The organism is Daejeonella lutea (genome assembly GCF_900168015.1).
GTDB classification, from domain to species: Bacteria; Bacteroidota; Bacteroidia; order Sphingobacteriales; family Sphingobacteriaceae; genus Daejeonella; species Daejeonella lutea.
This window is the reverse complement of the sequence record NZ_FUYR01000002.1, coordinates 288,358-346,028: the sequence shown is the minus strand read 5'-3', so window position 1 is coordinate 346,028 and position 57,671 is coordinate 288,358. Positions and strand designations below refer to the sequence as shown.

At 42.5% G+C, this 57,671-nt stretch carries 49 protein-coding genes (2 of these 49 only partly in view); 37 read left to right on the top strand and 12 right to left on the bottom strand.

From position 1 onward, the window contains the following. From B5X60_RS10545 to B5X60_RS10505, 9 genes are all read left to right on the top strand, one after another. Window positions 1-719, top strand: partial view of a Gfo/Idh/MocA family protein gene (locus B5X60_RS10545; protein ID WP_079702655.1) — the 3' portion only. Its footprint begins 709 nt before the window's first position; 719 of the gene's 1,428 nt are visible here — the last part of the coding sequence; its start codon lies beyond the left edge, outside the window; its stop codon occupies window positions 717-719. Between the two features lie 263 nt (window positions 720-982). Continuing rightward, window positions 983-4,285, top strand: a complete 3,303-nt coding sequence (gene secA, locus B5X60_RS10540; RefSeq protein ID WP_079702654.1) for a preprotein translocase subunit SecA — start codon at window positions 983-985, stop codon at window positions 4,283-4,285. 3 nt (window positions 4,286-4,288) lie between these two features. Beyond that, on the top strand, window positions 4,289-4,693 hold the full coding sequence (locus tag B5X60_RS10535; protein ID WP_079702653.1) for an SPOR domain-containing protein: 405 nt from the start codon (window positions 4,289-4,291) through the stop codon (window positions 4,691-4,693). Then, complete coding sequence (locus tag B5X60_RS10530; RefSeq protein ID WP_079702652.1) at window positions 4,693-5,877, top strand: M20 metallopeptidase family protein; 1,185 nt, start codon at window positions 4,693-4,695, stop codon at window positions 5,875-5,877. The genes B5X60_RS10535 and B5X60_RS10530 overlap by 1 nt, the downstream gene beginning before the upstream one ends. Window positions 5,878-5,902: 25 nt before the next feature. Further along, window positions 5,903-6,844: a hypothetical protein gene (locus B5X60_RS10525; protein ID WP_079703241.1), complete on the top strand. Its 942-nt coding sequence runs from the start codon at window positions 5,903-5,905 to the stop codon at window positions 6,842-6,844. Window positions 6,845-6,975: 131 nt separating this feature from the next. Next, window positions 6,976-8,892 (top strand): DNA primase, encoded by a 1,917-nt coding sequence (gene dnaG / locus B5X60_RS10520; protein ID WP_079702651.1) that lies wholly within the window; start codon window positions 6,976-6,978, stop codon window positions 8,890-8,892. Further along, window positions 8,892-9,257, top strand: a complete 366-nt coding sequence (locus B5X60_RS10515) for a YraN family protein (RefSeq protein ID WP_079702650.1) — start codon at window positions 8,892-8,894, stop codon at window positions 9,255-9,257. Before dnaG ends, B5X60_RS10515 begins: the two co-directional genes overlap by 1 nt. A 24-nt stretch (window positions 9,258-9,281) precedes the next feature. Continuing rightward, window positions 9,282-10,337 carry a glutaminyl-peptide cyclotransferase gene (locus tag B5X60_RS10510; protein ID WP_079702649.1) on the top strand — a complete coding sequence of 352 codons (1,056 nt, stop codon included), beginning with the start codon at window positions 9,282-9,284 and terminating at the stop codon, window positions 10,335-10,337. Beyond that, on the top strand, window positions 10,334-11,422 hold the full coding sequence (locus tag B5X60_RS10505; protein WP_245803507.1) for an alkaline phosphatase family protein: 1,089 nt from the start codon (window positions 10,334-10,336) through the stop codon (window positions 11,420-11,422). The genes B5X60_RS10510 and B5X60_RS10505 overlap by 4 nt, the downstream gene beginning before the upstream one ends. A gap of 88 nt (window positions 11,423-11,510) precedes the next feature. Here B5X60_RS10505 and pgi read toward each other — a convergent pair whose 3' ends face one another. Next, entirely contained in the window at window positions 11,511-13,154 is a 1,644-nt protein-coding gene (pgi, locus tag B5X60_RS10500) for a glucose-6-phosphate isomerase (protein WP_079702647.1), read from the bottom strand. 150 nt (window positions 13,155-13,304) lie between these two features. Here pgi and B5X60_RS10495 point away from each other — a divergent pair, with 150 nt between their 5' ends. Continuing rightward, complete coding sequence (locus tag B5X60_RS10495; protein WP_079702646.1) at window positions 13,305-14,618, top strand: M16 family metallopeptidase; 1,314 nt, start codon at window positions 13,305-13,307, stop codon at window positions 14,616-14,618. A 4-nt stretch (window positions 14,619-14,622) separates the two neighbouring features. Next, window positions 14,623-16,026: a M16 family metallopeptidase gene (locus B5X60_RS10490; RefSeq protein ID WP_079703240.1), complete on the top strand. Its 1,404-nt coding sequence runs from the start codon at window positions 14,623-14,625 to the stop codon at window positions 16,024-16,026. Between the two features lie 56 nt (window positions 16,027-16,082). On the opposite strand, the gene B5X60_RS10485 is transcribed toward B5X60_RS10490, so the two are convergent. Continuing rightward, window positions 16,083-16,841, bottom strand: coding sequence for a hypothetical protein (locus tag B5X60_RS10485; protein ID WP_079702645.1), 759 nt, complete (start codon window positions 16,839-16,841; stop codon window positions 16,083-16,085). A 51-nt stretch (window positions 16,842-16,892) separates the two neighbouring features. Here B5X60_RS10485 and prfB point away from each other — a divergent pair. Further along, window positions 16,893-17,970, top strand: a protein-coding gene (gene prfB / locus B5X60_RS10480) for a peptide chain release factor 2 (protein WP_139377450.1) whose coding sequence is annotated in 2 segments (ribosomal slippage) — window positions 16,893-16,952 and window positions 16,954-17,970 — 1,077 coding nt in all. Because the reading frame shifts where the segments join, the coding sequence is not laid out codon by codon here. 153 nt (window positions 17,971-18,123) lie between these two features. Here prfB and B5X60_RS10475 read toward each other — a convergent pair. Next, window positions 18,124-19,008, bottom strand: a complete 885-nt coding sequence (locus tag B5X60_RS10475) for a transglutaminase-like domain-containing protein (protein ID WP_079702644.1) — start codon at window positions 19,006-19,008, stop codon at window positions 18,124-18,126. Between the two features lie 215 nt (window positions 19,009-19,223). On the opposite strand from B5X60_RS10475, the gene B5X60_RS10470 reads away from it, so the two are divergent. Beyond that, entirely contained in the window at window positions 19,224-20,009 is a 786-nt protein-coding gene (locus tag B5X60_RS10470; protein ID WP_079702643.1) for an O-methyltransferase, read from the top strand. 90 nt (window positions 20,010-20,099) lie between these two features. On the opposite strand, the gene B5X60_RS10465 is transcribed toward B5X60_RS10470, so the two are convergent. The 5 genes from B5X60_RS10465 to B5X60_RS10445 all read right to left on the bottom strand — a co-directional run bounded on the left by B5X60_RS10465 (window position 20,100) and on the right by B5X60_RS10445 (window position 27,304). Next, window positions 20,100-21,689 (bottom strand): N-acyl-D-amino-acid deacylase family protein, encoded by a 1,590-nt coding sequence (locus B5X60_RS10465; protein WP_079702642.1) that lies wholly within the window; start codon window positions 21,687-21,689, stop codon window positions 20,100-20,102. Window positions 21,690-21,864: 175 nt separating this feature from the next. Next, window positions 21,865-23,145: a serine hydrolase domain-containing protein gene (locus B5X60_RS10460; protein WP_079702641.1), complete on the bottom strand. Its 1,281-nt coding sequence runs from the start codon at window positions 23,143-23,145 to the stop codon at window positions 21,865-21,867. Window positions 23,146-23,281: 136 nt separating this feature from the next. After that, window positions 23,282-24,778 carry a serine hydrolase gene (locus B5X60_RS10455; protein ID WP_079702640.1) on the bottom strand — a complete coding sequence of 499 codons (1,497 nt, stop codon included), beginning with the start codon at window positions 24,776-24,778 and terminating at the stop codon, window positions 23,282-23,284. Between the two features lie 27 nt (window positions 24,779-24,805). Beyond that, window positions 24,806-26,095 (bottom strand): hypothetical protein, encoded by a 1,290-nt coding sequence (locus B5X60_RS10450; RefSeq protein ID WP_079702639.1) that lies wholly within the window; start codon window positions 26,093-26,095, stop codon window positions 24,806-24,808. A gap of 63 nt (window positions 26,096-26,158) precedes the next feature. Beyond that, a complete protein-coding gene (locus B5X60_RS10445) occupies window positions 26,159-27,304 on the bottom strand; it encodes a BamA/TamA family outer membrane protein (RefSeq protein WP_139377449.1) in 1,146 nt (381 codons plus the stop codon). Window positions 27,305-27,449: 145 nt separating this feature from the next. Here B5X60_RS10445 and B5X60_RS10440 point away from each other — a divergent pair, with 145 nt between their 5' ends. Next, entirely contained in the window at window positions 27,450-27,947 is a 498-nt protein-coding gene (locus B5X60_RS10440; protein WP_079702638.1) for a CinA family protein, read from the top strand. A 90-nt stretch (window positions 27,948-28,037) separates the two neighbouring features. Here the strand turns inward: B5X60_RS10440 and B5X60_RS10435 are convergent, their stop codons facing one another. Next, complete coding sequence (locus B5X60_RS10435; RefSeq protein WP_079702637.1) at window positions 28,038-29,699, bottom strand: M28 family metallopeptidase; 1,662 nt, start codon at window positions 29,697-29,699, stop codon at window positions 28,038-28,040. 563 nt (window positions 29,700-30,262) lie between these two features. Here B5X60_RS10435 and B5X60_RS10430 point away from each other — a divergent pair. The 20 genes from B5X60_RS10430 to B5X60_RS10335 all read left to right on the top strand — a co-directional run bounded on the left by B5X60_RS10430 (window position 30,263) and on the right by B5X60_RS10335 (window position 50,481). Then, window positions 30,263-30,775: a hypothetical protein gene (locus B5X60_RS10430; RefSeq protein WP_139377448.1), complete on the top strand. Its 513-nt coding sequence runs from the start codon at window positions 30,263-30,265 to the stop codon at window positions 30,773-30,775. Window positions 30,776-30,891: 116 nt separating this feature from the next. Continuing rightward, window positions 30,892-31,872: a deoxyhypusine synthase family protein gene (locus B5X60_RS10425; RefSeq protein WP_079702635.1), complete on the top strand. Its 981-nt coding sequence runs from the start codon at window positions 30,892-30,894 to the stop codon at window positions 31,870-31,872. Between the two features lie 249 nt (window positions 31,873-32,121). After that, window positions 32,122-33,393: a cytochrome c3 family protein gene (locus B5X60_RS10420; protein WP_079702634.1), complete on the top strand. Its 1,272-nt coding sequence runs from the start codon at window positions 32,122-32,124 to the stop codon at window positions 33,391-33,393. A gap of 46 nt (window positions 33,394-33,439) precedes the next feature. Next, window positions 33,440-36,451 carry a TAT-variant-translocated molybdopterin oxidoreductase gene (locus B5X60_RS10415; protein WP_079702633.1) on the top strand — a complete coding sequence of 1,004 codons (3,012 nt, stop codon included), beginning with the start codon at window positions 33,440-33,442 and terminating at the stop codon, window positions 36,449-36,451. 21 nt (window positions 36,452-36,472) lie between these two features. Then, entirely contained in the window at window positions 36,473-37,951 is a 1,479-nt protein-coding gene (gene nrfD / locus B5X60_RS10410) for an NrfD/PsrC family molybdoenzyme membrane anchor subunit (RefSeq protein WP_079702632.1), read from the top strand. Between the two features lie 2 nt (window positions 37,952-37,953). Beyond that, entirely contained in the window at window positions 37,954-38,490 is a 537-nt protein-coding gene (locus B5X60_RS10405; RefSeq protein ID WP_079702631.1) for a DUF3341 domain-containing protein, read from the top strand. Then, complete coding sequence (locus B5X60_RS10400; protein ID WP_407641465.1) at window positions 38,483-39,067, top strand: c-type cytochrome; 585 nt, start codon at window positions 38,483-38,485, stop codon at window positions 39,065-39,067. Before B5X60_RS10405 ends, B5X60_RS10400 begins: the two co-directional genes overlap by 8 nt. A gap of 17 nt (window positions 39,068-39,084) precedes the next feature. Beyond that, window positions 39,085-40,311, top strand: coding sequence for a quinol:cytochrome C oxidoreductase (locus B5X60_RS10395; protein WP_079702629.1), 1,227 nt, complete (start codon window positions 39,085-39,087; stop codon window positions 40,309-40,311). Between the two features lie 34 nt (window positions 40,312-40,345). Further along, window positions 40,346-41,674: a cytochrome c oxidase subunit II gene (locus B5X60_RS10390; RefSeq protein ID WP_079702628.1), complete on the top strand. Its 1,329-nt coding sequence runs from the start codon at window positions 40,346-40,348 to the stop codon at window positions 41,672-41,674. Window positions 41,675-41,676: 2 nt separating this feature from the next. Further along, window positions 41,677-43,587, top strand: coding sequence for a cytochrome c oxidase subunit I (locus tag B5X60_RS10385; RefSeq protein ID WP_079702627.1), 1,911 nt, complete (start codon window positions 41,677-41,679; stop codon window positions 43,585-43,587). A gap of 99 nt (window positions 43,588-43,686) precedes the next feature. Then, entirely contained in the window at window positions 43,687-44,748 is a 1,062-nt protein-coding gene (locus B5X60_RS10380) for a COX15/CtaA family protein (protein ID WP_079702626.1), read from the top strand. Between the two features lie 10 nt (window positions 44,749-44,758). Then, entirely contained in the window at window positions 44,759-45,646 is an 888-nt protein-coding gene (gene cyoE / locus B5X60_RS10375; RefSeq protein WP_079702625.1) for a heme o synthase, read from the top strand. 2 nt (window positions 45,647-45,648) lie between these two features. Beyond that, complete coding sequence (locus B5X60_RS10370; protein WP_079702624.1) at window positions 45,649-46,224, top strand: cytochrome c oxidase subunit 3; 576 nt, start codon at window positions 45,649-45,651, stop codon at window positions 46,222-46,224. 23 nt (window positions 46,225-46,247) lie between these two features. Beyond that, complete coding sequence (locus B5X60_RS10365; RefSeq protein WP_079702623.1) at window positions 46,248-46,937, top strand: cytochrome c oxidase subunit 3; 690 nt, start codon at window positions 46,248-46,250, stop codon at window positions 46,935-46,937. A 20-nt stretch (window positions 46,938-46,957) separates the two neighbouring features. Then, on the top strand, window positions 46,958-47,308 hold the full coding sequence (locus tag B5X60_RS10360) for a cytochrome C oxidase subunit IV family protein (RefSeq protein WP_079702622.1): 351 nt from the start codon (window positions 46,958-46,960) through the stop codon (window positions 47,306-47,308). After that, entirely contained in the window at window positions 47,308-48,015 is a 708-nt protein-coding gene (locus B5X60_RS10355) for an SCO family protein (RefSeq protein WP_079702621.1), read from the top strand. Before B5X60_RS10360 ends, B5X60_RS10355 begins: the two co-directional genes overlap by 1 nt. 18 nt (window positions 48,016-48,033) lie before the next feature. After that, entirely contained in the window at window positions 48,034-48,573 is a 540-nt protein-coding gene (locus B5X60_RS10350) for a DUF420 domain-containing protein (RefSeq protein ID WP_079702620.1), read from the top strand. A 48-nt stretch (window positions 48,574-48,621) separates the two neighbouring features. Then, the gene (locus tag B5X60_RS10345; protein WP_079702619.1) at window positions 48,622-48,897 is read left to right on the top strand and encodes a hypothetical protein; all 276 of its coding nucleotides are present in this window, start codon (window positions 48,622-48,624) and stop codon (window positions 48,895-48,897) included. 68 nt (window positions 48,898-48,965) lie between these two features. Beyond that, window positions 48,966-49,628, top strand: a complete 663-nt coding sequence (locus tag B5X60_RS10340) for a DUF2461 domain-containing protein (protein WP_079702618.1) — start codon at window positions 48,966-48,968, stop codon at window positions 49,626-49,628. 13 nt (window positions 49,629-49,641) lie between these two features. Continuing rightward, complete coding sequence (locus B5X60_RS10335) at window positions 49,642-50,481, top strand: OmpA/MotB family protein (protein ID WP_079703238.1); 840 nt, start codon at window positions 49,642-49,644, stop codon at window positions 50,479-50,481. Between the two features lie 93 nt (window positions 50,482-50,574). Here the strand turns inward: B5X60_RS10335 and rfbC are convergent, their stop codons facing one another. The 3 genes from rfbC to B5X60_RS10320 form a co-directional block, all read right to left on the bottom strand. After that, window positions 50,575-51,123 (bottom strand): dTDP-4-dehydrorhamnose 3,5-epimerase, encoded by a 549-nt coding sequence (rfbC, locus tag B5X60_RS10330; RefSeq protein WP_079702617.1) that lies wholly within the window; start codon window positions 51,121-51,123, stop codon window positions 50,575-50,577. Further along, window positions 51,120-51,428: a DUF4286 family protein gene (locus B5X60_RS10325; RefSeq protein WP_079702616.1), complete on the bottom strand. Its 309-nt coding sequence runs from the start codon at window positions 51,426-51,428 to the stop codon at window positions 51,120-51,122. The genes rfbC and B5X60_RS10325 overlap by 4 nt, the downstream gene beginning before the upstream one ends. A 79-nt stretch (window positions 51,429-51,507) precedes the next feature. Then, window positions 51,508-53,313, bottom strand: coding sequence for a tetratricopeptide repeat protein (locus tag B5X60_RS10320; RefSeq protein WP_079702615.1), 1,806 nt, complete (start codon window positions 53,311-53,313; stop codon window positions 51,508-51,510). Window positions 53,314-53,658: 345 nt separating this feature from the next. Between B5X60_RS10320 and B5X60_RS10315 the strand changes: the two genes are divergently transcribed. The 3 genes in view from B5X60_RS10315 to B5X60_RS10305 are tightly spaced (at most 57 nt apart) and all read left to right on the top strand, a layout consistent with a single transcriptional unit that may run on beyond the window. Next, entirely contained in the window at window positions 53,659-55,485 is a 1,827-nt protein-coding gene (locus tag B5X60_RS10315) for a S9 family peptidase (protein WP_245803506.1), read from the top strand. Between the two features lie 57 nt (window positions 55,486-55,542). Next, window positions 55,543-57,162, top strand: a complete 1,620-nt coding sequence (locus B5X60_RS10310) for a sensor histidine kinase (protein ID WP_317043750.1) — start codon at window positions 55,543-55,545, stop codon at window positions 57,160-57,162. 2 nt (window positions 57,163-57,164) lie between these two features. Continuing rightward, window positions 57,165-57,671 carry the 5' portion of a response regulator transcription factor gene (locus B5X60_RS10305; RefSeq protein WP_079702612.1) on the top strand. Its footprint extends 183 nt past the window's final position, so only the first 507 of its 690 coding nucleotides appear in the window; it begins with the start codon at window positions 57,165-57,167; its stop codon lies beyond the right edge, outside the window.

Below are 57,671 nucleotides of genomic sequence, written 5' to 3'. Positions count from 1 at the left end.
ATAACTGGCGACTTCGGATGGACGCGAGCAGAAAGGGCAACCTTTACCCAACGCACGGGCTCGGACCAATATGTCAGATCATGGATATCAACCGGGGGGATAAGATGGATTTCCTGGTTTCTGTTTCCTCAAATGATTTCATGATGGCACAGAATGCGAAGAAACTTGCGGCCAATGATAACTTCTATAAGCAATTCGCAGATAAGTCCTTCAATGGTAATATGAATACCACCACCATTCGTACTGCCAAAGGCAAAACAATGATGGTTCAGCATGATGTAACTTCCCCACGGCCATACTCCAGACTTCATTTGGTAAGCGGCACCAAGGGCACGGCGCAGAAATATCCTTTGCCAGGCCGCATCTCTACCAGCCATGAAGGATGGATTTCTGAATTGGAATTCAAGTCCCTTGAGCAAAAGTATACACCGACCATTGTAAAGAAGGTCGGCGAACTCGCCAAGCAGGTGGGCGGTCATGGAGGCATGGATTTTTTGATGGATTGGCGAACAATCGATTGTCTTCGAAACGGTCTGCCGTTCGATCAGGATGTATACGACGCCGCGTCCTGGAGTTCAATATTCCCATTGAGCGAATGGTCTGTTAACAATCGTTCGAATTCTGTTGATATACCTGATTTTACGGGAGGATCATGGAACAAGAACAAGCCCGTAGACATAAGTCTAACAAAAGGTGGAAATACACCTGTAAAGGTTTAAGCAGCGGTGTGGCTTCGCCGGACTTTCATAGACATCCGCTATGTAAGTTAATTTCGAACTGTTGGGATTCAAAAGGATGGTTTGCCCAGATTATGTCATAGGCGTTTAGCATCTTATGAATCCTATCATCCTATGAATCCTATTTCAGACAATCCTTAAATCATAATTAAATCGTAATTTTGCACTCCAATTTATGCCATTCTGACTTTCAAATTGCAATGGCTTAGTTGTTGTGTAACCTTGATTTCAATAGTACAAAATATATGTTAGGTATTTTAAGTAAGCTTTTCGGAAGCAAATCTGATCGTGATATAAAAATAATTCTCCCTATTGTTGAGAAGACAAAGGAAGAGTATGCCAAATTAGCTGCATTGAGCAATGATGAGTTAAGGCAAAAGACAATTGACTTCAAAGCACGTATTGCAGAATACCTTACTACTATTGATAAGGAAATTGCTGAGGTGAAACAAAAAGCTGAAGCTCCGGAACTTCCAATCAACGAGAAAACAGCTATTTATGATGAGCTGGATAAACTGCAAAAGGACAGGGATAAGGAACTTGAGAAAGTGCTAATGGATATCCTTCCAGAGGCTTTCGCCGTAATGAAAGATACTGCCCGCAGGTTTACTGAAAATAAAACACTTGAGGTTACTGCTACGCAAGCCGACAGGGAACTTGCTGCACGCAAGCAGAATGTTGTTATACAAGGCGACAAAGCAATTCACCATAATACATGGCTGGCTGCCGGAACAGAAGTAACCTGGAATATGATCCATTACGATGTTCAGCTGATAGGTGGTATTGTCCTTCACCAGGGTAAAATATCTGAGATGGCTACAGGTGAGGGTAAGACGCTTGTGGGTACTCTTCCTGCATACTTGAATGCACTTTCGGGACAAGGGGTACACATCGTTACGGTGAATGATTACCTGGCACGTCGTGACTCGGAATGGAATGGTCCCTTGTTTGAATTCCATGGCTTAACAGTTGATTGTATTGATAAACACCAGCCCAATTCTGAAGATCGCCGCCGTGCTTATGGCGCTGATATAACCTTTGGTACGAACAACGAATTTGGTTTCGATTACCTGCGTGACAATATGACACTGAACCCGGAAAGTCTGGTTCAGCGCAAACTGCATTTCGCAATGGTGGATGAGGTAGATTCGGTTTTGATCGATGACGCACGTACTCCGCTTATCATATCAGGTCCCATCCCGCGTGGCGATGAGCATGAATTCTATGAGTTGAAACCACGGATCGAAAGGTTGGTAACTGCTCAGAAGAATTTTATTGTCGACGTACTTAATCAGGCAAAACGATCTATCAATGCCGGTCAATCTGGTCCGCAGGATGGAGGTTTAGCCTTACTTCGTGCCTATCGTGGTTTACCTAAAAGCAAGGCCCTGATCAAGTTCCTAAGTGAGCCAGGCATGAAACAGGTGCTCACCAAGTCTGAGCACCACTACATGGAAAACCAGAACAAGGAAATGCCAACCGTTGATGCGGAGCTATTCTTTGTGATCGATGAGAAAAACAATCAGGTTGAATTGACGGAGAAGGGAATTGAGCTGATCACTACTTCAGGCGAAGACCCTAATTTCTTTGTAATGCCGGATGTAGGTACAGAAATAGCCGAGCTGGAAAAGTCAAATCTTTCGACCGAAGAGAAGATTGCTAAGAAAGATGCGCTGATGCGTGATTTCTCGATCAAATCTGAGCGGATCCACTCAATAAATCAATTGCTTAAGGCTTATACCTTATTTGAGATTGATGTTGAATATATTGTAGATGAAGGCAAGATTAAGCTTGTTGATGAGCAGACTGGTCGTATCATGGATGGTCGTCGTTACTCAGACGGACTGCATCAGGCTATCGAGGCGAAGGAGAATGTTAAAGTTGAGGATGCCACTCAAACCTACGCAACAATTACCCTTCAAAACTTCTTCAGAATGTATCATAAGCTGTGCGGTATGACCGGTACAGCAACTACCGAAGCCGGTGAGCTTTGGCAGATCTACAAACTCGACGTTGTTGAGATTCCTACAAACGTTAAGGCACAGCGTAAGGATCACGAGGATATGGTTTACCGTACTGTTCGTGAGAAATACAACGCCGTCGCGGATGAAATTACCAAGTTAACTCAGGCTGGCCGGCCGGTGCTGGTGGGTACAACTTCCGTTGAGATCTCGGAGCTGTTAAGCCGTATGCTGAAATTACGAGGCATTAAACACAATGTATTGAATGCGAAGCTTCACCAAAAAGAAGCAGATATCGTTGCTGAAGCTGGACAGGCGGGCACGGTAACCATTGCTACCAACATGGCAGGTCGTGGTACAGATATTAAACTTGGTGCAGGAGTTAAAGAAGCAGGAGGTTTAGCAATTGTTGGTACGGAACGTCATGAATCCCGACGTGTGGACAGGCAGTTGCGCGGACGTGCTGGTCGCCAGGGTGACCCGGGTTCAAGTCAGTTCTTCGTTTCATTGGAGGATAACTTGATGCGTTTGTTTGGATCTGAAAGGATTTCGAATATCATGCTGAGAATGGGAATCGAAGAAGGGGAAGTGATCCAGCATTCAATGATCACCAAGTCCATCGAACGTGCACAACGTAAAGTAGAGGAAAATAACTTCGGTGTTCGTAAGCGTTTGCTGGAGTACGATGACGTGATGAACTCTCAGCGGTCTGTGATCTACGCCAAGCGTAAGAACGCTTTATTCGGCGAACGTCTGGATGTGGATTTGAACAATACCATTTTTGACGTTGTTGAAGATATCGCTACAGAATACAAGGAAGACAATAATTATGAAGGTTTCCAGATGGAGATCATCAGAATATTCTCGGTAGACCCTGAGGTTTCTGAAAAGCAATTTGCAGAACTGAATGCCCACAAGCTTACCGATACTGTCTTTGCGAAGATCGATGATTTCTATCACCGCAAGCTTGAAGCAGTTGCACAGCAAACTCTTCCGGTGTTAACAGACGTGCTGCGCGAACGGGGTGATCACATCGAAAATATTATCGTTCCATTCTCGGATGGTGTTCGGCAGGTGCAGGTATCAACCAATTTGAAGAAAGCTGTTGATACTGGTGGTTACGAAGTATTTAAAGCGTTTGAAAAAACCGTGGTTCTTGCTCTGATAGATGAGGCCTGGAAAGAGCACTTACGTGAAATGGATGAGTTGAAGCAATCCGTTCAAAATGCTGTTTACGAACAAAAGGATCCATTGATTGTCTATAAAATGGAAGCCTTTAACATGTTTAAGCAGATGCTTGCAACTGTGAACAAGGATATCGTAAACTTCTTGTTCAGAGGAAATATTCCCTCACAGGAACCTGAGCAGGTTCGTGAAGCTCGCCCTCAGCCGCGACAGGACATGAGCAAACTGAAGGTTTCAAAGCCTGAGCTTGCCCAATCTGCCAATGGTGTTCCGGTAGACGATACCCGGGAATTACAAAAAACACAGCCAATTCGTGTAGAGCAAAAGATCGGTAGAAATGATCAATGCCCTTGCGGAAGCGGCAAGAAATATAAGAACTGTCACGGAGTAGGATTGGATTAATTGATGTACAGGAAGCTGGTCATAGGGTTATTTTTGAGTGTCTTTTTAGCGCAAGCTGCTTCAGCTCAGGAGGGCAAAGTGGTTGTGATAAAAGATCCCCAGATAGATAGCTTGATAGCCAAAAGGCTGGCCCTGAGCCGTGCGGGCAGCACAGGTAACAAAGTCACAACTCTTGGTTTCAGGGTTCAGATCTATTCCGGCCTTGGCCGTGATGACGCCTATGCGGAGCAAAGTAAATTCAGAGCCCTTTTCCCGGGAGTTGCAAGCTATGTTAGTTATACCCAGCCCAATTACAGGGTGAGAGTAGGAGATTTTCGAACAAAGCTTGAAGCACAGAAGTTTGTTAACGATCTGAAAAAGAATTACTCTTCCCTCTTCATTTTTGCCGAAAAGATAAATCCCAAATAATGCTTAAAGATAAAATAAGCCAGCTGGCGCACGACATCCATCAGGAAGTTGTCGGAAACCGCAGGCACATGCACGCTAATCCAGAGTTGTCGTTTGAAGAATATGAGACTTCAGCATTTGTAAAGTCTAAACTGGACGAGCTGGGAATAACGTATCAAAACATGGCCGACACGGGGATTGTTGCGTTAATAACAGGCTCTAAGCCGTCAGACGCTGTTGTTGCTCTGCGCGCAGATATGGATGCGTTGCCTATTCTTGAGGCTAATGACGTGCCGTATAAGTCGACCAAACCGGGTGTAATGCATGCGTGCGGGCACGATGTGCATACTTCATCGCTATTAGGCACCGCAAAGATTCTGACCCAGTTAAAAGATGAGTTTGCAGGTACGGTTAAACTAATATTCCAGCCGGCAGAAGAGAGATTACCCGGAGGAGCTAACCTCATGATCAAAGAGGGTGTTCTTGAAAATCCTAAACCTCAAGCCGTAATTGGCCAGCATGTAATGCCGCTGATTGAGTCAGGCAAGGTTGGCTTCCGGGCAGGTAAGTACATGGCGTCAACTGACGAAATTTACGTGACAGTACATGGTAAAGGCGGGCACGGTGCGCAGCCGCAACAAAACATTGATCCAGTTTTAATCACGTCCCATATCATCATCGCTCTGCAGCAAATTGTTAGCCGTGTAGCAGATCCTAAGATGCCGTCAGTGCTGTCTTTCGGGAAAGTGATTGCCAATGGAGCTACGAACGTCATCCCCAACGAGGTAAAACTTGAAGGCACTTTCAGAACTATGGATGAGGAATGGAGAGGTGTCGCTCACGAGAAAATGAAGAAAATGGCCGAGGGTATTGCCGAAGCAATGGGCGGCCGTTGTGAGTTTAATATTATGAGAGGATACCCATTTCTGATCAATGAAGAAAAGCTTACTGCTAATACTCGCGCTCATGCAGAAGAATATTTAGGCAAAGAAAACGTTCTGGATCTTGACATCTGGATGGCCGCAGAAGATTTCGCATATTATTCTCAGGTGTCGGATGCTTGCTTTTACCGGCTCGGGACTGGTAATGAGTCGCGGGGCATCACATCATCAGTTCACACTCCAACGTTTGATGTAGATGAGGACTCGCTAAAGTTAAGCACAGGCCTTATGACCTATATTGCTCTAAAGCAATTGGGCAATTAAATGCAGCATGACTGTAACTAGAACTATGAAGAAGCTTATTCTATTTGTTGCCGTATTACTTTCCAGTATTTTTTCTTTTGCGCAAGATATTCCGCGCTTCAATCCTGATACGGTTTGGACTATTAACATTGATTCAGCAATAACCGTACAGTCAACCCGTCTTACCGTCGAAACATTCATTAATGAAGTAATGAATGATACCAGCTTTTATAAAGCATTTAGGAATATGAAGAAATATTCCTTCACGGCTGAAAACAATGTATATACCTATGACAAAAAGAATAAGGTAGAAGGAAGCATTTACAGAAGGATATTCCATAATAACAATGGTCCGTATAAAATGCAGATCCTTGAAAAGCGAGATAAGGGAAAAGTTTACAAGAAGAATGGCAAGTATTCTTTGTACACGGTAGAGATGTTCGATTATATTTTCATGAATGCTTACAACTCCGATTTCACTCCTTCCGAAGATCTGGGGGGTACCAAAGAGAGCAACGAATCCTATAAGAACAAATTAAAGACACTGATATTTAGTCCTGGGCGACCTGTAAAAGGCATTCCTTTTATTAGCAACAAGACAGCGATCTTCACACCGAACATGCGCCAGTATTATGATTATTCCTTTTTTCGGGGAACTTATCTCGACTCAATTCCGGTATATATTTTCAAAGTAAAAATGAAGCCGGGCTTGTCTAACTGGACCCAAGACGGGATTATGATCAAGGAGCTTGTTACAACTTTCGATATGCGTAACTTTCAGATTCTTGGTCGCTCGGTTGATATGAAGTATGGCAACCTGGCTTTCGATTTTGATGTGAAAATGAACATTGAGTTGAGCTATTTTGGTGAGGATGCAACTTTGCTGCCTACAAAAATTAGTTACCAGGGGAACTGGGATATTCCGCTCAAGAGAGAAGAGCGAGCGAGTTTTCTTATCCTCCATAAGGGATATAAATTGGGTAATTAGGAAATTGTAAATCTTCGTTGTCGACCTTGCCTGTTCGCAGTGCAACACGCCTTTCCATTCCATAAATAATTTCCCCCGATAATCCGGCGAGACAAATTTTTCCTTAATTTTAAATCCCAGCTAAATTAGTCTTGATCCCTAAAGAAACCGTTGATAAAATTATTGAGACATCCAGAATTGAGGATGTAGTAGGTGATTTTGTGTCATTAAAGCGACGGGGAACGAGCATGATCGGGTTATGTCCTTTTCACAATGAAAAGACGCCCTCATTCCACGTTTCAGTTAGCAAGGGGATCTACAAATGTTTTGGATGCGGTAAAGGTGGAGACTCTGTACGGTTCGTTATGGACCATGAAAAGGCTACCTACCCTGAAGCACTTCGATACCTGGCTAATAAATACAGTATTGAAATTGCTGAAGTTGAAAATACACCTGAGGAGCAGGCAATAAATGACCGGCGGGAAAGTCTGTATATTGTTTCAGGATTTGCTTCGAAATTCTTCCAGCAGCAGATGTTTGAAACCGATGAAGGTAAAAGCATAGGGCTCAGTTATTTCAAGGAACGGGGGTTTCGCGATGATATTATAAAGAAATTCGAGCTCGGCTACTCCCCGGATGTTTGGGATTCACTGACAACAGCCGCCACTTCTGAAGGATATAATATTCAATTTCTTGAAGAAACGGGTTTGACTATCCGTAAAGATAATGACAAATTCTACGATCGGTTTCGTGGCCGGGTTATGTTCCCTATTCACAGCTTTACCGGGCGGGTTATAGGCTTTGGCGGCCGAACACTAAAGACAGATAAGGCCGTCCCCAAATATGTAAACTCTCCGGAGAGTGATATTTACCATAAATCTAATGTGCTTTATGGTTTGTCGTTTGCAAAAAAGGCGATCCGGGACCTGGACAATTGTTATTTAGTTGAGGGTTACGCAGATGTTCTATCGGTCCACCAGGCCGGTATAGAGAACGTGGTTGCTTCTTCGGGAACCTCGCTTACTGTTGACCAGATCCGTCTGATCAAACGCTTTACGGAAAACGTTACAATTCTTTATGATGGTGACGACGCCGGAATTAAGGCATCGCTAAGAGGATTAGACATGATCCTGGAGGAGGGCCTTAATGTGAAAGTCGTGCTTTTTCCTGATGGTGATGACCCTGATTCTTATGTCCAGAAGTTCGGAAGTGCTGCATTCAAAACTCATATAGAGCAAAGCAAGAAAGACTTTATACTATTTAAGACCGGTGTCCTGTTAAAGGATGCCGGTAAAGACCCGATTAAACGTGCTGGGATAATCCGGGAAGTGGTGGAAAGCATCGCAAAGATCCCGGATGGTATTAAAGCTTCAGTTTTCGTCAGAGAATGTAGCTCGCTCTTACAGATCGAAGAGCGGGTGTTGATTTCCGAGTTAAATAAAATCCGGGCAGCAAAGAATAAAGGTTCATATCAGCCTCCCGTACCCAGCGAGTATCCGCCCGAGCCTGATTTCGCAGAATTGCAAACAAGTTCTTCAGACACTGACGAAACGCAGGAAAAGGAGATTGTACGTTTGCTGCTTAATTACGGACATGAACTTGTTCACTGGGATGGTATCACCGACACGTATATTGCCCCTTATGTAATTGGAAACCTGACAGATGTTACATTCGAACATCCCTTATGCATCAGGGTCATTGAAGAGTATAAGAAGCAGCTCGAGGAAGGAGAATTGCCTTCTGAGCAGGATTTTATCAAGCATCCGGATCATGAAATAGCCGACCTGGCTATTTCTATGGTTTCTTCACCCTATATACTGAGCGAAAACTGGTACGCCAAGAGGAAGATCTATGTTAAAAATGAAAGTGAGAATCTGAGGTCGACAATTCTGGGCGGCATCTTTCACTTGAAAAAGCGGAAAGTTGACAGGATTCTGAAGAAGATCCGGGACGAGATCCAGACCGAGGACGATACCGACAATCAGGCGATCCTGATGAAAAAATATTTGCAGGTTAAAGAAGTTGAAAAGGGAATCTCTGCTTTTCTGGGATCTGTTATTGTGAAATAATGGCTGCCCATAATGATACCGGCACCAGGGGAGAAGCTATCGCCAGAAAGCATCTCGAAGACAAAGGATATCAAATTCTCGAAGTCAACTGGCGTTACCGGCGGGCAGAAGTTGATCTTATCGCTTCTAAAGATTCAACCTTAATCTTCGCTGAGGTAAAAACCCGAACTGGCAATTTTTATGGGGAGCCTGAAGACTTTGTAACCTACGCAAAGCAGGACTTAATGACCCTGGCCGCCGAGGAATATATTTACAAAACCAGCCATAATGATGAGATCAGATTTGACATTATATCAATACTGTTTGATAAATTTGATCATTACAATGTTAACCATATTGAAGACGCATTTTGGCCAGGGTCATAGCGTCCGCCTTTTAACTTAAATACCATGCGTCTAAAATTGATTTATGTTTCACTCTCTGCGGTTCTGCTGCTATCCCGATGCGTGGATGACGATAAGAAAACTTCCGATACATCGCGTTTTATCAGTCCGGAAGCGGGTAAGAACATTAATATCGGAGACACGGTTAACCTTCAGGTGCAATTAACAGACAAGGCAGATTCCGTGGTGTATTTCGCCGACGGAGAGCGCTTGTCACATTCTGCAGACGAAAAGCCGGTGAGCGTCCCTACCGCTAAATTACAGCTAGGTACGAAGGCAATCACGGCTAAAATCTATAGAAATGGATCGGAGCCGGAAGAGATCACCACAAGTATAGTTTTAAAATCCTCGTTGGTGCCGCAGCGATTAACCTATTCAGTGGTTCAGGAATTTAAGCACGATATAGAATCCTATACACAGGGATTGGAATTCCATAATGGGTTTTTCTATGAAAGCGACGGCCTTGCCGGAGAATCTTCTATTCGGAAGGTAGAACCCTCTACTGGAAAGGTATTACAAGTAACACCCGTCCATGATCTTTTTGCTGAGGGAATGACAATTGTTGGTGACAAAATCCTAATGCTAACTTACACGGAGAATCAGTTGTTGGAATATGACCTAAATACTTTGAAGCTGATTCGCCAATGGACACCGAATTATAACAGGCAGGGCTGGGGATTATGTAATGATGGGAACAAGATCTATAACTCAGATGGGTCGAATGTCATACATATTCTTAATAAAGACACATACCAGGAAGAAGGCTATATAGAAGTTTATGATAACAATGGCCCGGTTGATTCATTGAACGAATTAGAGTTTATCGATGGGATGATTTATGCGAATATTTATGAATCAAACCGGATTGTAGTTATTAATCCTGCAAATGGTCAGGTTATAGCTGATATTGACCTTTCAACCCTTTATCCAGATCCTTCACGAGACTTAGATCTCGTTCTTAACGGTATCGCATGGGATGCGCAGGGGAAAAGACTGTTTGTGACTGGCAAGAAGTGGGATAAATTGTTTCAGATTAAACTAAGTCCTTTAACTGCATTATGATGAGAAGATCCTTGTTGATTGCCGCATTATTCCTTTTCGGATCCTTTGCAATTGCTCAAAATAAGACCAAGAATTTAATTGTTGTAACTCTCGACGGGCTTAGGTGGCAGGAGGTCTTCAGAGGAGGAGACTCGGTTTTGGTTAACATGAAAGAGTATAACTCAGATAGAAAAGGGCTTACTCAAAGGTTTATCCGGGAATCACCCGCAGATCGCAGGAAAATACTAATGCCATTCTTTTGGTCCACGGTTGTTCAGAAAGGTCAGATTTATGGCAATAGGGACTTAGGAAATAAGGCTGAAGTAGCTAATACCTTTAAGTTTTCTTACCCAGGCTACAGTGAATTATTTACGGGGTTTCCTGATCCGAGGGTAAATTCAAATGATAAGGTCGCCAACCCAAATACAAATGTCCTTGAATACATTAACAAGCAAAAGGGCTTCGAAGGAAAGGTTATAGCATTTACTTCCTGGGATGTATTTCCTTCAATCTTGAATGATAAGAGGTCAGGATTTGTAGTCAATTCAGGTTTGATGGATCTAAAGGTTCCAGGAATGAGTGATCGCCTTAAACTTTTGAATGAGCTGCAGCATCAGGCGCCTGGGTTTGTGAGCGAAGAAATGAGGCTTGACGCGATCACCTATCAATTTGGTAAGCAGTATATGATCGATAAGAAGCCAAGGGTGTTATATCTGGGTTTTGATGAGACCGATGATCTGGCACATCAGGGCAACTACAAGGCATATTTGCAGCAGGCAAATAAAACCGACGCCATGCTTGCCGACCTTTGGAAGTACCTGCAATCTGACCCGTTTTATAAAGATCAGACAACTCTCGTTATTACCTGTGATCATGGCAGAGGGACAATTCCCCTGGATACCTGGCGCAGCCATGGCGAAAAGATCGATGGCGCGGAGCAGGTTTGGTTTGCCGTTATGGGACCAGACATCCCTGCAAAGGGGGAAGTAAAAACGCAATCCACTATTTATCATAAACAGCTCGCGCAGACTTTTTCAGAACTACTGGGTTTAGATTTTAGATCTGCAGCAGGGCACGAGGTAGGAACAGCAATTACGCTGAAATAGATTGTCAGCTGCTCGCGTAATGACACAGTGTTAGGCGCATCCCCGTAGTGGTCTTAACATATAACTAATTCATCTTTGCAGTTCAACGTTACTTCCAAGCTTTATACTGATTGATAAGTCCATTCGTCGAAGAGTCGTGGTTATCCACTTTAGCATCAGTCTTCAATTCTGGAAGAATTTGGCCGGCAAGCTGCTTCCCGAGCTCCACACCCCATTGATCGAAACTAAATATATTCCATATTACACCCTGAACAAATATCTTGTGTTCGTAAATCGCGATCAGCGACCCAAAGGTAAAGGGCGTGATCTTTTTAACCAGTATTGAATTTGTAGGCTTATCTCCGTCAAACACCTTAAATGGAGCGAGTTCTACAATCTCCCTGGCTTTTTTGCCGGATGCTTTAAGCTCTGCTTCGACTTCAATTCTCGTTTTTCCATTCATGAGGGCCTCCGTCTGGGCGAAGAAATTAGAAAGTAATAACTGGTGATGATTACCAATTGGATTATGACTTTGTGCAGGTGCGATAAAATCACATGGAATTAGTTTTGTGCCCTGATGTATCAGTTGATAGAATGCATGTTGTCCGTTAGTGCCGGGCTCTCCCCAAATAACCGGACCAGTTTGATAATCTATTACATCTCCGTCGCGATCAGTTGATTTTCCATTACTTTCCATATCGCCTTGCTGGAAGTATGCAGCGAAACGATGCATGTACTGGTCGTAGGGCAAAATCGCCTGACTTTGTGCTTCGAAGAAATTCGTATACCAGATTCCAAGCAAAGCCATTACAACAGGAATATTTTCTTTAAATTCTGTATTCCTGAAATGCTTGTCTGCTTCATGGGCACCGTCTAACAGTAACCTAAAGTTCGTAAATCCTATTCCGCAGGCGATGCTCAAACCTATGGCACTCCATAGCGAATACCGGCCGCCAACCCAATCCCAGAACTCGAACATGTTCTCGGTATCAATTCCGAATTCTGACACCCCTTTTTCATTTGTTGAGATTGCCACAAAATGCTTTGCCACTTCATCTTTAGTCCCTCCATTATTCAGGAACCAGTCGCGGGCAGAATATGCGTTAGCCATCGTTTCCTGTGTGGTAAACGTTTTGGAGGCAATCATAAATAATGTCGTTTCAGGATCAACTTTCTTCAGCGTTTCAGCAATGTGGGAACCATCAACATTGGAAACGAAATGAAGCTTGAGGTGGTTACTGTACGGCTTTAAAGCCTCTGTTACCATAACGGGACCAAGATCAGAGCCTCCAATGCCTATGTTTACGATATGTTCGACAGGCTTCCCGCTATAACCTTTCCAATCGCCGTTGATCACCTTTGCAGAGAAAGATTCCATTTTATCCAAAACCCGATGAATATCTGCTGATATATCTTTCTCATCTACAATAAAACCCTCCCTTTTTGGATCACGCAGCGCGGTGTGCAATACAGCCCTGTCCTCGGTTTCATTAATTCTTTCACCTGTAAACATCGACTCAATCGCTTCTTTCACTCCACATTCCTCTGCTAGTTCCAGAAGTAATTTAAGTGTTTCATCGTTTATCCGGTTTTTGGAATAGTCAAACAGGATATCTTCAAACTTAATTGAGAACTTATCAAACCTTGACTTATCATGAAAAAGATCTCTTAGATGATGTTTCTTAATCTGATCGTAATGTTTTCCTAAGGCTTTGAAGGCATGTGAGGATGTGAATTTCTGGCGTGGAAGCATAGTGAGTTATACGTTTTACGTTGTAAGTAATAAGTTTGAGGCGGGAAACTTAAAATTAAACGGTTTTCAGGCAAATCTGGTGTAAATAATTGTAAAATTAGATATATATCCATTAATTTGAACTTATTCCTGACCAATCAATTATTATTAATGAAGAAATTATTAACCATCTTACTGATGGGCTGCTGCATCCCAATGTTTGCGCAGACCAAAGCCGACGATGTGAAGACCTTCACATTGAAAAACGGTATGAAATTCCTGGTAGTCGAGGATAGTTCTATTCCTAACGCAAACATGTATCTGTTTTACAAAGTTGGATCGAGGAACGAATATCCTGGTATTACAGGTTTATCACATTTCTTCGAACATATGATGTTTAACGGAGCAAAAAAATATGGTCCAAAGATGTTCGACCAGACGATGGAGTTTAACGGTGGGGCGAATAACGCGTATACAACACAGAATGTCACGGTTTACACAAACTGGTTTCCGGTAAGTGCCATGGAAACAATTTTTGATCTGGAAGCCGACAGGATCTCCAGCCTGGCCATCGATCCTAAGATGGTTGAGAGTGAACGTGGAGTGGTTCTGTCTGAAAGAAGTACTTCGCTTGAAAATTCTCCATGGAGTATGCTCGGCGATGCAGTGAATGCCACCGCCTTTCAGGAACATCCTTATCACTGGACCGTCATAGGTTATGAGAACGATATCAAGAATTGGACAAAAGAAGACCTGGAAAGGTATTTTAAGACCTATTATAGTCCGAATAATTGTGTTGTCGTAGTTTCAGGAAATGTCAGAGTTGACCAGGTGAAACAACTTGCTGAAAAATACCTGGCAAATATTCCTAACGGACCGGCTCCTAAACCAGTACATCTGGTAGAACCTCCACAAACCGGAGAGCGCCGCGTTACAGTTCAGAAGGAGGTGCCAACGCCCTACATGATGATTGGATATCATACCCCGGAGGCAAAACACAAAGATTATTATGCATTGAGCATCCTGAACTCAATTCTCAGCAATGGGAATTCCTCACGGTTATATTCCTCCTTAGTGGATAAAAAGCAACTCGCCACCTCCGTTTTCACTGATTTCAGTGAAAGCTTCGATCCAAACCTGTTTCAGTTCTACCTGGAAAGCGCAGAAAATGTGAAAGAGGCTGACCTGGAAAATGCAGTTTATGAAGAGATCGAGAAAATCAAGAAAGATGGTATAACTGCTCAGGAACTTCAAAAGATAAAGAATCAAAAGCTGATGGAATTTTATGCTCAGTTGGAAACTATCAACGGAAAATCTAATAATATAGGAACATATGAGGTCTTCTTCGGAGATTACCGGAAAATGTTCGACGCACCGGCTGAATACTCCAAAGTTACTGCAGACGATGTAAAGCGGGTTGCAAACGAATATTTCAAGAAATCTAACCGTACCGTCGGTGTTTTAAAAACTAATGTTGAGGATTAAGAAGATGAAGAAGATCACTAGCTATATATTTTCTGCATTGGCGCTTTTTGCGCTTTCTCTGTCAGTTAATGCACAAACCAAGCAGGCGGCATTCAAGGTACCAGCTTATGAGAAATTTACCTTGCCGAATGGGTTAACTGTTTATTTGATGGAACAGCATGAAGTGCCGGTTATCAGCGTTTCGGCAATCCTGCCAGCAGGTGCTATCTATGACGGTTCAAAATCCGGACTGGCGTCGCTTACTGCATCAGGTCTTCAATATGGAACGAAGAGTTATTCGAAAACCAAGATAGAAGAAGAACTTGATTTCATCGGTGCCAGCTTGAACACTTATGCAAGCAAAGAGTCGGCGGGCTTATCTTCTAAGTTTGCTGCAAAGGATGTTGATAAGGTTATGCCCATCCTGAAAGAAGTTCTTGTGGATCCGATATTTGATAAAGAGGAATTCGAGAAAGAACGAAAAAGGGTGCTGACCAATTTAGATCAGGCAAAGCAAAGCCCGAGAAATGTAATCTCTTCGTATTGGGATAAGTTTATTTATGGCGATCATGTGTACGGTAATTCCCTAACTGGAAGTCAGGCTACTGTAGGTAAATTCAGTATCGATGACCTGAAAGCTTTTTATGCCGCGAATTACTCCCCTAAAGGCTCAGCAATTGCTGTTGCGGGAGATTTCAATGCCAAAGACATGAAGGCTCGTCTGGAGAAATTGTTTGGTGGGTGGAAGTCTAATGCTTCAGGGCAGCAAAACCTGGCAGCGCAGAACGTTCCGGCACCAACATCAGCACGAATACTGCTGGTTAATAAGGATGATGCACGCGAAACTACTTTTCTGATAGGAGGTTTAGGAATTCGCAGGGATAATCCGGACTTTGTTGCCATAGAAGTTGTTAATACTGTATTCGGCGGGCGTTTTACTTCCTGGCTGAATGACGAGCTTCGTGTCAATTCAGGTTTAACATACGGAGCCAATAGTCGCTTCACTCCTTTAAAAAACGCGGGTACTTTTGCAATTTCAACCTTTACTGCCAATAAAACCACAGAAGCTACCATAGATAAAGCGCTCCAGGTTCTTGATAGTCTTCATAAAAAAGGTTTTGATGATAAGACTCTTGCTTCGGCGAAGAACTATGTGAAAGGCCAGTTCCCACCGAGATATGAAACCGCAGGTCAGCTCGCAGGTTTATTAACTCAAATGTTCTGGTATGGCTTTGATGAGTCGTTCATCAATAACTTTGAAAAGAACGTGGATGGCCTGACTGCAACGAAGTCACGGGAGATAATTAATAAATACTTCCCCAAAGATAAACTTCAGTTTGTAGTAATCGGAAAATCTGAAGAGATCAAGAAGATCGCAGAGAAATACGGCCCGGTGGTTACTAAGGAGATCAAAGCGGACGGGTTTTGAGTTATATATTGTAAGTTAAACACCTTCCTTACGCCAGCCAGTATGTTACAGCAAAATCAGGACTGATCATTAAATTGATCGCCCTTTTTTATTGCACAACCTTTAAATGTAGTTCCGTCAATAATCACTTCAGCAGAGTAGTTATATTCCCTGTCTGACATCCCATCGCTGCACTTTTCTTTGCGGATGATAACGACGATTTTCTTGTTGCCCGGACTTGTTGCTTCATAACGGTAAACTCCTGCAGAGACTGTTGCTGGCTTGTGGATGAATTCAAGTGCTTTTTCCTGACCTACATTCTTGAAAACGATGCGTTTCTCATCAGGAATAATATCCACTGACCAGAATGGCTCATTCCCTAAAGCTATGAATTCATAATTATAACATTCAGTTTTGAAGTTCTTCGGCTCTACTTTGATTATGTCGGTCACCACAAGCACATTCTCATATTCTGATGCGTAGCCCATGGTTGATTTGCCAGTTAAGTATCCCTTCACTTCGGCGTACACACTTTCGTATGGGTAGGCAGGAAAGCGGTTAGTTTTCTCATATCGGGCCTGCAGATTTGCACTGCTGTCTACAACCCAGTATACAGTTTTATTACCACTGCAATCACGAAAGGTTCGTACTTCGTTGCCAAAAGTATACAAACCTTTAAACACTATCGGGCTATTAGTTTTTTCAACAGCGACAGAATCAGCTGGGGTATTTGAATCGACAATTGTTGTTGTGTCTGTCAATTCAACCTTTTGCTGGGGGCTGCTGCACGACTGTAAAATAACTGCGGTAACGACAATCAGAATGTAAGTTTTCATAGGCAGGCATTTTAGTCTCTTCAAAGATGCGAAATTTTATATTTTTGCATTATGACCAAAGAAAACATTACGGATTTAAGGGACAGGATAACGTCCCTGAGGAGGCATCTTTGACATCGACAAGAAGTTAGATGATCTCAAGAACGAGCAGGACATAGCACTCCGGCCCGATTTCTGGGACGACCCCAAAGAGGCCGAGAAGGCTCTTCATTCGATAAATACCAAAAAGAAATGGACTGATGAATTCCAGGAAGCGGAAGCTTCAGTGGAAGATGCTGCCGTCATGCTCGACTTTTTCCAGTCGGGAGATGCGACGGAAGCTGACCTTAAAGAGCAATATGACCTTTCTTTAAAGAAAGTAGAAGAGCTCGAGTTTAAGAACATGCTCAGTTCTGAAGAAGACCAGTTGAACGCGGTTATGCAGATTACTGCAGGTGCCGGTGGTACCGAAAGCTGCGACTGGGCGTCTATGCTATTGCGGATGTATGTGATGTGGGGAGAAAAGCATGGCTTCAAAGTAACCGAACAGGACTACCAGGAAGGTGATGTTGCAGGTATAAAGACTGTAACTATTCAGCTTGAAGGAAACTTTGCATACGGATATCTCAAAGGCGAAAATGGTGTTCACCGTCTTGTAAGGATCTCTCCGTTTGATTCAAACGCTAAACGCCACACGTCGTTTGCTTCCGTGTATGTCTATCCTTTAGTGGATGACACCATTGAGATTGATGTTAATCCATCGGATATAGAATTTGAAACATTCCGTTCAGGCGGGGCTGGGGGACAGAACGTAAATAAGGTAGAAACGGCCGTCAGGTTATATCATAAGCCCTCCGGTATTATTATCAAAAATCAGGAATCACGATCCCAGTTACAGAATAAAGAGAACGCTATCCGCCTTTTGAAGTCGCAGCTTTATGAAATTGAGATGCGCAAGCGCAGGGAGGCTTCGGCGAGTATTGAAGGAAATAAGAAGAAGATAGAATGGGGATCACAGATCCGCAACTATGTTCTTCATCCATATAAGCTGGTAAAGGATTTAAGAACTAATCATGAAACGTCTAATGCGCAGGCCGTATTGGATGGTGATTTAGACGAGTTTTTGAAGTCGTATTTGATGGAATTCTAAAAGGAGAATCAAGTATCAGGTATCAAGAATCAAGACTCAGTCGTGGTAACCGCATGGTATATGCAAGAATGGAATGTCTTGATTCTTATAACCGCTTGAGCTAGGCGCATAGGTACGCTTCCATCTTGATACTTGATACTTCCTTCTTCATACTTACCTCGGTTCCGGAAACAGTGCCAGCAATTCCTCAAGCTCTTTTACTTTATCTAATGCCGACAACTTTTCGTAAGCACTGATAAGGTTGCGCAGGACACGTTGTATGATGTCTACATTCGTGCAGGGTTCATAGAAATGCTCATTTGGTTTGAGGTTAAGCTGTTTTAAGAACGCATCAACATCCTTTCGTCCAAATATGAAGCCTTTATTGAAGGCGTTTATATAGAACAGGATCCTGTCTTCAAAAAGATCACCTGACACCATGATGCTTTCTGCCGGGGTTTCGTCAACATAAGCAAGGATAAAATGTTGAGGAAGATTAACGCCATAAATGGGAATATCCAGCTTTTGTGCGATGATGGAATAGATCACAGCCAGTAAGATCTGATTTCCTTTCCTACTTTCAAGCACCTGACTGATATAGGAGTTTTGCGGGTCCTGGTGATTTGTGGTATTGCCGGTGAAACCATGAGCACCATACAGCACGTGATTTATCAGCTTAACCTTTTCAACCGCACTCATATCATATATCATCTGCATCCAGATATCACGTTTGATATCTTCCAGTTGATTGATCACTTTTTGTTCGTCCAGATCCGGGTATTGATATTTGTTGATTATTAATATTCCCTGTAGCAAATCAAACGAGCCCCCTATGTACCATAGTTCAAGTTCTTTCTTCACATTCTGGAACTGGATCTTATGCACCAGGTTTTCTATTCGCTCCTGTAAGATGGAATCGAGGGATTGACCCCAGGCATTTTCGAGATGATGAATAACGTCATTGCCATATGATAATAACTTTTCTTCTACATGGCTTGCTATTTCCATGTCGGGATCGTCAAGTAGTTTAATTAATGATTCTATTTCCTTTTCGTTCATTGTGCATTCAAATTTACTAAAACGTTATTAAGCGAGATACGGGAAACGAGTTACGAGACGTATTTCTTAATTAACGGAAGTCTGTTATTAAAGTGGTAGTCTCACAGTCAGCCCCATGTTTCTCAATTCCTTTTCTCGCATCTCCTTTTCATATCTCTTTGCCCTTTCTCGCTGCTCGCTTCTCGTTTCTCGCCTCCCGTAACTATCTTTGCTCTATGATAAATCTGCAGTTAGCAGCCGACTACCTTAAACATCGATTCACGTCAAACACCCGCCATGGGGTCCACTCACCATTTGCATATCGGCTGGTTGATAAAGTTATTTACGATTTTCATGCCAAATCTGGCTATGATCGGATTGAAGATTTGCGGTCTGAACTTCTTAGGGATGAGCGTATTATCAATATAACAGACCTTGGTGCAGGATCGCATATTAACAACAATCGGCAAAAGCAGGTAAAGATTCTTGCTAAGAACGCACTGAAGCCCGCAAAACTTGCTCAGCTAATTCACCGGCTTGCAGCCGATCAGGCTCCCGGTAATATTATTGAACTAGGGACTTGTCTCGGCCTAACCACCGCTTACCTTGCAACTGCAGTACCGGATGCTCAGGTTGTCAGCATTGAAGGGTGTCCGGAGACCGCTGCTGTTGCTGAAGAAAATTTGGCTACCCTGGGAATTAAGAATTCAGGAATTCTTGTGGGTAACTTCGACAAGATCTTGCCGGATGTAATTGCCATGTTTCCCAGTCTCGACTTTGTCTTCATTGACGGGAATCATCGAAAGGAGGCAACTCTCAACTATTTCAAATGGTGTTTGCCGAAGCTAAGCGACAACTCCATCATGATATTCGATGATATCTACTGGAGTAAAGGAATGAAAGAAGCCTGGAACGAAATCAAAGCACACCCCGATGTAACGGTCACAATTGACCTTTTCTGGATAGGATTGGTGTATGTGAGGAAAGGGCAGGCGAAGGAGGACTTTAAGATAAAATTTTAATGAGTTGACAGTTGACAGTGGACAGTTGACAGTGAACTAAACGCTGCCACAATAACTTTCCACTGTCAAGCGTCAACCGTCAACCGTCAACTATTTGACGTAGGCCTGTCCATATAAGGCCCTCCCGCTCTTCGTGCCGAGGTGCTTTTCATTTTCAACTACCAGCTCGCCATTAACAACCACATATTTAAAGCCTTTTGAATATGCGTGGGGTTGCTGGAACGTTGAAAGGTCCTGAACTTCTGCTTCACTAAACACAACCAGATCGGCGGCGTAGTTCGGAAGCAAATAGCCACGGTCGTTGAGACCAAACTTCTGTGCCGGAAGCGATGTCATCCGGCGAATAGCTTCCTCAAGAGAGATTACCTTTTCATCTTTTACATATTTTCCCAGAACCCTGGCATTAGTACCATAACCCCGTGGATGCGGCATTCCCTGACCGAAGACCCTGATTCCGGCATCTGCGCCGAACATGCTGAATGGATATTTCATGATGTATTTCACATCGTTCTCATTCATGCTGTTGTACACCATCTGTGCACCACCGGCAAGCACCATATCCATTATAGTTTCCGCCTCATTTGATGCATTTGACTTTTTGCCCAATAGCTTATTTATCTCAGAAATATTCTTTCCGTTATAGGTACTATCAGGGGCATAGCTAGCAACTACTGCGTATGAATAATTCGGAAACGCATAATCTTTTAGCTGCTGAAGCATCTCCTTTTTTATTTTCGAACGAGTTTCAGGATCAGTCAGCCGGATCTTCATCGAATCGTTCCCTCCCTGGAAAGTCCAGTCCGGTAGGCGGATTCCCAGATTAGTACTGCTGGCGGTATATGGATACTGGTCAATAGTTACTTCCCAGCCATCGCTGCGAGCCTTTTCAATCAGTCCCACGGTAACATTTGACCTGCCCCAGTTCGACCTGCCGCCAACTTTAAAGTGCGAGATCTGTACAGGAATATTGGCTTCCTTTCCGATGTTTATAGCTTCGTTAATTGCATCCACAACATTATTTTCCTCGTCACGAATGTGCGATGCATAAACACCATGGTATTTTGCGGCAGCCTTTGCCAGACTTACTACTTCTTCAGTTTTAGCGAATGTGCCGGGTATGTAGATGAGCCCGGTTGAAAGTCCAACCGCACCATCACGCATAGCTTTAGCTACGAGTTCATCCATTTGCTTTTGCTCCTCTGCGCTTGGAGCACGGTTTGCACGCTGCAATACCTGAGCGCGGACAGTATTATGGCCGATAAGTGAGGCAATATTAATTGACGGACGGATGCTGTCTACCAGTCGCAAGTATCCGCGAATATCCTCTTCAGAACCCCCACAATTACCCGTAATAACCGTAGTTACACCATCAAGAATATAATTATCAGCTGTTGGAGTCCGGACAACACCATTTTCTATATGACCATGGACATCGATAAATCCAGGTGCAACAACGAGGCCTTTTCCATCAATCACTTTCGAGGCCCGCAGATCTCCTAGGTAACCGACTTTATAGATCTTGCCGTCTTTGATAGCCACATCTCCATAAAACCAGGAATTGCCTGTGCCATCCAGAATTTTTCCATTCTTAATAATAATGTCTGCTATGGTTTGTGCGGTTTGAGCAGCAGCGACTATAGTAGTAGTTAACAGGGCAATAGATAGTAAAAGTTTCTTCATTGTAATTAAGTTTGCTGTGTGCTGTGTGCTGTGGGCAATGGGCTGTGGGCAATGGGCATTGGGCTTTTAGCATATTGAAACCAAATATATAATTTTGGATGAAATGTTGAAGTAACAATATACCCTCCCAATAGAGCACAAACAAGCTCATTTCTCATTTCTCAATGCTCATTTCTCACTCGCTCAATGCTCCATATGCCATCGCACGGAATTTCTCGATCACCTCGTTATGAGTGCGGGCCTGCATCTGACGATAGATCAGGAGAACCATTTTCTCTTTAGGGTCGACCCAATAGGATGTTCCGAAAGCACCACCCCAGCCAAACGTACCTGCCTGTGCTGGTGTTCGGCCACTGCTTTTATCAGTCACAATCTGGAAACCCAATCCAAACTTATCCTCATTAGAAATTGGAATTTCCCCGACCTGGTTGGTGGTCATCATTCTAACGGAGTTCCTTGAAAGGATACGTTTTCCATTGTACTCCCCATTGTTCAAAAGCATCTGGAGAAAGATTGCATAATCATAAATTGAGGAGCTTAAGCCTGCACCACCGGAAAAGTAAGAGGTTTTGACTAAAGGATAAGCAGCGGTGACCGGACCATTATTGAGCATGTTTGCCTGTGCTTTAGCCAGAGTGCCATCAGGTTTTTCTGTATAGAGGTTAACCAGGCGACTCGCTTTAGCCTGCGGAACGTTAAAGTATGTGTCTTTCATTCCCAGCGGCTCGAAGATGCGGGTTCTGAAGAAATCATCCAGGCTCATCCCCGAAATAACCTCCACAATAGCGCCAAGGACATCATTGTTAAGGCCGTACGTCCAGCGTTCTCCCGGCTGGTGCATAAGAGGAAGGGTTCCCAGGCGGCTCATGGCAGTCTGCAAACTTTCATGGCTCACACCAATACCCGCGGTCAGTTTCGATTTACCATAAATCATATTGGCTTCGCGTGAGCCGATTTGAGCATAGCCTACACCGGACGTGTGTGTAAGGAGATCTTTGATAGTTATCTCCCGCCTGGCAGGAACGGTGGTGTAAGTCGTATCGGCAGCATTTAGCTGGGCAAGTACCGACTGTCCTTTGAAGGATGGGATGTAAAGAGAAACAGGATCACTGAGCAATAATTTGCCTTCTTCGAACAGGATCATTATAGCAACGCTGGTTATCGCTTTGCTTTGAGATGCAATTCTGAAGATGCCATCCTTTGGCAGCGGAGCTTTCGTATCCAGATCATCGTAGCCGGCAGCTTTATAATAAGCTACTTTGCCGTTCCTGATGATCAATGCTGATGCTCCATTCAGATAACCTTTATTTACCCAATCGTTCATCGCCACGTCAATGCGCTTAAGGCGTTCAGAGGAAAATCCCGCTGCTTCAGGGGTGGATGTAGTGATTGTTTGAGCTAAGGCAGTACTTAGAAGCGCTGCAATAAATAACAGGGATAGGAATGTTCTTTTCATGTTTCTAATTCAACAATGTATTCTAATCATATGCGACCACCTTCGGGGTCGTTCGGGAAATGTAAAAGTTCTATAAATATCTGACCCTTTCAGGGTCAACTCTCCACCCGATAGCTATCGGGTCTCCACTCAATCATCACTTAACCCTCACAAACTCCGTCACCGGATCCCCAAACGGCCTGGTACTGATTTTATCGATATTCCCTTTGTCGTTTGTAAGGAAGCTTACCCGCATGTCTGGATAGCCCACAGCGTCATCAATAGTTGTAAACTGATCATAATGCCAGTGATTTAGCGGCGCATTGAGGCTGCGATACATAAGTCTTAACCCGTTGTTTTCAGCTGTAATCTGAATATCACCATAAACCGGATGGTTAAAAGTTCCTATATAAGCGGCCATCTGGTGCGATGGAGCAGTATTCATTACGCGTGACGCGTTTAAAGAATCAATCTGGCGTCTGCTTCTAGCTTCCCCATCCAGGTAGTCTTTTCTGTAGCGGCCGCTCCAGTCTGTAACATCGCGTCCAAGCAAGATATCTATAACAGGGAGGTTCATGACAGAACGGAGGGAACCTGCGGCAGTGGAGTTATGTACTGTAAAGATGGCAAGGCTATCCAATGGCAGATAGGTGAGGTTGGAGTAGAACCCATCAATTGAGCCCGTGTGTCCAATGATCTTTGTTCCCTTGTAAGTTTGAACAATTCGCCCGAGCGCATAAATAGAGTTAGACAGTTCATCATATCGTCCGCGCTTATCTGAAAGGTTTTGCGGAATAGCCGTTTCTGCGATTGCACGTGCAGGAATGGCTTGTTTGCCATTAAACTTACCGCCATTAACGAGTGCGATCATCCAGTTTCCCATATCTTTCATGTTGGAATATATAGTGCCTGCGGGGCCGAGGGTTTCGGATTGTGAACTGAATGTACGCGGAACCAATTTACCCTGTTCATTATCGAAGTATGACTTCGAGTGCTCTGCCGGCTTCTGGCCTACGCCAGCAAATCCGCTGGAATTCATCGCAAGGGGTTTAAAGATCCGTTCACGGACATTCTCTTCCCACGATTTACCGGTTACACTTTCTATCACTAAACCTGATGCCATAAACATCATGTTATTATAGATATAACCTTCACGGAATCCCAGCGATGGCTTCATATAAGCAATCTTGCTCAGCGCTTCCGTTCTGGGGAAAGGGGCATTTACCCAAATTCCATCATAGGTTGGCAGTCCGGTGCGATGACTAAGCATATCCCGTAAGGTTACTTTTGCAGTTAGTTCCTCATTGTAGAAGGTCATTGCCGGAACATACGTGCGAACGGGTTTATCTAAGTTTAACTTTCCTTCAACTGCCAGTTGGGATGCGATAACAGCCGTAAACAATTTAGTATTAGATGCAATTGGAAATAGCGTGGTTTCTGTGGCTGGAAGGTTCTTTTCTATATCACGCAGGCCATACCCCTTACTGTAAATCAGTTTGCCTTTATGCACAATTGATATTCCCATGCCCGGGATGTTCCATTGTTTAAGCAGGCCGTTAGCGTAGGCATCAATTGTTCCGAACTTGGTTGAGTAATCAGTGCTCTGCGCCGAAACACATAGTGGCAGCAGTAGGAGTAATAGTAATCGTTTCATTAGTTGATTTATGGATTGCTTGAAGGGTTATTTTATGAGGTCGCGCGGGCTTACAGGGTTACTCAGCAGATTAGAGAATACATCCCAATGTCCATTGGCTGCCCCCTTCTCTATGTAACTTTTAACCACGTCCTGTCCGTAATTATAATTGATTACGTAGCTGCGGTATTTCTTAATAAAGCTGATGGACTTCAAGGCAGTCTCTTCATTATAAAGACAGTATTTCTTAAGCCAATCCAGAGCCTGTTCATCATTCATGGTAGCATTTACAATACCACGGCCAGCTTCATTACGGGCATAATTGAGCTTGCCGCGGATGGACAATGCTTTGAAGTATAAGCCAATGCCAGCAGTATCAAGTCCTGCCAATGGTAGAATGACTTCTTTCGAGAAGCGTACCTTATCCTGACCAGGGAACGCCAGCTCAATACCATAATTTGCACTGCCCTCAGCAATAAACGACTGTGGGCTGAACAGGGGATAGAGTGATATTTCAACCCAACCTTTGTCACGATAAAGATTTTTTTCCAGCAGCATATTATACACATGATGACCCGGATAGCTTTCGTGACTGCCTACATCAATAGCACGCTCAATAAATATTTGAATGTCAGTATTGATCTGGATCTCACTCGTGTAATTGCCCTTGTACCAGTTATAGCCACTCCATGATTTATTGGTTACATATTCCAGGCTAAACTTTTCTTCCGCTGGTAATTTATAGTGCGCCAGAGTTCGCGCTCTTGCCTCAGCTATCGTGGTTTTAAACACTGTATCCAGTTTAGCTTTAGGGATAATGAAGCGATTAGCCAGTGCCTGAAATCGATCCTGAACACTGCCTGATCCTGGGAGTGTCTTATCCAGGGAATCAATCAGAGCTTCGTAATGAGAAGCAGGATATTCAGGCGCCTTTACACCAAACAGGTCGGTAGATTCTTCATCGAAAGTTCCGTATTCTCCTGTAAAGATCTTCACTCTCCGGGTAAATGCTGTTAACTGACCCGACATCCATTTGGCCCGAACGGAAGTAGAATCATTGCCCCTGGCAATCAGCTGATCCAGTTGTTTCCGCATGCCCGCAATAGCGCTAAGCACGCTGTCTTTAGGAAATAGCTCGGGTTTAGTCTTTGGTTTTAATGAGTCGGGGCCATAATAGGCATCAACAAAGTCAGTATCATATTGACCAATGAATAAACCCAGCCTGACATAGTCCTGTGCGATTGTATTTAGCGAGCTTGCACTGTCTTCTTTATCCTGAGAACAGGAGATAATAAGCGGGATTGACGCGAGGAGTATGAGTTGTTTTAATCTTTTCACTTCAGTAGATTCTATAATGCAAAGCTTAATGGTATGCAAAATAGTAAATTTACCAGTGGAAGATTAAAAGGATTCGCCTAAACTTAAATAAAAGCCCTTCTGCCGTTCTTCTCCTGGTCTCTTTTCACCGTATGCGTAGTCCATGCGGATACTCAACCCTTTCTCAACATCAAAGAAATAGCGAAACCCTGCGCCAACGCTTGGTTTAAGATCAGCAACTCTGAAACTGTTATGGCCGTATACAGTACCTGTACCGGCGAAGCCTACAAAGCCAATTTTCGGATTTAATCTTAAACGAAGTTCTGCCTGCAGGGCCAACAGATTTTCATCGCGAAAGCGGCCGGTGTAATACCCTCGCAACATCTCATCGTTTCCTAACTGAGGCAGGAGGTAGAAAGGTGTGTTTCCATCACCAATGGTTTGAAAAATACCATTGATTCCCAGGACGGCTTTTTTACTCAGGCTCTTAAATGTACGAAGATCGGCTTTGAACATTCCACCGTCAAAATCAGTATCATCAAACAGCTTAGGGGCATATGAATAGTTTAATTTCAGGTACGTCCCTTTGGTTGTGTATGTATTGGAGTTTCGATTATCGAAGATCTGGCTGATGCCCAGGAAGAGCACCTGACCACCATCACGGTCTACCAGGAAAGGATCTGTGGTAAATACCCCAACTTCAGCTTTGTCTGTAAAGCGATATCTGTCATAATTAACATTTAGGCCAGTGTAGGTTATCTTTCCGAATTTCTTTTCTGCTCCGGCGTTGAGTCTGAACAACTTTTGAGTGATGCGGTCTTCATTTGCCTTAAAGGTTTTGTTGCCGACTCCATAGAAGTTGAACGGAAAGTTCTTGTATCTGAACTCCGAAGTATAATGGTATGTATTACCTGGCGCCCAAATATCGCTTTTAAGCTGAAAATTACTCTGGCTTTTGGTGGTGAAGGTAGCGACACCTGTTAAGCGAGATGCACGAGTCAGTGTATCTTTGCGATCGGTATAGAATGAGTAAAGGCTTACTGCACCGAATTCAACACCGGTTTCCTGTGAATATCCGAGCACGGGAAGGGCGAGAAAGCTGCTGGATCGGGTGGTATCAGCTTCATTGGAAAAGAGCTTCTTGATTAGTTTCTTTTGTGCTGAAGCGGGAGCCAGATTGCATATAAAGAGCACTGCAATTAGTCCAGGAAGCAGATAAGAGTTTTTCATGAGCGGCAAATATAGGATTAAGTTCACAGTTGAAGATGATATCACAAGCAGATGAGCCGCTATAAGAATTAAAGACAAATGGTTCAATTTCCTATAGGCCCACAAACTTATTATCCAGACAAAAGTTATACAGGAAAATATATCTATGCCATCTACACTAGTCCTTGAAAGTTGCAAAGCACTTGCTGCAAATAATCTTACCATAACCTTTGCTGAGAGCGCGACTGCCGGCAGTCTTTGTGCCGCGTTCGCGATGGCACCCCAATCAGGTCAGGTGTTAAAAGGCGGGATTGTCTGTTATGATGCAGTGTTAAAAGAACATATTCTGCATATTCCGCCTGGAATTATCAAGAAATATACTCCTGAGTCGGCCGAGGTTACCGAACAATTAAGCAGAAGGCTAAAGAAACTAATAAAAGCTGATGTGTATGTGGCTGTCACCGGACTCACCACATCCGGCGGAAGTGAAACACCAGAAAAGCCAGTAGGCACTATGTTTATGCATATGATTTGGGAAGAAAAAAGCCTCGGGCTTAGGGAAGTGTATAGAGGTAAGCCGGAGGACATTATTGCACAGGCTGTAGACAGAGTGGCAAGGATGGTATTGGACTTAATACGTGATGTGAAGAAAGTTGAGAATTGAGAGTGGAAGGTTGAGAATGGAGAGAGAAGACGCTACTAATTTTAATGCAGCGTTTAATTCATTCTCTACTCTCCACTCTCCCTTTTCAGCTCATTTGCCCTCTCTGATCGCTTTAAACTCCGATCCCTCTTTCCAAACAGGCATTTTTGTTTCGAAAGCAAGGCGTTTACCTACCAGGAAAAGCAATTTAAGATCATCTATACCGCCGGCAAAGGTCCATGTAGTCGGGTCGTATTCGTCTGAAGGTCGGTGATAATGTTTTTCGGTGTAGATCGAATCTGCCTTGGCCCCGTAGCCTGCTTCTTTACCTATAACCTCCATTCCATTGGATGTATATAGTGCCGGAATACCCACCTTCGCGAAATTGAAGTGATCAGAACGGTAGTAGTATCCGGCTTCAGGATGATTTTCATAGGCGAGCACTCTGCCTGCCTTTTCCGCTGCTTCCTTCAGGTAGTCCTCCAACTCAGACTGTCCTTTACCAATGGTTATGATATCCCGGGTGCTTTCATTCGGATTGATGCCATCAATATTGATGTTTGCCACAGTTTTATTTACCGGGTAGATTGGATTCTGGGCGTAGTAGGCCGATCCCCAAAGTCCCTGTTCTTCGGCAGTAACCGACAGCATAATTATAGTTCGTTCCGGTTGCACTTTCAGGCTCTTAAACGCACGGGCCAATTCCAGCAACCCTGCAGTACCTGTCGCGTTATCCAGTGCGCCATTGTAAATGGAATCTCCGGTTTCGTCCGCTTTGCCGATACCCAAATGATCCCAGTGCGAGGAATAAACGATAACCTCATCCGGACGCTTTGTGCCAGTGATTTTCCCAACAACATTATATGATTTGTTGAAGGTGGTAGTCACTTTCATGCTGGTAGAAAGTTTAAGGTTCAGTGGCAGTGCTTTGAAGCCAGGTTTATCAGCCATAGCGAAGAAACTGGTGCTATCCATGCCTGCTGCTGCAACGAGGCGCTTTGCTGCTGGCAGAGAAACCCAACCATTAATATCGGTATATGGCTTTGGTTTAGCGCGATCATCAAGCCGGAGCTTGGATGCATTCCAGTTATTTTGCACTACAGAGAAAGGGTAGCTGGCGCCTTCGGTGGTGTGGACTATTAAGCAGCCTTTTGCACCCTGGCGTGCTGCTTCTTCGAATTTGTAGGTCCAGCGACCGTAATAGGTCATTGTTTTACCTTTGAACAAGCTTGAATCATTAGCAGCAAAACCCGGATCATTTACCATTACGAGCACAACTTTTCCTTTCACATCCAGTCCCGCGTAATCGTTCCAGTTATGTTCCGGTGCAACCACGCCGTAGCCAGCGAACACAACCTCATCATTATTCAGGCTAACCTTATCAGCAATTTTATCTGTCCAGATTACATAATCGTCAAAACCTTTAAGAGAAAGATTGCCTTTAGGGGCGCTTACAGTCATGGAGGGGTCGGCATTGGTCTGAATATTTACCATGGGAACCTCCTGGAGATAACTATCACCATTTCCCGGCTCCAGGCCTGCCTGTTTAAATTGTTTTTGCAGGTACGCTACAGTCTTGGTTTCGCCTTCGGTAAATGGCTTGCGCCCCATGAGCGAATCATCTGCTAGCTGAGCAACATGCAGTCGCATGCTATCTGCGCTGAATGCAGCCAGGCCGTCTTCATCAACGGCGGAAGTATTTTTTGTGTCCTGATTGCAGGCGCCAAGTAATGCGATGGCCGCAAGGGCAAGGGGGTAGAGTTTCATTTTCATAACAGGTTAGGTTTGAATGTATGAAGATAGGAAATTTTGTTGCTGTGTAGCATTAGCAGGGAAACGCCCTTTAATATAACTATTATGAGAATACTGATTATTATTGGGAGGTTCCCGCCTTCGCGGGAATGACAATCAGCAGTGGGGAAATATTGGGAGATTCCAGCCTCCGCTGGAATCCAATAAAATACCGCTCAAAGGCAGTTGATGTTTTTAAACTTCATGGCAAGCGACAAAACTAAAAATCGTGATTAAACTCAGATTCCAGCGGAGGCTGGAATCTCCCAATTGACTTATAACATCTTGTCATTCCAGCGAAAGCTGGAAACCCCCAAGCTTCTTAGAGTTGATCTAACAGTGTTTAAGTAATAAACTGCGTTTAAAACACAATTGAACGTAAAAAGGTGAGGGCATAGACATGGCTTAGCCAGTACTAAGCACTTGCTAAGTGAATAGAGGGTGTTGTCAATTCACTTATTTCACATAATTTCAGTCAAAAAGTGGCTAAATTATTTGGTTAATTCAGAACCATTTATTATCTTGTGTAGTTAATAATCAGTGCATTGGCTATACAAACTTCCCCTCTTTTTGCAGGCTTTCGCGGAAGCGTGAATCGCCAGCTGCTGTTCAGGCAGTGTGGGGGCAGGACCGTAGTGAGTAGTTTCCCCGACCGGAGCAAGGTTATTTACAGTGAGCGGCAGAAACATGCCCAAAAGCGTTTTTCTGAAGCCATTGCGTTTGCCAGAGTGGTGATTAAAGAACCGGGTTTGAAGGATATTTATTCAGTTAAAGCCTCTCTGTTGGGTTTTCGCTCGGCATGGAACCTTGCAATCGCGGAATTTATGAGCGCTGAACCGCTTGGCGTGAAAAAGAAGAAGATCCGTTTTGACCGCTCCATCATCACAAACTCGCTGGGATGGAAAGTGCCGGTCAAGCTGTATAAGTTGGATGAGGAGGCTGTGAAGGTGGTTTTGAAGGTTCCGGAGAGGCTCAAAACGACCTTTTTACGAGACCACGTTCAATTTATTCGTCTGCGCGAATCGGTTCGTGGCAAGCCTCATTTAGTGCCGGTCTAATGTTATAAATCAGTGTTAATGCGGTTTCTGTTTTACTGCTAAGCGTTGTTTTCAGCACTTCTTACCTTGTTTCCTAACCTAAAGAAACCTAATTTTGCGGTCTAAAAATCATAATCATGGCTGCTGAAAGAGGACCGATCTCCCGTTTTATCGAAACAAATTACCTGCATTTCAATTCTGCTGCATTAATGGATGCGGCTAAGGGTTACGAAACTCACCTGGATGAAGGTGGTAAGATGATGATCACTCTTGCCGGCGCTATGAGTACTGCTGAGCTGGGTATTTCCCTTGCGGAGATGATCCGCCAGGATAAGGTTGCCATTATTTCCTGTACGGGAGCTAACCTGGAAGAGGATATTATGAACCTGGTGGCACACTCCCATTATAAGCGTGTTCCAAACTATAGAGATCTTAGTCCGCAGGACGAATGGGACCTGTTAGAGAACCATTACAATCGCGTAACAGATACCTGCATCCCTGAAGAAGAAGCTTTCAGGCGTTTGCAAAAGCATATTCACAAGATCTGGAAAGATGCCGACAGCGCGGGTGAGCGATATTTTCCGCATGAGTTCATGTATAAAATGCTGTTGAGCGGCGACCTGGAGCAATACTATGAGATTGACCCAAAGAACTCGTGGATGCTGGCAGCTGCGGAGAAGAACCTGCCAATTGTAGTTCCCGGATGGGAAGATTCAACGATGGGGAATATTTTCGCTTCTTACGTGATGAAGAGAGAGCTTCAGGCTTCAACAATGAAAAGCGGAATTGAATATATGGGCTGGCTTGCCGAATGGTATATTGCTAATTCAGGTGGCAAAGGTGTGGGCTTTTTCCAGATAGGGGGCGGTATTGCGGGAGATTTCCCAATTTGCGTGGTACCTATGCTTTACCAGGATATGGAGATGGAGAACATTCCTTTCTGGAGCTATTTCTGCCAAATCTCAGACTCAACAACTTCCTTCGGATCGTACTCTGGTGCAGTTCCTAATGAGAAGATTACGTGGGGAAAACTGGATATTCATACACCAAAATTTATAGTCGAATCTGATGCCACTATTGTGGCGCCATTAATTTTCGCGTGGGTTTTAAAGCAGTAGTAATTTGTTTTTATACAAGCAACTATTTTTCCTAAGCTAGCTACTTGTAAACGAAGGTTTCTGTCATAACTAATTGATAGATAACTAATTTAACATCAATTTAGAACGATTATAAATTAGTAATATTAGTCACGTTAATGTCATGGTTAAGTGAATAAAACCTACTTTTGTCATCGAAAATAAGTGCCTCCCTAATACCAGGCGTATTTTCTATCATACATTTCAATTTTTTAGCATTAAATACTCAATATGAGAAGCATCTCATTGTTTTTTAGAAGTGTTACGAAGTCTCTGATACTGGTTTCTTTTCTGGCTGTAGCTGCTGTATCTTCAGCAAGTGCACAGGATGTGGCTGCCGGTGGAGCGATATTCAAGCAAAAGTGTACGGCTTGTCACGCAGTTGGAAAAGTTGTAGTTGGTCCTGATCTAAAGGGAGTAACTGAACGCCGCGAAGAAGCATGGTTGCTTAAGTGGATCAAGAACGCACCTGCTTTAATTGCTTCAGGAGATCCTGTAGCAAAAGAAGTTGAAGCATTTTCACCTGCTGCGATGTCGGCTTTCCCTGAATTGTCGGATGATGATGTCAAAAACATTCTTGCTTACGTAAAAGCCGAAGAGACTAAACCTGCTGCTGATCCAAAGGCTGCTGGCGGTGCCTCTGCAGAAGGCGGTTCTGGCGAGATCAGTAACTTTATGATCTTCGGACTGATCGCTGTGATTATCATTGCTTTCATCGTTATCGTAGTTCTGAACCGTGTGATCCGTACTTTGGAACGCGTGATGCTTCAGAAACAAGGTGTGCTTGTAGAAGACGATGAAGTTGTCCCTGGTGATAGATTAGCTGGTCTGAAAAGGCTTACCAAGAACAAGAAATTCATCTTATTTGTAGTGCTGCTCCTTGTTATTTTCCTTGGATCAGCAGGATGGATGGGCATGTGGGAAACAGGTGTTCACACAGGATACCAGCCAGTGCAGCCAATTAAGTTCTCTCACCAGCTTCACGCAGGTGTTAATAAGATAGATTGTCAGTACTGCCATACCGGTGCATTTACTTCTAAGAATGCGTCAATACCATCATTAAATGTTTGTATGAACTGCCATAACTACGTAACGGCATCAGACAAATACGATGGAAAGACTTCTCCGGAGATTCAGAAGATCTACCATGCATTAGATTATAATGAAACGACCAAGCAATACGGTAATAATACAAAGCCGGTTGAATGGATCCGTATCCATAACCTGCCTGATCTTGCTTACTTCAATCACTCACAACACGTTTCAGTAGCCGGCATTGAGTGCCAGAAATGTCACGGACCGATCCAGACTATGGAAGAGGTTTACCAGTACTCGCCGCTTACAATGAAATGGTGCGTTAACTGCCACAAAGAAACTGAGGTGAACCATAAAGATAATCCATACTACGATAGATTAATTGCTGCTCACGACAAGTTGAAAAAAGGTGAGAAGGTTACAGCGGCAGTATTAGGTGGTTTAGAGTGTAGCAAGTGCCACTACTAAGAATAGAATTTTAAAGAAAACATACGTATACAGTTATATAGCTTAAATGGAAAGCAATAAGAAATACTGGAAAGGTTTAGAAGAGCTGCAGAATACTAAAGACTTCGTTGAGAAAAACAAAAACGAATTCGCTGAGTCGCTTCCTATGGAAGAGGTTCTGAATGAAGCTGGCTTAAGTACCGTAACTCCACGACGCGACTTCTTAAAGGCGCTGGGATTTGGTTTAGGTGCAGTAACCCTGGCTGCTTGTCAGAAAACTCCTGTTCATAAATCAATTCCTTACTTAGTTAAGCCGGAAGAGATCGTACCAGGTATTCCAAATTATTACACCTCAACTTTTAACGGTCACAGCATTCTGGTTAAAACCCGTGAAGGCCGTCCGATCAAGATTGAAGGTAATCCTAATTGTATCCTGAGCAAAGGAGCTTTAGATGCAAAAGGACAGGCATCTGTGCTTGACTTATATGATGTATCAAAACTAAAAGGACCAGTTCTTAATGATGCAGATACTTCATGGGAAAAGATCGACCAGTTTGTAAAAACTGAATTGTCTAAAACAGGTGGTAAGAGCATCCGTATCGTTTCTTCTACTGTCAACAGTCCTTCTACTAAAGCTGTTATTGCTGATTTCATTGCAAAATACCCATCAGCCAAGCATGTACAGGTTGATGCAGTTTCATACACAGGTATAATTAAGGCTAACGAAGCAAGCTTTGGTAAAGCGGTACTTCCGAGATACCGTTTCGACAACGCGGATGTAATCGTCAGCTTCGGTGCCGATTTCCTTGGAAGCTGGATCTCGCCAATTGAATTCAATACACAATACGCTTCTAAAAGAAATGCTGCTGCTCTGAAAGGCGGCAAGATGTCTCGTCACATTCAGTTTGAGACCGGCATGAGCTTAACCGGAACAAATGCTGATGCACGTATTCCGTTGAAGCCATCTGAAGAAGGTATTGCATTACTAAATTTATATGCTGCCCTTGGCGGAGCTGTTTCAGGCGGTAAGAAATTACCTAACCAAAAAGCTGAAACAGGAGTTATGCTTGCTGCCAAGGAACTGGCAGCGGCCAAAGGAAGAAGCCTTGTAGTATCAGGATCTAATGATATCGCAACCCAAACGGTTGTTAATGCTATAAACTCTCTTCTTGGGAATTATGGCACCACTGTCGATCTTGACAATCCATCTTACCAGTACACAGGTAACGATGCAGATTTCGTGACTTTGGTAAGCGAGATGAACAGCGGTTCAGTTGGTGCGGTGTTCTTCCTTAATAGTAACCCGGCTTACGAGTATGCTGATCCGAAGGCATTCACTGATGCACTTGCAAAAGTGGCACTTCGCGTATCGTTTGCTGATCGCAAAGACGAAACCGCTTCACTTTGCCAGGTTATTGCTCCTAACCACCACTACCTGGAATCATGGGGCGACTCGAATCCGGTAGAAGGTTATTATACTATTGCACAACCAACCATCAATCCTGTTTACAATACACGTAATGCAGAACAAGGTCTTTTGATCTGGTCTGATAACGCAGTTCAGGATTACTACCAGTACATCCAGAATAACTGGAGCAAGGCTGGTTTAACTCAGGGTGCAACTGGCTGGAAAGATCTTCTTCAAAAAGGATCTGTAACAATGACTGCTAAAGGTGGAGGTGCTTATTCATCAGCGGGTAATGTAGCTGCAGCAGTATCTGCGATCGTTGCTGAGAGCAATGCACTAGCAAAAGGCGGCGACAATGCTGTTGAGCTACATATTTATGAAAGTACTGGTATTGGAAATGGTAAACTGGCGAATAACCCTTGGTTGCAAGAGTTGCCAGATGCGGTTTCTAAAGTAACCTGGGATAACTATGCTGCTATCGGACCTAAATATGCTGAGAAATTAGGCATTGGCGAGAATGACATGGTTACTGTCAAGACTGATAAATACGAAGTTACTTTACCAGTATTAATCCAGCCGGGTCAGGCTTCAGGTACTGTTTCAATAGCTGTTGGCTACGGACGTACGATGGCAGGAAAAGCAGCAGTTGAGGTTGGTAAAAATGCGTATCCCTTCTTAAGACTGGTTAACGGTACTTTGCAAGGAAATGCTGCTGCAACTATCAGCAAAGCTGGCGGAATATATGAGCTTGCTCAAACGCAGACTCACCACTCGATTGAGGGAAGAAATATCGTCCGCGAAACAACTTTAAAAGATTACTTAAAAGATCCAAACCACGGTACTGGCCACGGTCATGTTAACCATGTTGATCTTTGGAACGAATATGAGATGCCAGGCCACAATTGGGTAATGGCGATCGATTTAAATGCATGTACGGGTTGCGGAGCTTGTATTGTAGCTTGTAATGCAGAGAATAACATCCCTGTTGTAGGACGCGATGAGGTTAGAAAGCGTCGTGAAATGCACTGGCTGCGTATCGACCGTTACTACACTGTTAATGATAATGGCAGTAAAGTAACGAAGGAAGACGAAATGGAAGACATGGAAACCATGGACAACGTTTCAGTGATCCACCAACCAATGCTGTGTCAGCATTGCGATCATGCTCCTTGTGAGACTGTTTGTCCGGTACTTGCTACCGTTCACTCATCAGAAGGTTTGAACCAGATGGCTTACAACCGCTGTATCGGAACAAGATACTGCGCGAATAACTGTCCGTATAAAGTACGTCGTTTCAACTGGTTTAACTACTGGAATGACTCACGTTTCGACAACTACATGAACAATGAGTTTACACAGCTTGTGTTAAACCCTGACGTAAGTACACGTTCACGTGGTGTGATGGAGAAATGTTCAATGTGTGTTCAGCGTATCCAGGCTGGTAAACTTCAGGCTAAATTAGATAAACGCACATTGAAGGATGGCGATATCAAGGTGGCTTGTCAGCAAACTTGTCCTACGAATGCGATCATTTTTGGTGATGGTAATGATCCTAACTCAGAGGTTGCGAAAGCACTGAAGAGCGAGCGTACTTATTATGTACTTGAGGAGATCAATACCAAGCCAGGTGTTGGATATCAAACAAAAGTTAGAAATACTGCAGAGGTTTAATACAAGAAATTCAATAAAGATATGTCATCTCATCACGAGTCTATACTTAGAGAACCCTTAGTAACCGGTGAAAATATCACCTACTCCAAGGTTACTGAAGATATATTGGTTCCGGTAGAAAATAAGCCTAACAAAGCATGGTGGATCGGATTCATCGTTTCGGCACTGGGCGCTGGCCTTTGGGTATTCGCAGTAAGCTGGACATTCTGGTTCGGTATCGGCGAATGGGGATTAAATAAAACTGTAGGCTGGGCATGGGATATCACCGGTTTCGTTTGGTGGGTAGGTATTGGTCACGCGGGAACACTTATTTCTGCCGTACTCTTGCTATTCCGTCAGAACTGGCGTAACTCCATTAACCGTTCAGCAGAGGCGATGACAATCTTCGCCGTTATTTGTGCCGCCACTTACATTATATCGCACATGGGCCGCCCATGGATGTTTTACTGGGCATTACCATTACCGAATCAGTTCGGTTCGCTATGGGTGAACTTTAACTCTCCGCTGGTATGGGACGTATTCGCGATCTCCACTTACTTCTCGGTTTCATTAGTATTCTGGTATACAGGCTTACTTCCTGATATCGCTACTATCCGTGACCGTGCTACTGGCTTACGCCGTCGTATCTACTCTATCCTTTCTTTCGGCTGGAATGGATCGGTTAAAACCTGGCAGCGTTTTGAGCTTGTTTCATTGATCCTTGCAGGTGTATCAACACCACTTGTACTTTCCGTACACACCATTGTATCCATGGACTTTGCAACATCACTGGTTCCGGGATGGCACACAACGATCTTTCCTCCATACTTCGTGGCTGGTGCGATCTTCTCTGGATTTGCGATGGTACAAACCTTATTGCTTGTTGCACGTAAGGTGATGAACTTTGAAAACTACATCACTATGTTCCATATTGAATCGATGAATAAGATTATCATTCTTACTGGTTCAATCGTTGGTGTGGCATACTTAACTGAGCTATTCATTGCTTGGTATTCAGGCGCTGAATACGAGCAATACGCATTCCTTAACCGTGTAAGCGGTCCGTACTGGTGGGCATACTGGAGTATGATGACCTGTAACGTGTTTACACCACAGATATTCTGGATCAAGAAGATCCGTACAAGCATTGCCTGGTCATGGATCCTTTCAATCATTGTGAATATCGGTATGTGGTTCGAGCGTTTCGTAATTATCGTAACCTCTCTGCACCGTGATTACCTGCCATCAAGCTGGGTTATGTTTTACCCAAGCTGGGTTGACGTGTGTGTATTCATCGGATCAATCGGATTGTTCTTTACATTATTTTTGTTGTTCCTGAGAGTATTACCAGCAATTGCAATGGCTGAGGTTAAATTGTTGCTGAAGAGCTCAAGTGACCAGGCTAAACAAAAGCTGATCCGCGAAGGAAAAGTTGATGCAGGAGAAGCAGCATACTACCAGGAATCTCTTGAAAAATACGATAGTGTTTCACCCCGAGTTGCGGAATACGAAAAAGCATAAAGATGAGTAACATAAAATATATTTTAGGGCATTTTGCAGATCCGGATGACCTAATGCATGGGATCGATAAGTTACAGGAAGGCAACGTTAAAATTTACGATGTATTCACCCCGATGCCTATACATGGTATTGAAGATAAATTAGGGATCAAACGTTCACGTTTAGGAAAGGTAGCATTCTGCTTTGGACTGACAGGAACGATCACAGCTATCTCGATGATCTATTATATGCTGGTTTACGACTGGCCTATGAACATCGGTGGTAAGCCTCACTTTGCTTTCCCGGATTTTGTGCCAATCATGTTTGAGTTAACAGTTCTATTCTGTTCGTTCGGTATGGTGGGAACTTATTTCTTTGTTAATCACCTGGCTCCCGGACGTGCTCCAAGAGTTATGGATCTTCGCGCAACTAACGACCGTTTTGTAGTGGCGATTGATGCGAAGGAAAACCCGTATCACGATAAAATTGACAACATTTTAAAAGAAGCTGGTGCTGTTGAAATTAAGCACAACGAAAGGAAATATGTTAGTTATGAATAAGGTCCTGATAATTTGTACCGCTTTTTTAACTGTTGCAACTGCTTCAGTTATAACTTCTTGTTCAAATAATAGAAGCACAGGTATCGAGTATGCCCGTAATATGTATGATCCGATCGCTTATAACCCGGATCAGCCTAATAAGAACTTCAAGGACGGGAAGACAGCTCAAACTCCGCCCGCTGGAACCTCACCAGTAGGATTTGACAAAAATGAAAATTATCCAAATACTCCTGAGGGGTATCAGGCAGCTAGCGCAGGTTTGTCTAACCCGCTTCCAGTAACTGTACCGACTCTTGAGCAGGGGAAAACGCTTTACCTGAATATGTGCTCGCACTGCCACGGTAATGAAGGTAAAGGAGATGGTTCTATTGTGAAGATGGAAAAGTTCCCGGCACCACCGTCATATTCAACTGGTAATTCTTCAAGAGGGGGATCTATGAAAGATCTTACCGACGGAAAAATATACCATACGATAACTTATGGATTGAACCTTATGGGTCCGCACAAATATCAGTTAACTCCGGAGCAACGGTGGAAAATTGTTATGTACGTTCACGAATTACAAAAATTACAATAGTCAATTGCTAAAACCAGATGGGAAATCATAATCATACTCATACTCATAATTTTTCTGAACAATTTGTTTTTTCAGGCAAATTAAAAACCTGGAGCCTTATAGCAATAGTGGTAGGTGTTCTGTCAATTGCCTTTGGCTTTCTGACTGACCATGCTGAGCGTACATACGCAAACTTACTGCTGATGGCATATTATTTCACATGCGTTTGCGCCACAGGTCTATTTTTTATCGCTCTGCAATATGTAGCGCAGGCGGGCTGGGCAACAGGATTGCTACGAATTCCTCAGGCAATGTCAAGGGTACTTCCGATTGCATCCGTTATTTTGTTTGTAGTTTGTGCTGCAGGCCTGATGACTCACAACTTATATCACCATTGGAATGGCGATGGTTTAACAGACCCATCCAGCGCTAATTATGATAAAATCATTGCGGGTAAAGCCGTTTATCTTAATGTGCCATTCTTCCTTGCTCGTTTGGCAATATTTTTAGGAGCTTATAGTTTCTTTGCCTATCTGTTTGCTAAGTATGCACAGCGTGAAGCAGAACAAGGGGGTTTAGTTTTCTACGATAAAAGCATAAAATGGTCAGCTGTATTCCTCATCATCTTCGGATTTACAACACCAATCTGGGCATTTGACACGATTATGTCGCTTGAAGCGCACTGGTTTTCTACCATGTTCGGATGGTATAACTTTGCAGCGATGTGGGTTAGTGGATTATGTGTTATTACTTTAATCGTTATCCTTCTTAAAAAAGGTGGTTATTTATCATGGATTAATGAGAATCACCTTCATGATTTAGGTAAGTTCATCTTCGCATTCTCTATCTTCTGGACATATGTATGGTTTGCGCAGTTCCTACTTATCTACTACGCCAACATGCCGGAGGAAACAGTTTACTTCTACAAAAGATGGGAGCCTGAATACCTTCCTTGGTTTTGGGTAAACATCGTGATAAACTTCGTCGCACCGATACTGATATTGATGGCCCGTGGTTCTAAACGTCAGACAAACACCTTAATGTTTGTTTGTATCATGCTTCTTTGCGGTCACTGGCTGGATTATTATATGATGATCATGCCTGGAACTGTTGAAGCACACCGAGGTTTCGGTATTATCGAAATAGGTATTGCAATTGGATTTGCAGGATTATTTGCATTCCTAACGCTGAATCAATTAAGCAAGAGGTCAATGGTTCCAACCAATCACCCTTTCCTTGAAGAAAGCTTGCATCACCAAATTTAAACAAGAGGTCCAAAAGGTAAATAGTACGAATAAAATGAGGTTAAGAGAAATTTTTAATATCAGGATTGCTGCATCTGTATTAGTTGCTTGCGCTCTTACAGTATCTAGTTATACGGTTTCAGCACAGGTTCAGGATACTGCAGTTAGTTCAATATCGACGGTAGCAGATACTGCTGCGGTGTCAGCTACTCAGGTTTCACCGTCATCGGCACCGCTTATCAGCACTGCCGTAGATACAGCAGCCAGATACAAGAATATGCAGCCGGGATCTACAGAAGTTGATCATTCTGCTGCTTATAAAACTGGAGCGTATTATCTTCTATTGTTTATTCTCTTCTGCGTGTTCATTGCCGTAGTTGGGAAAGTTATGGAAGTGTACGAAGTGAGCAGGGATATTCAGGGACGTAAAGGAGCAAAATTTGATTCAAGGAAGTTCCAGGGTGGCTTGTTCATTGTGTTCTTATTGGCTGGTTTGTACGGTGTATACTGGTCATATTCAGTACAGGGCCCCATGAGTATGCACGAATCGGCGTCAGAGCACGGTATGGATATTGACTTCATGTTCAATATCACCCTTATCATTACGACAATCGTTTTCATTCTTACTCACATTGCTTTATTTGGTTTTTCATATCAATATCGCGGATCAAAAGAAAGAAAAGCATACTTCTACCCACATAACAACGCACTTGAGCGCATCTGGACAATCGTTCCGGCAATCGCTTTAACCGTACTTGTGCTTCTTGGATTTTTCACATGGCGAAGCATCACCAATGTTTCTGAAGAAGATCAGAAAAAGGCAATGAACATTGAAGTGATAGGTGAGCAATTCAAATGGAACTTGCGCTATTCAGGAGAAGACAATTCAATAGGGAAACGTAATTTCAAGCTGACTACCCCTACCAATGGTTTGGGTATAGATTTCAAAGATCAGAAAAGTTGGGATGACAAACTTGTAGGTGAGATTGTAATACCAGTAGGTAAACCAGTCCGGGTTACAATTGGTTCGAAAGATATCCTTCACAGTTTCTATTTGCCAGATTTCAGGGTACAGATTAACGCTGTTCCGGGTATGCCTACATATTTCCAGTTCACCCCGCGCTTAACAACTGCGCAAATGAGAGAGAAACGTAATAACCCTGCTTATGATTATGTGCTGCTATGCGCGAAGATTTGCGGTGCGGGTCATTATAATATGCAAGCAAAAGTTACGGTAGTAACCGAGGCTGAATATGCAGTTTGGATTGCAAAACAGCCTTTATACTACAGTGACGATGTAAAGAAAGAGCTTCAGATGGCGGAGCAAAAGAGTGCAGGAGAGAATAAGAAAATTGCGTTAAATACTAATACAACCACCAAATAATTATGGCAAGCACAGCAATACACGATACAGCCGTACTTCACCACCACGACGATCACGGTCATGATCACGGGCATCATAAAGAAACATTTATAACGAAATATATCTTTAGCCAGGATCATAAAATGATCGCAAAACAGTTCCTGATCACAGGGATTATCATGGCTGTTATTGCAATGATACTTTCAATCTTATTCAGATTACAACTGGCCTGGCCAGAAAAGAGTTTCCCATTATTGGAGACTTTCTTAGGGAGCAAATGGGCTGAGGGAGGTAGAATAAAACCGGACTTCTACCTGGCATTGGTTACAATACATGGCACCATGATGGTATTCTTTGTACTGACTGCGGGGCTTAGCGGAACATTCAGTAATCTACTAATTCCATTGCAACTCGGTGCACGGGATATGGCTTCGCCATTCCTTAACATGCTTTCATATTGGTTCTTCTTCACAGCTTGCTGTATTATGATGGCTTCGTTCTTTGTTGAAAGCGGACCGGCGAGTGCAGGATGGACTGTTTATCCGCCGCTATCGGCATTGCCAAAAGCGATAGCCGGTTCGGGAACGGGTATGACCTTATGGCTGATTAGTATGGTTGCATTCATTGCATCATCGCTAATTGGAGCTCTAAATTATATTTCTACCGTACTGAATATGCGCACAACTGGTATGGACATGTGGAAGATGCCTTTAACGATCTGGGCGTTTTTCTTAACAGCCATCGTTGGGGTACTTTCATTCCCGGTATTAGTTTCAGCAGTTGTTCTTTTGATTTTTGATCGTAGTTTCGGTACAAGTTTCTATCTATCCGATATCGTTGTTGCTGGTCAAATTCTGCCTAATCAAGGTGGAAGTCCGGTACTGTGGCAGCACTTGTTCTGGTTCCTTGGTCACCCGGAGGTTTACATAGTAATTATGCCGGCCCTTGGTATTACATCTGAGGTTATTGCAACAAACTCCCGTAAACCGATCTTTGGTTACCATGCAATGGTTTATTCATTAATTGGTATCACCGTATTATCATTCATCGTTTGGGGTCACCATATGTTCGTAACGGGGATGAATCCATTCCTGGGAGGGGTCTTCATGATCACAACACTAATCATTGCAGTTCCTTCAGCGGTTAAAACATTCAACTATCTTGCTACAATCTGGCGTGGTAATTTGAGATTCACTCCAGCTATGCTTTTTGCAATCGGACTTGTGTCTTTCTTTATCTCAGGTGGTTTGACCGGTATTTTCCTTGGTAATGCGGCCCTTGACATTAATCTTCACGACACGTACTTCGTAGTAGCTCACTTCCACCTTGTAATGGGTGCTGCAGCTATATTTGGAATGCTTTGTGGAGTCTATCACTGGTATCCAAAAATGTTCGGCCGTTTAATGGATGAGAGATTAGGGTATATTCACTTCTGGCTGACATTTATCGGAGCATATCTTGTTTTCTTCCCGATGCACTTTATGGGTATTGATGGTGTACCCCGCCGTTACTACGCCTTTACTGAGTTTGCATTTATGCAGGAATGGTTAACTGTTAACGTATTTATCACATGGGCCGCAATTATAGCGGCACTTGCTCAGGTTGCATTCTTGTGGAATTTCTTTTATTCTATCTGGTACGGTAAAAAGTCAAGTCAGAATCCGTGGGAGTCAAATACTCTTGAGTGGACGGCCCCTGTAGAGCATCTGCATGGTAACTGGCCCGGAGAAATTCCTTCAGTTTACCGCTGGCCGTATGATTACAGCAAGCCAGGTCATCACGAAGATTTTATTCCTCAAACTACCCCTTTCTCTGAAACAATGAGCTCGAATCTTCAGCATGACTTTGAAGATAATCCTGAAGCAGAACTTATTCAGCAAGAATGGGAAAGGCAGCATGCGGTTAAAAGCCCGGCTTCCGAAGAAATTAAATAGAAAGAAGGGACCTCCTGCTGACGGCTGATAGTCGTCAGTAGGGTTTACCAACTCCCCCTTCTTCTGGAAACAGTCCGAATGGACTTTTTATAAACCGAAATGTATCCTTCAAGTGAGAAGAGATTCCTGGCGATAAATTATATCTCTGTAGTAGCTCTTTTTCTGCTTATACTGGCCGGAGGAGTTGTTCGCAGTACCGGTTCGGGGATGGGATGTCCAGATTGGCCTAAATGTTTCGATCAGTATATTCCTCCAACTCACATTTCCCAACTTCCGGCAAATTATCACGAAAAGTATGTTGATAAGCGGATTCGTAAGAACGAGCGATTTGCAAAGACACTAGACCTTTTGGGTTATGGAGATCTCGCTTACCGGATCAGGAATGACAAAAGCATTTTAAAGCCAGATGAATTCAATGCAGCAAAGACATGGACGGAATACGTTAACAGACTCTTGGGTGCTTTAGTTGGCTTATTCTTAATAGCATGTGTTGTTGCATCTATTACGTATTTAAGAACACGTAGTCGCATATTCTTCTGGAGTTTATTTAATCTTTTCCTAGTAGGTTTTCAGGGATGGCTTGGATCCATAGTAGTGTCAACGAATTTACTTGCCTGGGTAGTTACCATACACATGCTCGTAGCTATAGCGATTTTGGCTATTTCAATTTATACCTATTATGAGGCGCGCTCACTTCGGGATAAGAGTGTCCTTACAAACATAGGTTCTGTTTTGGTTACCATTTTAGCTTATACCGGTTTAATCCTGACGGTGGTTCAGATCACATTAGGCACTGAAGTCAGAGAACAGATTGACATGGTATCAACATTAATGAGTGATCTCAACCGGTCGGAATGGGTTTCGCAGGTAGGTGCGAATTTTATATACCATAGGGATCTTGCGATACTTGTGATAATTGTAAACGTAGTATCATTTGTACTAATCAGGAAGCGATATCCTGTGGCTGGATACCAGTATAAATATATATCATACGTATTTTTGCTGATTGTTCTTCAAATAATCACAGGTTTGATACTCTCGTACGTGGGATTACCGCCTGTTGCTCAGGCGATACACATTTTACTGGCGACGCTTGTTTTCGGTGCCCAGTTTTACCTACTGCTCCTGTTAAAGAAAAGCAGGCTGGAGATACTTAATTGAAATAAATATAGTGAAGAAATTCCTCTCCGATTTTAATAAGTTAATTAAATTGAGGTTAACACTGACTGTGGTTTTCTCGGCATCAATCTGTTTTTTGATGGGGAGTAAGCAACAGGGTGATATCAACTGGATTAACTGGGTGATCCTGACAGTTGGAGGATTCTTGGTAACCGGTGCAGCGAATGGTTTTAACGAGATAATTGAAAAAGATCTAGATAAATTGATGAAGCGGACGATGGACCGGCCGATACCTTCCGGGCATATGACAACGGGCCAGGCCCTCGTCTTAAGTTTGATCATGGGAATTGCAGGTACATACCTCTTATTGAGGTTGAATTTTCCTACAGGTGTGCTGGCAGTTTTTTCAATTTTTCTTTATGCTTTTGTTTATACCCCGATGAAGCGTAAATCGCCGATAGCAGTATTCATTGGAGCATTTCCCGGAGCATTACCACCACTTATTGGATATTTCGCCGCCTTTCACGAGCCACGTATTTCGTGGATACCTGTTATTCTTTTTCTTATTCAGTTTGTATGGCAGTTCCCGCATTTCTGGGCAATAGCCTGGGTATTGGATGAAGACTATAAACGTGCAGGTTTTCAACTGTTACCAACCACAAAACAAGATAAAACAAGTGCCTTTATGACCTTGGCGTCTACGATAATTTTGATTCCGGTTAGCCTAATGCCAACCATATATTTAATGCCTTCAGGTCAAGCGTTCGGAGGTAATATTTATGGTGCGATAGCATTGATTGCAGGTTTATACTTCTGTTGGCAGGCGGTTCAACTTTATCAAAATAGGGACGTTACTTCGGCAAAACAACTGATGTATACTTCTTTCTTCTATTTGCCGCTTCTTCAATTAACCCTTTTGTTTGACTTTATAGCAAAATAGATATGGACCAAATACCAGTAGAGGATATGCAAAGCTCTAAAGCCAGAAAATTTCTGATGTGGCTTTTCATTATTTCCTCTTTTATGATGTTCGCCGCATTAACCAGTGGATTTATAGTTTATACTGAAGGTAATGCGGAACGGGGAATTAAGGTGTTACTGCCTAAAGCGTTTATTTATAGTACAATCATAATTATTGTTAGCAGCATCACAATGCACCTGGCGTATATTTCAGGAAAAAAGCTGAATTTCGCCGCGCAGAAACTTTATACACTCGTGACGATCGTACTGGGTATCGCATTCTTTTTCAGCCAGTATAGCGCCTGGGCCGTGTTAACGGAAGCCGGAGCATATTTTGTGAACTATAATGCATCTCAATCGTTCATCTATGTGTTTACCGGCGCACATTTGCTGCATATTTTTGCAGGCATCATAATGCTTATCTACTCGCTAGTTGGAAAAATGAGAAATATCCCCCAGGTACGCAATTTATTCCGGCTTGAGGTGACATCCATTTTTTGGCATTTTATAGATATCCTATGGATTTATCTATATGTTTTCTTACTTTTGAATCAATAACAAACCACTATACCACCCTTTAAATGAGTACTACTGTATCAAAACTTGATGAAATAAAAACTGACGCCTGGAGCGGCGGAAAGTCGCCTTTTGCTGTAGAATATGGTAAACTGATGATGTGGTTCTTCCTATTGTCGGATGCTTTTACATTCTCAGCATTTCTGATCTATTATGGAGCACAACGTTTCAGCAAATTAACATGGCCAGATCCGGATGTTGTATTCCAGTCAATCCCGGGTCTTGCAGATCATGGCTATCCGTTGGTATTCGTAGGTATTATGACATTTATCCTGATCATGAGTTCGGTAACTATGGTTCTTGCTGTTGAAGCAGGACATCGTAATGCGAAAAAAGAGGTGGTTTGGTGGATGATTGCTACAATTATTGGTGGTGCAATGTTCCTTGGATGTCAGGCTTTAGAGTGGTCTCACCTTCATCATGAAGGTTATTGGTGGGGTAGTTTCCCTGCAACTTATACAGGTGTAGACACAGTGGGTGCCCTTCAGTTTTCAAACCTATTCTTTACTATAACAGGTTTCCATGGATTCCACGTTTTTACAGGTGTGATAATTAATATTATCATCACATTGATGGTTGTTTCCGGAGTGTTCCAACGCAGCGGAAGTTACCTGATGGTTGAGAAGGTTGGTCTTTACTGGCACTTTGTAGACCTTGTTTGGGTATTCGTATTTACATTCTTCTATTTAGTTTAATATCAGATAAAACATACAAAATGTCTGCAGAACACACACACGACGAGCATGGTACAGCGCATGCGGAACATGAAGGAATGACCAAAAAGAAGATCTGGCAGGTTTTCTTTTATATGCTTGGAATTACCGCGATTGAATTCTTTATCGCCCTTTACCTTTTGCCAAAAGGAATTTTAGGACACGGTATGGGGAATTTTATCTATGTAATCCTCACCCTTGTTAAAGCATTTTACATCGTTGCATATTTTATGCACCTCAAATATGAAAAATTTGCATTGAAGACAGGGATCATGGTTTCCCTGGTATTCATTGTTTACTTTATAATTCTAATGCTTACTGAAGGTTCTTACCAGTACCTTCACATGAATTAATGAGTCAAACTACCTTTCCGGTAAAAAAGATCCTGGTTCTGCTGATTTTATTAGTCGTGCCGGGATCTGTTTATTATCTGCTCAAGGCGAAGGGTGAAAACAGATATCGTCCCCTTTCTATCTATGGGCCCAAACAACCGGCTTCAACATTTCACACTAAGCGTGGTAAGCAGATCCGCGATACGTTGTATCATGAGATCCGTGAATTCAAACTACTTAATCAAAATGGAGATTCTGTATCGTTCCCGGTTGATAGCGCTCAAATAACCCTGGTTAATTTTTTCTTTTCCCGCTGTCCTACGTTCTGTTCTGATATGAATAGGGAAATGGCAAGGGTAGCCAAGATAAATAATGGTAATCGACTCCTGAGGTTTCTTTCGATAAGTGTTGACCCTGAATATGACCGGCCGGATGTTCTTAAAGCTTACAGCCAAAATTATCGTACGGAGAATCCTAAATGGGACTTTCTAACTGGAGATAGAAAACTTATTTATTCTCTTGCCAAACAAGATTTTCTAGTAGATGCCATTCAGGATACAACCAGGGAGTTGAATTTCATTCATAGTCCTATGATTGTGCTGATTGATTCCAAGAAGAGGATTCGTGGTTATTACGATTCTACGGGTGGTAATGAAAAGATGAACTTGCTGGTTGATGAGATCCGGGTATTGATGACAGAGGAGTTGCGGAATGATAAGGGCCGGTAATAATATTAAAAAAAGGGTATGAATGATAAATCTATATCGAGGCTTATACTGGGAGTATCGATTTTCGTTTTTGCAGTAGTAGTTATATTACAGAGTAAGATCTTTAATATCTTTCCAGACAAAAGTGCTATACCCTCATGGGTATTTGTTCTCCCGAAATTAAATGCAATCATCAACGGTACCTGTAGTGTATTGCTCTTGCTTTCTCTCTACTTCATCCGTAAGAAGGATATATCTACCCACAAGAAGCTGAACATAATCACATTTATTCTGTCATCTCTTTTTCTAGTTTCATACATAATTTTCCACGCCACGGGTATAAAGACCACTTACGGAGGGACTGGCCCCGTTAGGACAGTATATTATTTTATTCTAATTACTCATATTGTTCTTGCGGCAGTTGTATTACCTCTTGTTCTCTTCAGCTTTCAGAAGGGCTTGCAAATGCAGGTTGAGAAACATAAAAGACTGGTTAGATGGAGTTATCCCATCTGGTTATATGTTACCATTACAGGAGTTATTGTTTACTTGATGATAGCCCCATATTATACATTTTAAAGGCGGCATTCCTTTTAAACATCCTCCATTCTCTGTATCTTTGGAAGTATGAAGACGGTCAAGAAATTCCTTTTGCTTTTCATGTTTCTATTTGTCATTTCGAGCGCTACTCAAGTTTCAGCTCAATGTGCAATGTGCACGCTTAACGCTGATAATTCAACTCAAAACGGAAATACTGAAGGTAACGGACTCAATGATGGAATTTTGTACCTTCTCGCTGCTCCCTATCTGGCAGTAGCTGCAGTTGGGTTTATTTGGTATAAGAAGTACAGGCGTAAGAATGTTGCTGTACATATGAGAAGTGGTAAGATAAATCTTAACTAGTTGAAAGTCGACAATTGCGTCGACAGTGTCTTTCCATCGTTCCAAACGCTTAATACCTAGTTCGTAAAATGATCAAACCTGCGACATTCAATTTTTTAAAAGACTTAGCGAAGAATAACAACCGGGAATGGTTTCAGGAAAATAAGGGAAGGCACGATGAGGCGCGAAACAATGTGCTCGAATTTGTTGGCGAACTTATAATGGAGCTGTCAAAAATCGATAAAACAATTTCTGCTGACCTTGATCCAAAAACTTGTGTTATGAGGATCTATCGGGATGTCAGGTTCAGCCTTAACAAAACTCCCTATAAAACAAATTTCGGTGCTGGTATTTCTCAACAGGGAAAGAACTTCAACGGACCCGGATATTACTTACATATCCATCCTGAAGAATCATTTGTGGCCGGCGGATGCTGGATGCCTGAAGCAGAGATGTTGAAGTCGATACGGCAGGAGATAGATTATAGTGGAAACGATTTTCGGGACATTGTCACAGCGCCTGACTTCAAAGAGTATTTTGGAGAGCCTGATCAGGAATATAAACTTAAAACTATGCCCAAAGGCTATTCGGCAGATCATCCTGATATCAAATATTTGAAACTTAAAAGCTTCACCTTTACCCATAGCATGGATCCAAAGGAACTCACCCGAAACGATGCTGTCGAAGCTGTAATCAACGGATTTGAGAGGCTTCATCCATTTATGATCTTTTTAAGAAATGCTATATCCTAATTCCAATCTTATGATGAGAAAAATATCTGTTCCGATTGTTTTTGTCCTTTTCATTACAGCCCTTGCATCTTGTGTGGTTATATCTCCAAAAAAATATAACGCATTGCTAGCTCAAAAAGATTCGCTTTCACTTGGTTGGGAAGCTGCTAGAACGAAAATTGGATCACTTGAAGATGAGATTGCGTCACTTAAATCAGATACGGCTTCGCTGAATTCCCGAATTGCAGGTCTTGAAGGAAAAGTACAGGGTCTTGACGATAATCTGAATTCATTGCGTTCAAACAGTTCATCCGAAATAAGTAAGCTTTCAGCGGATCTTCAGAAAAGAGAAGCCAGATTAAAGGAAGTGGAGGAGATATTGAGAAAACGGGATGAAGCGACTAATGCCCTGAAAAATAAGCTACAGAAGGCTTTGTTAGGATTTCAGCAGAGCGGATTATCGGTCGATATTAGAAATGGTAAGGTTTACGTTTCCTTAACTGACAAGTTGCTTTTCAGCAGCGGAAGTATCGTTATAGATGACAAAGGCAAACTTGCATTACAGGAGCTGGCTAAGGTTTTAAAAACTCAGCCGGAGATCAATATATCCGTGGAAGGTCACACTGATAACCAACGTGTTGTTAATCTGGGGCAGATAAAAGACAACTGGGATCTGAGTGTTCTGCGAGCAACTTCGGTCGTAAGATTCTTAACGGAAGGCGAAAAAATTGAGAACAGCCGTATCACCGCTACTGGAAAAGGTGAGTATCAGCCTCTTGAACCAGGCTCCACGCCAGAAGTAAGAAGCAGGAACAGAAGGATTGAAATAGTACTTTCACCGAAACTGGACGAGCTTTATAATCTTATTAAATAGATGAGAGGTGAGAGGTGAAAGATCTGCCAAACAAATTATGGAATGGTTGCTTCTTACAGCGTTTAGACCTAACAACTAAGTACTAACAACTAACTAAAAAGGACTAACAAAATCTTTAAATAATGGAAGTTCCTTATCTTTTTCGGAAAGTATCACTTCCGATGCGTCGATTCCCCAAATGATGTTTAAGTCTTCGTCGTTCCAGCGAACTCCAATTTCTGACGCTTTATCATAGGGATTAGTCACTTTATATGTGAAGATAGTATTGTCTTCAAGTGTAAGAAACCCGTGTAAAAAGCCGGGGGGTACCCAGAACATTTTATGGTTGTCTTCACTCAGTTCAACTGCAATATGCTGACCGTATGTAGGGGAGCTTTTCCTAATGTCTATGGCTACATCTATCACTCTGCCTCGAATTACTCGAACAAGTTTTCCCTGGGGACTTGGATCTTGCTGAGCATGTAATCCCCTTAAAGCACCTTTTTGAGAGAGGGACTGATTGTCCTGAACGAAATTAGCTTTAATGCCGGCCTTTGAGAACTCCTTTTCATTGTAACTTTCGTAGAAATACCCACGGCCATCCCGCCATACTTTTGGTTCGATGACGAAGAGCCCTTTAATTTTTGTTTCTGTAAGGGTCATCGCGCATCAATAAATTCCATGAGGGTACGGAATGAAACAAATTTGTTGGCAAATTCAGCGGGGAAATCTGCCTGTAAAGCTGAGGAATAATTTTCTTTATATTCATCGTATTTCTCCATGGAGTCAGCGATGTATTGTATGCAGTAAGTTATACCTTCGTTTGGAGAGTCGAGTACCTTCAGCATTCGGTTCGAAGCAAAACAACCTGTTTCCATCACTTGCGCAATATGGATATTTTGCATCCAGGTGAGCCACTTTTGGTGGATACTATCCTCAATGATAATAGTAACGTTATAAAGGATCATGTTGCGAAGGTAGGAAAAATTGTAATCAGTGCCTTCGCAAGGTGATCTGTAATCAGTGCTAGGCCAAGTATTCTATTCCTTACCCCAATTTATCCCCCCTCAACAACCTAAACCTCTTCCTCGCCTCTATAACATACAGGCTCCCTGGAAAATCAGTAATGATCTTTTGATAGAGTTCAAGGGCTTTGGAAGGCTGACTTAATTTATTTTCGTAAAGGTCGGCGAGCGTAAAAAGAGCATCATCACCCCATAAATCTGATGCGTGTTTATCAATGATTTCCTGCAACTGTACCACAGCCTTGTCGATATCATTTCCCTTAAGATAAACTCTTGATTTAGCCATTAAAATATCATCTGCAAGAGAATTTCCGGGATAAAGAATGTTTAAGCTATCGAGCAGGGACAGTGCTTTTTCCGGCTGATTTTTGAATATCAGGAGATCAGCGTAAGAATATTTTTTGAGAGCCGCAGTATCTGTTTCTTTCTGAAGATTATCTGATATAAGTAAACTAAGATTTAGCGCATCATTTGCTATAAGCTGGGTAGTCGAACTTTTTAATACATCTAGTTGAGCCTTTGACCACACATAATCGCCCTGAAAGTAAGAAAGTTTTGCATTCCTGAATTTTGCTTCCTGCCCGTAGGTATCATTAGAAAATTGCTTCTCGACTTGTCCATAAAGCAAAGCTGCCTCCCAGACTTCCCCTGTAAGGATATATATATCACCTAATTCCAGTTTTGCCTGTGCGAGAATAACTGGGCTGGACCCTGGCAAAGCAATTAATTTTGCAAGTTCCTGTGCCGCTTCAGCGGGCTTTTGTAAATAAAATGCCTGAAGGTTAGCGAGTTGCCTTATGGAGTTGGACATTGTAGAAACCCGGCCAAATTCGGATAGTTGAGACATGTAATCTTTCTCTAGGGCAAGAAGATCAGATTGACTGAATTTATTAGCAGTCAGTTGCCGGAATTTCGTATTTAATAGATCAACCTTTGCCGGGATGTAGTATTTTCCTGCTTCCCCTTTTGCCACCAGATAATTTAATGCCTCAACAGCCTGATCGTATGCACGATTTGATAATAGTAGTCGAGACAGGTCAAAAACACGGCTTCCATCTTCTTTCAATCTGCGGTCCAGAGCAAGTGTTTGCCGCAATGCCATGTCAAATTCTTTCTGCTGGATATATTGCCAGGTAAGAAATTCGGTATACGAAACATTCTGAGGATCCTTTTGTAAACGTCGTAATAAAGCTGTTTTCAAAAGGTCGTAGTCTGCTTTATCTTCTAAAATGGAAGCTAAGACATTCTGAGCCTGCGGAAGTATTTCCGGGTTGGTGTTTAGCAGAACCAGGTATTCCTGAATGAGCATCGGCTTATCCTTACGGTAGCGATACAGGCTTAAAAGGTCAAATGAAAATGCATTTTCATCGTTGATTAGCTTTCGGCCGTTTAAAAGAGCCTTAACGGAAAAATCATAACCCTCAGCCCTGTAAAAAGTTATCGCCAAATCCTTAATCGCAAATTCATTAGCAGGAAGATCTCTAATTAATTTATTATACCACTCCACGGCTTTCTCCTGCTCACCTTTCTCCTGGTATACCCGCCCGACATCAACAGCATAGGTATAATTGCCTGGATTAGCCTTTAAAAGTTTTTTAGCTAATTCTTCAGCTTCATCGTATTTTTTGGTCTTTAATAGGCAGGTAAAATAGGGATCGTAATATCCGGCGTTTTTTGTCCGGTTAAATAGCTTTTCGTATATGACAGCCGCCTTATCAAATTCGCCGGTTTGGAAATACTGTACAGCCAGCGCTTCATCTGAATTGACCTGTGCCCTAACAGCCGACGCACTGAAAACGATTAAGATCAGAATAATAATTCTCTTCATGTATATCCTTTACTCTAACACCCTGAATACTAAGATAACGATAATGTATAACCAATAATATGTATTAAAAGCCTTTTAATAAAGTACGGTCATATTTGACTCGGAATGTCACTTGTAGTTTAAATGTTACGCGCTCGTTAATTTCGTTTATAATTCTTTTGCTACCTTGAAAAGTTGAATTCGGAATTTTTCGGTAAATTTTAATTAATAGTAATTTTTCGGTTGCATTGCATTCAATGAAACCGAATTGTAGAATTTTGTACAGAGTTTCTGACTAACCAGGAAATGCACCAGTTTAAAAAATATTTTTTCTTTTTTATTTCCCTGTTGAGCATAGCCTGTACAATGGACAAAAAGGTTGAGAGGATTCCTGTAGAAAACTTTTTCAAAGCAGCTTTCAAGACATCTTTCCTGGTTTCTCCGGATGGGGAATATATCTCATACTTAAAGCCGGATAATAACCGCATCCATATTTATGTTGAAACCTGGGATGGGAAAAATACTACGCAGTTAACTTGTGATTCAAACAGAAGTATTGCTTACCACTTTTGGGCAAATAACGATGAGCTCCTTTATTTAAAGAACGAATCCGAAAATGATGATCCAGGATTGTTTGCAGTAAGGAGGGACGGGTCAAATAAACGGGAGTTGCTTTCTTTTGCAAAGACAAAAATCCGGCTAATTACCTCCGAGCCAGTTAAGGATAATAATGTTCTGGTATCACTGAACCGCCGTGATTCAACGGTATTTGATGCATATAGATTAAATATCCAGACAGGAAAACTCACTCTTCTTGTTAGGAATCCTGGGAATATAACTAAATGGTATGCAGATCGAGATGGTCAGCTTAGGATGGCAATTGCAAGCGATGGAGTTAACGAGACATTGCTTTATCGCGAGTCAGAGAAAAATAATTTCAACGTCGTCCTTACCAACAATTTCAAGGCGAGTATTTCTCCGGTAGGATTTAGCAAGGATAATAGCTGTATATATGCCCTATCAAACACGAATCGGGATAAGATGGCCCTTGTTGAACTTGATTGTGTTACTGGGAAGGAACATCGGGTAATTTACAGTAATTCTGAAGTTGATGTTTCTGAAGCAGTATTTTCTGCGAATAAAGACAAACTGATCTACGCAGGATACGAAACATGGAAGAAAGCCCGCCATTACCTCGATGATTCAGTAAAGGACAGGTATGCCAGGCTGGAAAAACTTCTGCCTAATAATGAGGTTCGAGTCACAAGTGCAGATGCTTCAGAGAATAAATTTATAATACGGACTTATACTGATCGGAATCCAGGCTCTTTTTATCGCTATACCTATAATGACAACAAACTGGTGGAGCTAGGGGATGTTAATCCTTCCATCAACCTTGAGGACATGGCTGAGATGAAACCAATCAGCTATAAAACACGTGATGGTTTAACCGTTGATGGGTATTTAACTTTGCCAAAAGGGCGAGATGAAACCAATTTACCGGTAATAGTTATGCCACATGGCGGACCAGATTCCCGCAACAGCTGGGGTTATAATTCGGAGGTCCAGTTCCTCGCGAACCGCGGATATGCTGTATTCCAGGTCAATTTCCGGGGTTCAAAAGGTTATGGCAAGAAGTTTTGGATCGCAGGATTTAAAGAGTGGGGAGGTAAAATGCAGGATGATATTACCGATGGCGTTCGCTGGCTGATTACGAAGAAAGTAGCTGATCCAAATCGTATAGGCATATATGGTTCAAGCTTTGGGGGATATTCAGCACTCCACGGCCTATGTTTCCAGTCTGAATTATATAAATGCGGAGCGTCTTATTCGGGGTTGACGAACCTGTTCACCTATATGAAAGATATACCACCCTACTACAGGCCATACGTCCAGATGTATTATGAAACAGTAGGGAACCCTGAGGTAGACGCTGATTATTTTAGGGCGGTATCCCCCGTTTTTCATACAGATAAGATCCGTTCGCCTGTTTTAATTGCCCAAGGTGGCAAAGATCCTCGCGTAAACATGAATGAGACTAATCAGTTTGTCCAGGAGCTTAAGAAAAGAAAAGTTCCGGTTACTTATATTCTTAAGGAAAATGAGGGTCACTTTTTCCGGAACGCTGAGAATAAGTTGGAATTTTACAGGGAACTCGAAAAGTTTCTTGATAAGAATCTAAGAATGGAGTAATAAATGAAGGAGTATCAGCAGAACTATCGAAAAAACTTCTCCTTAATAATTACTTTTTTGATCTTGATTACAGCATCCATGGCTGTAGCTTTCTATCTGGCCTATAATCTTACAACCAAATATGTTGAGAATGAGTTTGTTTCGCAAAAGATTGAAGTTCTAGAAGAAACAGTTAAGCCTTACAATAACTTTTTCCAAAAGAAGATTCCCGAAATCTCATTTTATCAGGGCTACCTTGATTCTGCCCAGGCTGTTAAATACGTTGATACGATATTTAGAAAATTTAAATTTGTAGAGAAAATTGTCTTTTATGATGCAGGCATAAGCAATCATAAGATCCCGGACGGTGTCAAAGTAAATAATTTTGCTATGGCACCTAAATCAGTTTATCAGTTCGCCAGGGATATCCATATAGATTCTGTTCTTCTTTTTAAAGACAATCAGCCCAGCAGTTCATTTTCCCTAAAAACCGGAGATGAATTTAATAAGATGGCGATCAAGTTTACCGGATTTATTGAATCATCCGACACAACCAAGACCCTGAGCGATGACGACCGCTTCAATATCTTTTATACGATCACATCCAACAAGATAACTTTCATGAATATCCCCAGGAGGGAAGAGTTAAAAATGTATAAGGATATAATGACGAAAGAATTGCCGTCGTCACCGGTTTATGAGATAGACATGCTCACGTTTTATCTTAATCCTCAAAAGCTAATCATCAGGAATACAAACCCTGAAATCTATCAGCATATCAGTATTAAGCCACTGGTTTATGAATCTTTAGCTAATGATCCAGAATTACTTAGCAATGATTTGCCTTTATCAGGTCCATTTTCAGATTATAAACTCTATTTCAGTTCGGATAAAGGTTATTTGATGAGGGAGATCAATAGACGTTTTCTTCCTATTGCGGGAGGGTTATTCCTAACATATGGGGTACTTGTATTAATCGGGTATTTAATTTATCGTAATCTGAATGTTAACAGCAAAATGTTTAAACTTCAGTACGATTTTGTCAATAATCTCACTCACGAGTTCAAAACGCCGGTTAGTGTTATAAAAATTGCCGGAAATAATATAAGGAGTGCCACTACACTCTCAGACAGAGAGCGACTCCACTATGGTAAAATCCTGGACGAGGAAGCGGACAAGCTTAACGACCTTATGAATAAATTACTTTCGTTTACACAAATCGAAAATAAGGCTATCAAACTTAAAGAAGAAAGTGTTAACCTGGAGGTTTTCAGTCAGAATTTGATAGATGCTTACCAGCTTAAGTATCCGGATTTTGACATTGTATGTAAAATTGATGGGATAGAGTACTTTAAAACAGACCCGGTTTTACTGGGAAGTATCTTTCAAAACCTGATAGATAATGCCCACAAATATTCCAACCCTGGAAAGAAATACCTAAAAATTTCAATCAAAAAGGTCAAGAAGAGCGTTGTAATGAAGTTCAGTGACCGTGGGATTGGAATACCAGCAGGAGACCTCGAGAATATATTTAAGAAATTTTTCCGGGTACAAAACCAATATAACCAGCAGGGAAGTGTTGGTTTAGGTTTGGCATTCTGTAAAGAACTGGTTAATTTTATGAACGGAACTATCACAGTTCAAAGTGTAGAAGGGAAGGGGTCAGAGTTTACAATTGAGTTGCCTTACGAAATATAGTTATGTCAAAAGAAATTAAAGTTGCTGTTATTGAGGACGATGAAAATCTCCGCTTCCTGGTTGTACATCGCCTAAAAACAGAAGGGTATAAAGTTGTTGAGGCGTCTGACGGTGAGGCAGCTGAAGAGCTTATTATGACAGAGCAGCCTGATATTGTTCTACTCGATTGGATGCTTCCCAATAAACAGGGATCTGAGGTTTGCCAGAATGTGCGTAAACTTGGGTTCACTAACATCATTGTAATGATGACTGCCAAAGCTCAGGATGTTGATAAAATTGATGCCTACAGCTTCGGTGTTTCAGATTATGTGACTAAACCGTTCAACATGGATGTTCTTGTGGCACTGATCGATAACAAAGTGAAATTTGTGATCAACAATGAGAAATCTGAAGTATACAGGTTTGGCAATATGGAGCATCATCCGAATACTCACTCTCTGATGCGTGATGGTAAAAAAATCGAGTTAACCATCCTTGAGAACCGAATACTTTTGTATTTCCTTAAAAAC

Excerpts from the sequence above, each read along its gene's own strand:
- secA (WP_079702654.1), top strand. The coding sequence starts at position 983 with ATGTTAGGTATTTTAAGTAAGCTTTTCGGAAGCAAATCTGATCGTGAT.
- B5X60_RS10535 (WP_079702653.1), top strand. The coding sequence starts at position 4,289 with ATGTACAGGAAGCTGGTCATAGGGTTATTTTTGAGTGTCTTTTTAGCG.
- B5X60_RS10530 (WP_079702652.1), top strand. The coding sequence starts at position 4,693 with ATGCTTAAAGATAAAATAAGCCAGCTGGCGCACGACATCCATCAGGAA.
- B5X60_RS10525 (WP_079703241.1), top strand. The coding sequence starts at position 5,903 with ATGAAGAAGCTTATTCTATTTGTTGCCGTATTACTTTCCAGTATTTTT.
- B5X60_RS10515 (WP_079702650.1), top strand. The coding sequence starts at position 8,892 with ATGGCTGCCCATAATGATACCGGCACCAGGGGAGAAGCTATCGCCAGA.
- B5X60_RS10510 (WP_079702649.1), top strand. The coding sequence starts at position 9,282 with ATGCGTCTAAAATTGATTTATGTTTCACTCTCTGCGGTTCTGCTGCTA.
- B5X60_RS10505 (WP_245803507.1), top strand. The coding sequence starts at position 10,334 with ATGATGAGAAGATCCTTGTTGATTGCCGCATTATTCCTTTTCGGATCC.
- pgi (WP_079702647.1), bottom strand. The coding sequence starts at position 13,154 with ATGCTTCCACGCCAGAAATTCACATCCTCACATGCCTTCAAAGCCTTA.
- B5X60_RS10495 (WP_079702646.1), top strand. The coding sequence starts at position 13,305 with ATGAAGAAATTATTAACCATCTTACTGATGGGCTGCTGCATCCCAATG.
- B5X60_RS10490 (WP_079703240.1), top strand. The coding sequence starts at position 14,623 with ATGAAGAAGATCACTAGCTATATATTTTCTGCATTGGCGCTTTTTGCG.
- B5X60_RS10485 (WP_079702645.1), bottom strand. The coding sequence starts at position 16,841 with ATGAAAACTTACATTCTGATTGTCGTTACCGCAGTTATTTTACAGTCG.
- B5X60_RS10475 (WP_079702644.1), bottom strand. The coding sequence starts at position 19,008 with ATGAACGAAAAGGAAATAGAATCATTAATTAAACTACTTGACGATCCC.
- B5X60_RS10470 (WP_079702643.1), top strand. The coding sequence starts at position 19,224 with ATGATAAATCTGCAGTTAGCAGCCGACTACCTTAAACATCGATTCACG.
- B5X60_RS10465 (WP_079702642.1), bottom strand. The coding sequence starts at position 21,689 with ATGAAGAAACTTTTACTATCTATTGCCCTGTTAACTACTACTATAGTC.
- B5X60_RS10460 (WP_079702641.1), bottom strand. The coding sequence starts at position 23,145 with ATGAAAAGAACATTCCTATCCCTGTTATTTATTGCAGCGCTTCTAAGT.
- B5X60_RS10455 (WP_079702640.1), bottom strand. The coding sequence starts at position 24,778 with ATGAAACGATTACTATTACTCCTACTGCTGCCACTATGTGTTTCGGCG.
- B5X60_RS10445 (WP_139377449.1), bottom strand. The coding sequence starts at position 27,304 with ATGAAAAACTCTTATCTGCTTCCTGGACTAATTGCAGTGCTCTTTATA.
- B5X60_RS10440 (WP_079702638.1), top strand. The coding sequence starts at position 27,450 with ATGCCATCTACACTAGTCCTTGAAAGTTGCAAAGCACTTGCTGCAAAT.
- B5X60_RS10435 (WP_079702637.1), bottom strand. The coding sequence starts at position 29,699 with ATGAAAATGAAACTCTACCCCCTTGCCCTTGCGGCCATCGCATTACTT.
- B5X60_RS10425 (WP_079702635.1), top strand. The coding sequence starts at position 30,892 with ATGGCTGCTGAAAGAGGACCGATCTCCCGTTTTATCGAAACAAATTAC.
- B5X60_RS10420 (WP_079702634.1), top strand. The coding sequence starts at position 32,122 with ATGAGAAGCATCTCATTGTTTTTTAGAAGTGTTACGAAGTCTCTGATA.
- B5X60_RS10415 (WP_079702633.1), top strand. The coding sequence starts at position 33,440 with ATGGAAAGCAATAAGAAATACTGGAAAGGTTTAGAAGAGCTGCAGAAT.
- nrfD (WP_079702632.1), top strand. The coding sequence starts at position 36,473 with ATGTCATCTCATCACGAGTCTATACTTAGAGAACCCTTAGTAACCGGT.
- B5X60_RS10405 (WP_079702631.1), top strand. The coding sequence starts at position 37,954 with ATGAGTAACATAAAATATATTTTAGGGCATTTTGCAGATCCGGATGAC.
- B5X60_RS10400 (WP_407641465.1), top strand. The coding sequence starts at position 38,483 with ATGAATAAGGTCCTGATAATTTGTACCGCTTTTTTAACTGTTGCAACT.
- B5X60_RS10395 (WP_079702629.1), top strand. The coding sequence starts at position 39,085 with ATGGGAAATCATAATCATACTCATACTCATAATTTTTCTGAACAATTT.
- B5X60_RS10390 (WP_079702628.1), top strand. The coding sequence starts at position 40,346 with ATGAGGTTAAGAGAAATTTTTAATATCAGGATTGCTGCATCTGTATTA.
- B5X60_RS10385 (WP_079702627.1), top strand. The coding sequence starts at position 41,677 with ATGGCAAGCACAGCAATACACGATACAGCCGTACTTCACCACCACGAC.
- B5X60_RS10380 (WP_079702626.1), top strand. The coding sequence starts at position 43,687 with ATGTATCCTTCAAGTGAGAAGAGATTCCTGGCGATAAATTATATCTCT.
- B5X60_RS10370 (WP_079702624.1), top strand. The coding sequence starts at position 45,649 with ATGGACCAAATACCAGTAGAGGATATGCAAAGCTCTAAAGCCAGAAAA.
- B5X60_RS10365 (WP_079702623.1), top strand. The coding sequence starts at position 46,248 with ATGAGTACTACTGTATCAAAACTTGATGAAATAAAAACTGACGCCTGG.
- B5X60_RS10360 (WP_079702622.1), top strand. The coding sequence starts at position 46,958 with ATGTCTGCAGAACACACACACGACGAGCATGGTACAGCGCATGCGGAA.
- B5X60_RS10355 (WP_079702621.1), top strand. The coding sequence starts at position 47,308 with ATGAGTCAAACTACCTTTCCGGTAAAAAAGATCCTGGTTCTGCTGATT.
- B5X60_RS10350 (WP_079702620.1), top strand. The coding sequence starts at position 48,034 with ATGAATGATAAATCTATATCGAGGCTTATACTGGGAGTATCGATTTTC.
- B5X60_RS10345 (WP_079702619.1), top strand. The coding sequence starts at position 48,622 with ATGAAGACGGTCAAGAAATTCCTTTTGCTTTTCATGTTTCTATTTGTC.
- B5X60_RS10340 (WP_079702618.1), top strand. The coding sequence starts at position 48,966 with ATGATCAAACCTGCGACATTCAATTTTTTAAAAGACTTAGCGAAGAAT.
- B5X60_RS10335 (WP_079703238.1), top strand. The coding sequence starts at position 49,642 with ATGAGAAAAATATCTGTTCCGATTGTTTTTGTCCTTTTCATTACAGCC.
- rfbC (WP_079702617.1), bottom strand. The coding sequence starts at position 51,123 with ATGACCCTTACAGAAACAAAAATTAAAGGGCTCTTCGTCATCGAACCA.
- B5X60_RS10325 (WP_079702616.1), bottom strand. The coding sequence starts at position 51,428 with ATGATCCTTTATAACGTTACTATTATCATTGAGGATAGTATCCACCAA.
- B5X60_RS10320 (WP_079702615.1), bottom strand. The coding sequence starts at position 53,313 with ATGAAGAGAATTATTATTCTGATCTTAATCGTTTTCAGTGCGTCGGCT.
- B5X60_RS10315 (WP_245803506.1), top strand. The coding sequence starts at position 53,659 with ATGGACAAAAAGGTTGAGAGGATTCCTGTAGAAAACTTTTTCAAAGCA.